Raw genomic sequence first — 54,964 nt, forward strand, 5'->3', positions numbered from 1 at the left:
TGGACACCGCTCGCGTCCCGAAGGGCGACGTGATCAGGCGAATGCAGGTGGCCCTGCTCGATCACGCCGGTCTGTCCGGATCAGGCATGTCTCCCCGTCGGCTGCACGCGCAGGCGCGACGTGAGGCGTGGAACCTGGACCCCACCCTGCCGGATCGGTTGCTGGCGAAGCACCACCGCCACCGTGCCGCCTCGTTTCGTTTTGTTGATGGGGGAGCGGGGTTCGAGTTCCACGTCAAAGGAGAGGGCGCGGGAGGTGCCCTGTTGAAGGAGTTGCTGGAGGGCCATTCCATCGCCCCGGCCGCGGGCGACAGGCAACCCGCCGAACGCCGCCGCTACGACGCTTTCATATGTGGCGTGCAGACAGCCATGTCCGCCTTCACCGGCATCCGCGCGACACCCACCATCCACTCTCCCGAGGACCAGGGTGGTGTTCTGCATCACGAGACGGCGTCCGATCCCGAAGCCGATCCCATGGGTGATTCGCCGCAGGGGGTTTCTGTTGCCCGCGATTCAGAGCCGGTGATTCGGGGCGGCGCGCGGTGCCAGGTGCGTTTGATCGTGCCGTGGAGCACGCTGACCGGCGAGCCGGGGTCTCCTCCAGCGGAGACCGACTGGGGGCAGTTGCTGCCGCCCGCCGCTGTCCGGGCACTGGCCAAGGACGCGACGGTTACGGCGATCATCGCCGACGCCATAACAGGGGAGCCGCTGAACGCCGGGCGGGCCCGCCGCCTGTTCTCGACTCGGCAGCGGGTGGCCCTTTCGGCCCAGTACCGTACCTGCCAGTGGCACGGTGGCTGCGACGTGCCGTTGCCCTGGACCGATATCGATCACGACGTCTCTTGGTGGGCCGGCGGCGATACCGACATCGACAAGGCTAAGCCGCTGTGCCATGTCCACAATCTGGAGATCGAGCTCATCCGCTCCGAGAAGGCGGCGGCCGACCCTGCCCTGCGTCCACAGGCGGTCGCCGTACGGGATCGGCTGCGGGCGATCCTTCGCGAGTCCCGCCGACAACGTCGATCGAGCGGGCAACGCCTGACCGCCGCCTGACACCCGCGTTTTCGCGCGCCTGCCCAACGGCAGGATGAGGCCGAGCAGTCTGGGTCGGCTTGATCCGTGGCCTGTCGAACCCTGGTTGCCCACTTCCCGTCGCGCTCCCCTGAGCGGTCAAGCCTGAGCGGTCAAGGCTGAGCGGTCAAGGCTGAGCGGTCGAGATGAGTGATCAAGGAAGGCGTGGCGGAGGCGGAAGGAGGGTACGCCGTCGTCTCCTCCTGGGCGGCCTGGCCCGTACCCGTGGCCATCCTCGTGACCGTGCTGGTCGTGCTGGCGGCCGTCACGCAGGGGCCGCGCTGGAGCTGGCTCGCGAGTCGCCGCGACCCGACCGCCGCCTAGAGATCACGCCAGGTTCCCCGCTCTTCGCAGGGGTGGAGGGCGGCCAGTGCCGCGCTCGGGCTGTCGGCGAAGAAGCGGACGTGGCTGACTTCGGCGCGGCTCACCGATCCGCATGCCGTTCATCGGAAACGTTGACGCTACGGCAAGGTCAAGCCGGCGTTCACCCTATTCGGGAGGCTTGTGCCAGACGATCGAGTAGCGCAGCAGGAGCAGGCGGCGGACGTGCGCTCCGGGGAGAAGGCGCAGGAGCCCGTCGCCGCACCCGACGTCGAGCGCCGTGTCGCAGCCGTACGGCACCGCGTCGAGCACCACGCGGTGGTAGCGCACGTTGTGATTCCAGTACTCATCCCGCGGGGGATCAGGCTTGAGGGAGGCGGTCACATCGGCACGCTAGCGGCCGTCGCCCTCGCTCGCCGCGGAACGACAAGGTCCGCGGGGAGCCTCCGTTCGGCTCAAAGCCCTTGAGTCGCGGCGCGCCGCAGACACTGCCTAGGCCGCTCCGGGGTGGGAGGGGCCGTGCGAGTCGCGGCAGTGCGGGCCGTCCTCGCCGATGACCAGCAGCCGGGGCGAGGCGTGGTCCACCTGGAGGGTGGTGTGCTCGATGCCGTAACTCTCCCGCAGCATCACCTCGGTGGCCTGCCGTACGGCGTGGCAGTCGGCGCCGGGGGCGACGAGCACGTGGGCGGAGAGCGCGGCGTAGCCGGAGGTGACCTCCCAGACGTGCAGGTCGTGGACCTCGACGACCTTGTCCATCGCCGCCATCTGGGCGCCGATCTCGGCGGGCGCCATCCCCGCCGGGGCGGCCTCGAGGAAGACACGGCCGGCGTCGCGGACCAGCCCCCAGCCCGCCTTGAGCATCAGCGCGGCCACGACCAGGGCGGCGATGGCGTCGGCGCGGGCCCAGCCCGTCAGCCACACCACCAGCCCGGCGACCGTGGTGGCGATGAACGCGTAGAGATCACTGACGATGTGCTGGAAGGCGCCCTCGACGTTGAGGCTCGACCGGTTGGCCTTGCTGATCAGCCACGCGGCGCCCACGTTGACGACGATGCCGGCGAGGCCGGTGACGAGCACGAGGACGCCCTCGACCTCGGGCGGGAAGATCAGCCTGCGAATGCCCTCGCCGATGAAGAACGCGGTGAGCAGCAGCAGCGTGATGCCGTTGATCTGCGCGCTGATGATCTCCACGCGCTTGAGCCCGTAGGTGAAGCCACCCTGGGGCGGCCGGGCGGCGATCCGCATGGCGACGAGGGCGAGCCCGATGGCCGCCGCGTCGGTCAGCATGTGCCCGGCGTCGGAGAGCAGCGCCAGGGAGCCCGCCATGAGGCCGGTCACGACCTCCGCCGCCATGAAGCCCAGGATCAGCGCCAGCGCCCAGGCGAGGGAGCGCCGATCGGCGTCCGCCTTCACCCCATGCCCGTGCCCATGCCCGTGCTCACGCTCACGCTCGTGTCCGTGCTCGTAGTCACTCACGGTGGTCGCCCTCGTCGTGGGTGACGTGGGTGAGGGCCAGGTCGAAGAGCATCCGCACGTGCGAGTCGGCCAGCCGGTAGTAGGCCATCCGGCCGGACCGGCGCACCTTCACGACCCGGTTCAGCCGGAGCAGCCGTAACGCGTGGGAGACGGACGACTCGCTCTGGCCGCAGGCGGCCGCCAGGTCGCGGACGCACATCTCGCCGCCTTCGAGGAGCGCGGCCATGAGCCGGAGCCGCCCCGGATCGGCGAGGAGCCCGAAGACCTCGGCCAGGCCCTCGATCGCCGCCTGCGGAGGCAGCGAAGCCATGACCGCGCTGACTCGGTCGGCGTCCACCGGCGGCTCATGTGAATACACGCTCATATGAGCAATGATATGTGGCCAGCGGGAGGGGGCGGTCCGGAACCGAGGTCCACGACCCGGCCACCATCGGCGACCACGGCGGGCTGAGTGACTGTGCGCGTCCGCCGGTCAGGCGTAGTGGTCCCCGCTCCCACCGGACCGGGTGAGCTTGAAGACGACGGACACGATCAGAGCGATGGCGCCGATGATCAGAAGCCACTTCAGCGCCCCGAAGATGAGCCCGATGACGGAGCCGAACAGGAAGAGGCCGACGATGACGGCCGCTGCGATTAGAAGAATGCGTCCCATGTCTTCACCGTACGAGCCGCCCGCCCCGCAATCACAGGGCGGACGGCCAAGTTCAGGGCTGACTCAGGGACATCTCAGGGGCGTTTGTGAACGTCCCTCATGATCAGTCGTTGGCGTGGAGCGCGGCGTTCAACTCGATGCCGGTGCCCGCCCGGGGTACGGCCTCGACCGTGCCGGTGGTCGAGTTGCGGCGCAGCAGCAGCCCCGACTTGCCGGACAGGTCCCTGCCCTTGACGACGCCGCCGTCCGGAAGGGCGATCTTGGTTCCAGCCGTGACGTACAGCCCCGCCTCGACAACGCAGTCGTCACCGAGGGAGATGCCGATGCCCGAGTTGGCGCCCAGCAGGCAGCGCTCGCCCACGGAGATGACCTCCTTGCCGCCGCCGGACAGGGTGCCCATGATCGAGGCCCCTCCGCCGACGTCGGAGCCGTCCCCCACGACGACCCCCGCCGAGATCCGGCCCTCCACCATGGAGGCGCCGAGCGTGCCCGCGTTGAAGTTCACGAAGCCCTCGTGCATGACGGTCGTGCCGGCGGCCAGGTGCGCCCCGAGCCGCACACGGTCGGCGTCGGCGATCCGGACCCCCGAGGGCAGCACGTAGTCGACCATCCGGGGGAACTTGTCCACCCCATAGACGGTCACCGGCCCCCGGGCGCGCAGGCGGAGCCGTACGGCCTCGAAATCCTCGACGGCGCACGGTCCGTGGTTGGTCCACACGACGTTGGCCAGCAGCCCGAAGATCCCGTCGAGGTTCAGCCCGTGCGGCCGGACGAGCCGGGCGGACAGCAGGTGCAGCCTGAGGTAGACGTCGTACGCGTCGGCGGGCGGCTCGGACAGCCTCACGATGCCGGTGCGCACCGCCACGACCTCCACACCCCGCACGGGGTCCGGCCCGACCAGCGCAGCCACCTCCTCGTCGAGGCCCGAGACGGCCAGCGGCTCCGTGCCCGGGAAGGGCGGCTCGCCCAGCGCGGGAGAGGGGTACCAGGTGTCCAGGACGGTGCCGTCGGCGGCGGTCGTCGCGAGGCCGATGCCGTAGGCGCCCGAGGCGGTGGGGTCGATAGCTGTCATGGCACCCAACGCTACCGGCATCACGGCCGCCCGCCTCATCCGTCCGTCACCGCCCGCCTCGTCCGTCCGTCGCCCGCGTCACCACCCCGGGGGCCGCGCCGAAACCGCCGGGCGATGAAGGAGCGGGAGCCGGTCCCGCCGCTCCACGCTCACGCGGTCGGTGGCAGGGCGGCGGCTGCACGTGCACGCGGGCTGGCGGCCGCGCGCTCACCCGGGCGGCGGCTGTACGCCTGGGGGGTCAGCCGGGGTCCGAGCCGGGGCGGACGACCCCGCTCTCGTAGGCGTACCGCACGGCCTGGGCCCGGTCACGCAGGCCGAGCTTGGCCAGCAGCCGGTTGATGTGCGTGCTGACCGTGGCCTCCGAGATGAACAGCGTGGAGGCGATCTCGGTGTTGGACAGCCCCCGCGCCACGAGGCGGAGCACCTCCTGCTCGCGGGAGGTGAGGCCGGATTCGGTGACGGGCGTGGGCTCGGGCACCTGGGTGCATGCGGCGATCACCCTTCGCGTCACGGCCGGATCGAGCAGGGCCTCGCCCCGGGCGGCGCTGCGGATGGCGGCGAACAGATGCTCGGGCGGCGAGATCTTGAGCAGGAAGCCGCTGACCCCGCGCGGAGGGCCCGGTCCAGGTTCTCGTCGGTGTCGTAGGTGGTCAGCATGATGACCCCAGGCGGGTCGGGCTGGGCGAGGATGCGTCCGGCCGCCGTCAGGCCGTCCACGCGCGGCATCGCGATGTCGAGCAGCACGACGTCGGGCCGCAGGGTCCGGGCCAGCTCGGCCGCCTCCGTGCCGTCGGACGCCTCGCCCACCACGGTGAGGTCCGGCTGAGTGCCGATCACCAGCCGCAGCCCGGTGCGGATCATCGCCTGGTCGTCGGCGATCACGATGCCGACGCTCACAGCGGCAGCACCGCCCGCACGCCGTACCCTCCGGAGGGGCGCGGCCCGGTGGCGAGCGACCCGTGGAACAGCGCCACCCGCTCGCGCATGCCCACCAGACCGTGGCCGCGCCGTTCCGGCGCCTCGGCCCTTCCCCTCGTACGGCTGTCGCGCGGCCCTTGGTCCACGATCTCCAGGGTGAGCTCCCGAGGCCGGTAGGCGATGGTGACCGCCACGTCGGTGGGCCCGGCGTGCTTGAGGGCGTTGGTCAGCGCCTCCTGAACGATGCGGTAGGCGGACAGGTCGAGCCCGGCCGGCAGCGGCTGGGGGTCGCCCTGGATCTCGGCCTTCACGTCGAGACCGGCCGAGCGCACGTGGTCGAGCAGGTCGTCCAGCCGGTCGAGGCCGGGTTGCGGGGTGAGTCCGTCGGAGTCCGGGCCGCGCAGCAGGCCCAGCATGCGTCGCAGCTCCTCCACGGCTCCCCGGCCGGTCTCCTCGATGACGGCCAGCACCTGGCGCTCGCGGTCCTGGTCCTCGCGCAGCATGAGCCGCACGCCGCCGGTCTGCATGGTCATGACGCTGACGCTGTGCGCGACGATGTCGTGCAGCTCGCGGGCGATCCGGGCGCGCTCCTCGGAGACGGCCTCCCGGGCGAGGAGTTCTCCGCGCTCCTCCGCCTGAATCGCGATGATCCGGTGCCGGCGCACCGCCATGCCGGCCCCGGCCGCGATCGCGCTCATCACCAGGGCCACGGCCACGTCGCCCCACCCGGCCGGAGGCGAGGACAGAGCCAGCATCGACCCCACGAAGGCGGCGGTAGCCGCCAGCCCTGTCCCGGCCTTCACACTGCGCAGCCGCACCTCGCTGAGCAGGCTGAACAGGAGCACCAGGGCGGCCGCGGCGATGCCGGCCGCTATCCACCACGCCGCCTGCGGACGGCCGGGAGCGGCCGTCCTCCCGCTGACCTCCTCGGCCACGGCGAACAGGCCGACGATCACCGCGACGAGCCAGTCGGTCCAGGTTGGGGGGCGGCGCTGCGACATGAGCCGAGGGTAGGACGTCGGCAATGCCGAAAAATCCACCTAGCGGCGGATAGGGGTCAAGGACCGCTTTGACGACCGGAGACGTGGGCGGTTCCTACCGTTCGGCCCATGATTACCAATGCGAACGCGTTCCGCCGCACCGCCGCGGGCGCCAGCCTCATCCTCGCCCCTCTCTGCCTGCTCCTCGGCATGGCCGTCGACCCGTCCGAGCCACGGCCGTGGGCATCAGCACGACCCTCCTGCACTACGCCTGGGTGCTCTGGGTGCCCGGCGTCATCGGGCTCGTCCACCTCGTCCGCGGCAAGGGCGTGGTCCTGGCCAACATCGCAGGGGTGGTGACGGTCCTGGGCCTGATCGACTTCTCCTCGCTCATGATCTCCGACTTCTTCGACGTCGTCCTGTTCCAGAGCCTGCCGGTCCAGCAGGCGGAGAAGCTCATGCAGGACGCCGCGCAGCCCGCCATGGTCGCCGGCTGGCAGATGCCCGGGATGATCGGGTCCTTCCTCGGGCTGGTCCTCGTCGCGGTCGCCTACGCCCGTGCGGGCAGGGCGGGCTGGTGGTTCCCGGCGGGCGTGCTCGTCGGCATCGTCGTCTGGCTCTTCGGGGCGAGCGCGTGGAACCTGGTGCTGGGCCTCGGCGGCCCGGTGATCCTGCTGGCCGCCTTCGGCGCCGTCGGCGTCTCCCTGATCAGGATGAGCGACGCCGAGTGGTCTCCCACTCGGGAGGCGGCCCTGGGCCATGCTTTTCCGGTTTAAACTACTTGTTTTTAGGGCTTTCTGGGTTAAAGGTCGCTCTTTCCCGGGGAGGACTCCTTCCCCTGAAAGTTCTGCGCCATTCGCGGAGCCGTGCTCATCTCCGTGTGTACGCCGATGGAGGGCGAATGACCGACGTACAGGCGTACGCCCAGAGGTGTTTTCGCGGAACCACCACAGATCGAGTCGGCGTCGAGCTGGAGTTCCTGGTGTTCGACGCGGACGTCCCCGCGGCGCCGGTGCCCATCGCCCGGATCGCTGACGCCCTCCCGCCGATGCCGGGAGGGAGCCGGATCACGTTCGAGCCCGGCGGCCAATTAGAGCTCTCCGCGCCGCCGGGCCTCCTCCCGGACGCCGTGGCCAGCCTCGTCGCCGACGTCGACGCGGTACGGCTGGCGCTCGGCGAGGCCGGGCTGACGCTGGGCGGCACGGGCCTCGACCCGCTCCGGCCGCCCCAGCGGCAGCTCAGGGAGCCCCGATACGACGCCATGGCGGCCTTCCTCGGCGTGCCGTACGGGCCGATGATGATGTGCTCGACGGCGTCGGTGCAGGTCAATCTGGATTTCGGCGCCGACCCGGCGGTTCGGTGGGCACGCTCGCACCTGCTGGGCCCCGTGCTCGTCGCGGCCTTCGCCAACTCGCCCGCCCCGGGCTGGGTGTCGGGCCGCCAGGCCGTCTGGCTTAACCTCGACCCCAGCAGGACGGCGTCTGTAGCCGCGTCAGGGGCTGGGGGCGGCGACCCGGCGGACGACTGGGCGCGCTACCTCCTGGACGCCCGTCTCATGATGGTCAGGGAGGACGGCGACGGCTTCCGCCCCGTGCTGGACGGCTCGGCGTTCCGCGACTTCGCCGCCGTGGCCGGGAGGCCGCCCACCGAAGAGGACCTGGCCTACCACGCGACCACCCTCTTCCCGCCCGTACGGCCCCGCGGCTGGCTCGAGGTCCGCTACCTCGACGCGCAGGGAGTCGACGACTGGCCGGTTTGCGCCGCCGTCGTCCACGCCCTCGTCATGGACGACCGGGCCGCCGACACCGCGCTCGCCGCGGCCCAGCCGGTGAGCGGCCGATGGGCGGGGGCCGCCCGTGCCGGGCTGGCGGACCCGGCCCTGCGACGGGCCGCGGAGACCTGCTTCCGCGCGGCGGTGGAGGCGCTGCCGAGGCTCGGGGCCGAGTCCTGGCTGGTCGACCGCGTCTCCGCCTTCGCCGCCAAGCACATCGAACCCGGCCGCTCGCCGGCCGTCGCCCTTTCCCAGCCGAAGGCCGGGGCTCCCACGCTGGAGGTACGCTCGTGACCGATCCCAACGGGCTCAAGGAGAAGATCGCCGCTGAGCTGGCCGCCGTACGCGACCGCTCCCTGACCTACACGAACGCCGACGACGACCTGCTGGTCCGCCAGCATTCATCCCTGATGTCCCCCCTCGTGTGGGACCTCGCCCACGTCGGCAACTACGAGGAGCTCTGGGTCCTGCGCGAGGTCGGCGGGATCACCCCGCTGCGCCCGGAGATCGACGACCTCTACGACGCGTTCAAGCACCCCCGGAGCAACCGGCCGGCCCTTCCGCTGCTCGGGCCGGCCGAGGCCAGGCGGTACATCTCGGGGGTCCGTGGCCGGGTCCTCGACGTGCTGGACAAGGTCCAGTTGGACGACCCGGACCCCCTGCTCGCCGGGGGTTTCGTCTTCGGGCTGATCCTCCAGCACGAGCACCAGCACGACGAGACGATGCTCGCCACGCTCCAGCTCTCCAAGGAGCCGGGGCTGGTCCGCGAGGGCGAGCTGCCCCCGGCCCGTTCTCTGAACCTCCGTTCTCTGAACCCCAAAGGCGCGGCCGCCAACCTGGGCCGGGCGGCCCCGGAGGTCCACGTCCCCGGCGGGATCTTCACCATGGGGACCGACACCCTGCCCTGGGCGTACGACAACGAGCGCCCCGCCCACCGCATGTACCTCCCCGGCTACTGGATCGACCGGTTCCCGGTGAGCAACGCCGCCTACGCCGAGTTCATCGCCGCCGGCGGCTACGACGACCCGCGCTGGTGGATGCCCAAGGGGTGGGAGTGGGTCGAGACGACCGGCGTCCATGCCCCGCTCTTCTGGCGGAGGGACGACGACACCTGGTGGCGGACCCGGTTCGGCCGTGAGGAACCCGTCCCCATGGACGAGCCGGTGCAGCACGTGAGTTGGTACGAGGCCGACGCCTACGCCCGCTGGGCGGGGAAACGGCTGCCCACCGAGGCCGAATGGGAGAAGGCCTGCGGCGGGCGCACCTACCCGTGGGGCGACGGCGGCCCCGGACTCGACCCCAGCCTGAACCACGCCAACCTCGGCCACCGCGCCGCCCGCCCGGCGCCGATCGGGGCGTTCCCCGAGGGAGCCAGCCCCTACGGGGCCGAGCAGCTCATCGGCGACGTCTGGGAGTGGACCGACTCGTGGTTCCTGCCCTATCCCGGCTTCCGGAGCTTCCCGTACAAGGAGTACAGCGAGGTCTTCTTCGGGGAGACCTACCGCGTGCTCCGCGGCGGCTCCTGGGCCACCCATCCCACGGCTGTCAGGACGACGTTCCGCAACTGGGACTACCCGATCCGGCGGCAGATCTTCGCAGGGTTCCGCTGCGCCCGCTCGGAGGACTGAATGTGCCGCCACGCGGCGTGGCTGGGCCCGTCCAGGGCACTCTCATCGTTGATCTTCGATTCGGAGTGCGGCCTGCTGCGGCAGTCGTACGCCCCCCGTATGCAGGCCTACGGGAAGGTCAACGCCGACGGCTTCGGGGTGGGGTGGTACGACCCGTCCCGCCCCGAGCCCGTCCGCTACCGCCGGAGCATCCCCATCTGGACCGACGCCAACCTGCCCGGGCTCGCCGAGGTCGCGCGCTCGTCATGCCTGATGGCCGCCGTACGGTCGGCCACCGTCGGCATGCCCGTCGAGGAGACCGCCACCGCCCCTTTCGCCGACGGGCGGTGGCTGCTCAGCCACAACGGCCGGGTCGACCGGGAGGCCCTCCGGCCGCTGGCGTCCGACCCCGAGAGCGCGTGCGACTCCGCGTGGCTCGCCTCCGCCGTGTTCGCACAGCTCCGCACGGGGATGCCGCTCGCCGAGGCGGCGCCCCTCGTCGTGCGTGAGGCGGGGAAGGCCGACCCCGTGGCCCGGCTGAACCTGCTCATCTGCGGTGGCACCGAGATCGCCGCCATCGCTTGGGGCGACACCCTCTTCGCCCATCTCGACGAAGGCGTGCTCGTGGCCAGCGAGCCGCTCGACGACCGCCCAGGCTGGCAGGCCGTACCCGACAGGAACCTTCTGCTCGCATCCCCCGACGGCGTGCTGATCACACCCATCGACTGAGGAGCGACCCATGGCTGTAACCCACGCGGTGACCGATTATCTCGACGGCGACTACCTGCGGCAGGCACTGGAGCAGGATGTGCGCACCGGGCTCACCTCGACGCCCAAGTGGCTGCCCCCGAAGTGGTTCTACGACGCGGTCGGCAGTGAGCTGTTCTCCCAGATCACCCGGCTGGAGGAGTATTACCCGACCAGACGCGAGCTGGCCATCCTCCGCGAGCACGCCGGGGACATCGCCGCCAGGAGCGGCGCCGGCACCCTCGTCGAGCTCGGCTCCGGCACCAGCGAGAAGACCGTTCTGCTGCTCGACGCGCTCACCGCCGCCGGGACGCTGCGGACCTACACGCCCGTCGACGTCGACGCCGTCACCCTGGAGGCCGCCGCCGAACGGCTCGCCGCCCGTTACCCCCGCCTGGCCGTACGGCCAGTCCGCGCGGACTTCGAGCACCACCTGTCGCTGCTGCCGAGAACCGGCCGGAGGATGGTCGCCTTCCTCGGCGGGACCATCGGGAACCTGCCACCCGCCGCCAGAGAGGTGTTCCTGAAGGAACTGCGGTCCACCCTCAAGCCGGGAGACACCCTGCTTCTGGGGACCGACCTGGTGAAGGACCGCTGGCGGCTCGTCGCGGCCTACGACGACACCCTGGGCGTGACGGCCGAGTTCAACCGCAACGTCCTCCGCGTGATCAACCGGGAGCTGGACGCCGACTTCGAACCCGGCACGTTCGAGCACGTCGCCCTCTACGACGAGGACAACGACTGGATCGAGATGCGGCTGCGGGCCACCCGCGCCATGCGCGTCCAAGTCCGCGGCCTCGGCCTGTCGATCTCCTTCGAGCCCGGCGAGGAGATGCGCACCGAGATCAGCGCGAAGTTCCGCGAGGAAGGCGTCCGCGACGAGCTGACCAAGGCCGGCTTCGACGTCGTCCGCTGGTACACGGACCCGGCAGGCGACTTCGCGCTAACACTGGCCTCGCTCCGCTCGGCTGTTTGATTGTGCTCGCTCCGCTCGCGCGGGTTCGGGGAGGGTTTGAGATGGGTCCGGGCGGGGCTGCTGGGGGCGGCCCCGCCCGGGGGGGTGCGGGGGGGGTTACTTCAGCCCGAAGGCGCGGGTGATGCTTTCGGTGGCGCTGTTGCCCGAGACCCTGCCTGTTGACGCCGCGCCATGGGTGCCGCTTGAAACACTCCTTGCCATCCGGACACGTACGAAATGGCGGAGGAAGCGGCGACAGGGGGCAAGGGTGGACCACTCGGACAAGAGACAACGCTTCGAGGAGATCTACCTGGCGCACTTCGCGGATCTCCTCGCCTACGTCCGGCGGCGTACCGAATCCCACGAGGATGCCGCCGACGCCCTCGCCGAGACCTTTACGACTGCCTGGCGCCGCGTCTCCGACATCCAGGACGGCCCGGCGGCCCGCCTCTGGCTGTACGGTGTGGCCCGGCGCGTGCTGGCCAACGGCCGCAGGGCCGAGACCCGCAGGAGCGCCCTCGTGGAGCGGCTCGGCCCACCGCGCACGCCCCATGCCGGCCCGCGCGGGTCTTCCCCCGACGATCGGATTCGCCATGCTCACTCACGCCCGTCCCATGGCCTCCGCCGGCTTTCTCCGGGCCGTTCCCGGGCGCCATCGGGCCTTCACGATCGCGCTCGCGGTCGCCGCCGCGCTCCGGGTCGTGGTCATGCTCGGTTATCCGTCTGCCCGGCTGTACTGGTACGACTCGTTCACCTACCTGGACAACGCCGTCCACCTGGGCCCGGCGCGGGCGTTCCATCCGCTCGGCTACCCGCTGCTGCTGCGGGCCCTGCTGCCGTTCCACAGCGTGGGGGTGGTCGTTGCCGTCCAGCACGCCATGGGGCTGGCGACGGGCGTGGTCATCTATGCGCTGCTGCGCCGTAAGGGGCTGCCTGGCTGGGGCGCTCTCCTTGCCGCCGCGCCGGTGCTGTTCGACGCCTCGTTCCTCAGGCTGGAGCACGCCGTGCTGTCCGACACCCTCTTCATTCTGCTCGTCGTCTCAGCGACAGCCGTGCTGACCTGGTGGCCGGTGCCGTCGGCGCGCGCCGCGACGGTCGCGGGCCTGCTGCTCGCGGGAGCCGCGCTGACCCGGACGATCGCGCTGCCGCTGATCGTGCTCGCCCTGACCGTGCTCGCCGTACGCCGCGTCCCTTGGCGACGCCTCGCCGTGCTGGCCGTGGCCGGGCTGCTGCCGCTGGCCGCTTACGCCGCCTGGTACGGCGAGCGCTATGGGCACTTCACGCTCAGCGGCGCGGACGGGGTGGCGCTGTGGGCCCGCACCATGACCTTCGCGGACTGCGCGGTCATCCGGCCCTCGCCTGAGCTGGCCCCGCTCTGCCCGAACGGGACCGTCCCCGACGCCGCCTCCGAGTATGTCTGGGCGCCCGGGGCCGCGATCAACCGGCTGCCCGGTGACCGGTTCGCCTACAACGACCGGGCTCGGACCTTCGCGTTGTGCGCCATCGCCGCCCAGCCGCTGGACTACCTCCGTGACGTGGCGAAGGACACCGCGCTCGCGTTCGCCTGGACCCCGATCGCCCGCCCCGCGCGGACCGTCCCCGCGTTCGGCTTCGCGCACGGATCCTGGCCGCTTCCCGATGGGCAGCCGCTTGTCGGCCAGGTGAGACGGCAGTATGACCCGGACATCACCGGCATGCGGTCGGTCCGGCCGTACGCCGATCTGCTCGTCGCTTACCAGCAGGTGGCCTAACTGCGCGGACCGGTGCTGGTCGCGATCCTCCTCCTGGGAGCCGCGGGCGCCGTCCTGCGGCCGGGGACGGTGGCGCTGCCATGGGGGGCCGCCGTCACACTGCTGATCGGGCCGGTCGCCGTGCTGGACTTCGACCACCGGTACGTCCTGCCCGTCGTGCCCTTGGCGTGCCTGGCGGCCGGGTTGGCGACCGGGTTTGAAAGGCAGGGCCGGCGGCTGGCCGACGGTAGGGTTTGACGGCGCTCAGTATACGGGCTGGGGACGCCGGGCCACCCGCTCGACACGCTCGGCCTCGTAACCGCGGGTCGGCATCCGCAAGCCGGCGATCTTCTCGGTCTTGAGCCGGTTCATCGAGATCGCGAGCGACGTGCCGTACACGATGTGCCCCAGGGCGAGGATCGCCTGGCGGCCGAACGTGTCCCGGGTCGCCGGCGGAAGGGCGCCCATGCGCGGCACCCAGCCCTGGTAGCTCGCGATGTAGATCGCCAGGCCGTACGCCGCTCCGAGCGGGAGCGGGATCCGCCTGCCGCCCGTCACCAAGCCGAGCGCGGCCCCCGCCGTGCTGCCGAACGCGAAATGGGCGATCGCCCCCAGTGCCCCTTCGCCGGGCTTGGGCCGGTGCTTCTGGCCGGGCAGCGTCACCCGCATGATTCGTTTGGGTGGGAGCGTCCCCATCATGCCGGCTCGGTCTCCCGCCATCATCACCGCGCTCATCACGGCGGTCCCGAGGGCGCCGCCGACTGCGCCGTTCACCAGGTTGCGCATCATGATGGGACCATTCCCTCCCGTCGCGGCGCATGCCCCCCGAGCCCGGCACGTATCGGGTAAACACCTCACCTCGACCTCGACCTCGACTTCGGGGGGGCGGCTCTCATACGAGCTCACCCGAGCTCACACGAGGTCGCGCAGCAGCCGGTCCCAGTCCGAGAGGAAGCGGCCGAGGCCGTAGCGGGCGAGGGCGGCCCCCCGCGCCGCCTTGCCGGCCTGGGCCGCCAGCTCCGGGTCGGCCGCGAAGGCGCCCAGGGCGTCGATCAGCGTGGTGACCTTGGTCGAGACGACGCCCGCCTCCGGCGGCACCGCCTCAACGGCCTCCGTGGTGGCCAGGGCCACGACCGGCATGCCGAGCAGCATGGCCTCGATGAGCGCGAGCCCGAGCGACGTCCATCGATACGGGTGCAGGTAGACCCGCCGGCGGGCGAGCTCGGCGTGCATCGCGCTCTGGGGCGGATCCTCGAAGGTCTCCATCCGGTCCACCACGCCGAGCTTCGCGGGCAGGCCGCCGACCCGCATGCCGTACACGTCGAGAGGAACGGCGGCGGCGAATGCGGGCAGCAGGTCGGTCCCGGCGACCCGCCACCGCCTGATCGGCTCGTTCACTACGACGCCCGCCCTGGGCAGCTCGCCGGTGTAGAGGCAGCCGGGGTCGACGACGCCGTGCTCGATGACCCGGGCCGGCGCCCGTCCCGAGTCCCAGAACAGCTCGTTGAAGTGCGTCACGTGGACGAGGGGGATGTCGTCCCGGTCGGCCAGGTGATGCCGGGTCTTGGGCACGTCCCCGGCCGGGGTGTTGTGCTCCACGTAGACCCCGGGCACGTCGCGCCCAAGCCAGTGCCGTGCGAGCTCGATCTCGTGGGGCCGCTGGTAGACGACCACGTCCACATCCTCGCCGGACAACAGGTCGTGGGGCACCTCGCGCACGTTCGCCGGCCACGGGTAGGTCCGCGCCCGCCCCCGCCCGTCGGGGCCGCGGTCGGGTGTGAGGGGCACAAGGTAGTCGTGGCCCCCCTGCACGAACGAGGTGGTCCACGAGCCGTGCACGTGCCAGACCAGGATTCTCATCGGATCACCGCTCCCCGTATTTCCATCTCCCCGTGACCTCTGTCCTCGTTCGGCGGCCTTATGCCGTGATCGTGTCGGCTCGTGTCGGCTCGTATCGGCTCGCGTCAGCCCGTGTCGGCTCGTGTCGGCTCGTCTCGGCGAGGGGCGATCAGCCGGTCGACCGCGGCGGCGAGGTCCGGCGCCACCTCCGGAGCGGCCGCCACCTCGGCGGGCAGCGTCACCGGAGTCGGCACGAGGATGCCACGCGCCCCGGCGGCGCGCGCGGCCTCGATGTCGCGGCCGATGTCCCCGATCACCACGCAGTCGCGGGGGCTCACGCCGAGGGCCGCCGCGGCCCGGAGAATCAGTCCGGGAGCCGGTTTGCGGCAGTCGCAGCCGTCCGCGTCGTCGTGGGGGCACACGGCCCAGACGTCGAAACGGCCGAGCAGCTCCTCGACGCGGGCGTTCACCTCGGTCAGGGCGGCTGGGCTGATGAGCCCCTTCGCGACGCCCGACTGGTTGCTGACCACGCCTACCGGCACGCCTGCCCGGCGGAGCCGGTCCAGCGCCGCCCGTGCGCCCGGCACCGCCTCCACCTCGCCGGGGTCCGCGTTGTACGGAACGTCGTGGATCAACGTTCCGTCACGGTCGAACAGCACGGCGGCGGGCCAGGCCGGGCGGTCGATGTGGCGTGACACGGCACCTCCCTGACGCCTTCCCGGATCGTGCCTTTTCGCTTCGCCCGGCTACCCGCCCGGTATGAGGGCAAACGCCGTGGTTGATTACCTAGCGTGACGATCGTTGAGAACGCGCCCTATTCACGTTGACTTCTCCGCAAAAGAGCGTTTAGAAGCGCTTCTCTCGGTAACCAGACACCCACGTGCAACGGAGGTAAACCGATGCGATTTCTGGGGATAAACGCAATATTTCATGATCCAGCTGCTGCGTTGGTTGTGGACGGCGAGGTGGTCGCCGCCGCCGAGGAGGAGCGGTTCAGCCGCCGTAAGCACGGCAAGCGCCCGGTGCCCTTCTCGGCCTGGGAACTGCCCGAGTTGGCCGCCGCGTGGTGTCTCGAGCAGGCGGGGCTGCGGCCCGAGGATCTTGACGCCGTCGCCTACTCCTACGACCCCGAGCTGGTGCGGCCCGGTCAGGAGGGGCTCGACGAGCGCTGGGAGGAACTGCGCACCACCTACGCCAGGCGTGCGCCCAACTTCCTCGCCACCGCGCTTCCCGGGCTCGACTCCGCCCAGGTGCGGTACGTGCCGCACCACATCGCCCACGCGGCGTCGGCCGGCCTGGCCGCGCCGTACCGCGAGTCGGCCGTGCTGGTCTGCGACGGGCGCGGGGAGTCGGTGTCGCACCTGGCCGGGCACTACCGCGACGGCGAGCTGACCGTCCTGGCCGGCCAGAGCCTGCCGCACTCGCTGGGCCTCATGTACGAGGAGGTCACCCAGCACCTGGGCTTCCTCAGATCCAGCGACGAATACAAGGTCATGGCCCTGGCGTCGTACGGCGAGCCGCGATTCCTGAGGGAGCTGCGCGAGCTGGTCTACCCGACCGGGGACGGGGGCTTCCGCGTCGAGCCCGTCGACTGGAGCGTTTACGCCAAGGCCCTGGCCAAGGGGGAGCGGTGGACGGCCGACCACGCAGACCTCGCGGCGAGCGTGCAGGTCCGCCTGGAAGAGGTCCTGCTGGACCTCGCGCGCTGGCTGCACGGGCGTACGGCCGCGCGCTACCTCACGATGGCCGGAGGAGTGGCGCTGAACTGCGTCGCCAACACGCGGCTGCTGGTCGAGGGCCCCTTCGAGGACATCTGGGTCCAGCCCGCCGCCGGGGACTCGGGCACCGCGCTCGGCGGCGCTCTGCACCTGGCCCACGCCCACGGCGACACGGTCGCCCCCATGCCCGGCGCCGACCTCGGTCGTGGCTGGAACGACGAGGAACTGGCCGCGTGGCTCGACGTCGCGCGCGTGCCGTACGAGCGGCCCGCCGACCTGGCCGCCACCGTCGCCGCGGAGCTGGCCGACGACCGCATCGTGGCCTGGTTCCAGGGGCGCAGCGAGTATGGCCCGCGGGCCCTCGGCCGCCGTTCGCTACTCGCCCATCCCGGCAGGCCGGCCAACACCGAGCGGCTGAACGACGTGAAGGGCCGCGAGCAGTTCCGCCCGATCGCGCCGATGGTGCTCGCCGAGCGGGCACCCGAGATCTTCGAGCGCGGGCCCATGTCGAGCCCGTACATGCTGTTCGTCCACGACGTACGGCCCGGCTGGCGCGACCGCATCCCCGCCGTCGTCCACGTGGACGGCACGGCCAGGGTCCAGACCGTCGAGCGCGGCCGGGATCCCCTGCTGGCGCGGATGCTTGAGGAGTTCGAGGCCCGGACCGGGCTGCCCGTCGTGGTCAACACGAGCCTCAACACGGCCGGCCGTCCCATGGTGGACGACCCCCGGGACGCCCTGGAGTGCTTCGGCTCCGCCCCCGTGGATGTCCTGGTGCTCGGGCCGTACGTGGTCCGCCGAGGGGCGGTGTTCGCCGGATGACGAACGGCATGACGGCGAACAGCCCCGCGGCGTACGGCCTCGCAACGAGCGGCGCGGCGGCCCGGTCCCGGCCGGATCTCGCGTCCCAGGTCCGGGAGTTCACGCCTGCGGGGCTGTTCACCGTGGTGATTCCGACCGTTGGCCGCCCGAGCCTGGCGGCGACGATCGCCGCCATCGGCGCGGGACCCGAGATCGTGGTGGTGGACGACAGGCCGGGGCATTCTTCCGGGCTGTCGCCGCTGGCCGTCCCGGAGGGCGTGCGCGTGCTGCGCTCAGGCGGCCGCGGGCCCGCCGCCGCCCGCAATGCCGGATGGAGAGCGGCGACGACTCCGTGGATCGCGTTCCTGGACGACGACGTCGTGCCCGGCCCCGGATGGGCGGAAGCCGTCATGGCGGATCTCGCGAGCCTGCCCGAGCAGGTCGGCGGCAGCCAGGGCCGCCTGGAGGTCCCCCTGCCGGCCGGCCGCCGGCCCACCGACGCCGAGCGCAACACGGCGGGCCTCGCCGGGGCCCAGTGGATCACCGCGGACATGGCCTACCGGCGGACGGCGCTGGAGGCCACGGGCGGCTTCGACGAACGGTTCACCGGCGCCTACCGGGAGGACGGCGATCTCGCCTTACGCGTCGAGCGCGAGGGATTCTCGCTCGTGAGAGGGCGGCGGGTCACTCGCCACCCGGTCCGCGACGACGGGTTCTGGTCGAGCGTCCGATTTCAGCGGGGCAACGCCGCCGACGCGCTGATGCGCGACCTGCACGGCCCCGGCTGGCGTGCCCTGATCGGCGGCCATCCCGGCCGCCTCAGGCGGCATGCCCTCACCACGGCCACCGGCCTCCTCGCGATCGCTCTTTCCCGGAGACGGGCGGCTGCGGGGGCGGCGGGTCTCGTGTGGCTCGGCCTCACCGCGGAGTTCGCCTGGGCGCGGATCGCCCCGGGGCCGCGTACGCCGGAAGAGGTCGCCCGCATGGCCGTCACGAGCATCGTCATCCCACCGGTCGCGTGCGCCCAACGGCTCCGCGGCGAAGCCCGCGTGCTGGCCGATCGGTTTCGGAGCCACGCGAGCACCGGGCGGGGGCGCCTGTGATCGGGACCGTGCTGGTGGTGCGACCCGACAACGCGGGCGACGTCCTGCTCGCCGGCCCGGCGATCCGTGCCGTGGCCGCGCGGGCGAGGGAGGTCGTGCTCCTGGCCGGGCCGCACGGGCGCGCCGCCGCCGAGTTGCTTCCCGGCGTGGACCGGGTGCTGCAGTGGCGGACGCCGTGGATCGACCCCGAGCCCGTTCCGGTGACGAACACGCATGCCGCAGGGCTGATCCAGGACGTGCGCGAGATCGCCCCGGACATGGCGCTGATCCTCACCTCGTTCCACCAGTCGGCCCTGCCGATGGCGCTGCTGCTGCGGCTGGCGGGGACGCCGAGGATCGCGGCGATCAGCGCCGACTACCCGGGGTCGCTCCTCGATCTGCGCCACGTCGTGGACGAGACCGTGGACGTCCCCGAGGCCGAACGGATGCTCGGCCTCGCCTGCGCCGCCGGATTCGAGCTTCCCCCGGGCGACGACGGGGCGCTGGCCGTACGGCGGCCGCTTCCGGACATGGAGCACCTGACCGGGCAGCCCGGCTACGTGGTGGTGCACCCGGGGACCACCGCCCCCGCGCGGGCCTGGCAGCCGGACCACTGGGCCGCCGCCGTCGGCGACCTCGCCGCGGCGGGCGAGCGGGTCGTCGTCACGGGCAGCCCGGGCGAGCGCGGGCTCACCGCCCGAGTGGCCGGATCGCACGCGGCCGACCTGGGCGGGGCGACGACCTTCGCGGAGCTGGCCGCGGTGCTCGCGGGAGCGTCCGCCGTCGTGGTCGCCAACACCGGCCCGGCGCATCTCGCGGCGGCGGTGGGCACTCCGGTGGTCAGCCTGTTCGCCCCCGTCGTGCCCGCCGCGCGCTGGGCGCCGTACCGCGTGCCGTCCGTGCTCCTGGGCGATCAGGACGCGCCATGCCGGGGGACCAGGGCGAGGATCTGCCCGGTTCCCGGCCACCCCTGCCTGTCTTCGGTCACCGGTGAACAGGTCGTCGAAGCGGTCCGCCGCCTCGCCGTCGTGAGGGAGGGAGTTCCATGAGGATCGCTCTGATATCGGAGCACGCGAGCCCGCTGGCGGCCCTCGGCGGCGTTGACGCGGGCGGGCAGAACGTGTACGTCGCGGCGCTCGCGGTCGCGCTGGCCCAGCGGGGCAACGAGGTCACCGTTCACACCAGGCGGACCAGCGAGGACCAGCCGGACACCGTCGCCATGGCGCCCGGCGTGACGGTGGACCACGTGCCCGCCGGGCCCGCGGAGCCGCTGCCCAAGGACGAGCTCCTGCCGTACATGCCGGCCTTCGCCGAGCACCTCGCGCGGAGATGGGCGGAGAGCAGGCCGGAGGTCGCGCACGCGCACTTCTGGATGAGCGGGCTGGCCACGCTGATGGCGGCCGAGGACCTCGGCATCCCGGTGGTGCAGACGTTCCACGCGCTCGGCACGGTCAAGCGGCGCTGGCAGGGCACGTCGGACACCAGCCCGCCGACGCGGATCGCCATCGAGCGCGACGTGGGACGGCGGGTGGACGCGGTCATCGCCACCTGCTCCGACGAGGTGAAGGAGCTCGCGGCGATGGGCGTGTCCAGCGACCGCGTCGCCGTCGTGCCGTGCGGTGTGGACCTCGACCTGTTCCGCCCCGACGGCCCGGCGGCGCCCCGGGGCAGCCGGCCGCGTGTGCTCAGCATCGGCCGGATGGTGCCCCGCAAGGGCGTCGACACGGTCGTCCGCGCGATGCGCCAGATCCCGGACGCCGAGCTCGTCATCGCGGGCGGCGCGCCCGGCGACGAGGAGGTCGTACGGCTGCGCACGCTGGCGACGGGCTACGGCCTGGGTGGCCGGGTGCGGCTGATCGGCAGCGTGGGCCGGACCGAGGTGCCCGCCCTGATGCGGTCCGCCGACGTGCTGGCGACCGTGCCGTGGTACGAGCCGTTCGGCATGGTGCCCCTCGAAGCCCTGGCCTGCGGCGTGCCGGTGATCGCGTCGGCCGTCGGCGGCCACCTCGACACGGTCGCCGGGTGCGGGCTGCTCGTCCCGCCCCGTAAGCCGCGCGCCCTGTCGCGGGCGCTCCGCGACGTCCTGGCCCGGCCGGACCTGCGGGCCGCGCTGTCGGCGGCGGGCGTGCGCAGAGCCCGTGCCAGGTACGGCTGGCCGAGGGTGGCGGCCCAGACCGAGTCCGTCTACCGAAATCTGGCGCGCGGCCGGCTCGACCGGCTCGCCGCGGCGGGAGGCTGAGCCATGCATCCTCATCTCGCCCGGCTGAGCACCGCCCTGGCGGCGGTGGACCCGGACACGCCCAGGATCTACGCGTGGGGCCTCAAGCTGGCCGCCGTGCTGACCGGCGGCGGACGGCTGCTGGCCTGCGGCAACGGCGGCTCGGCCGCGGAGGCGCAGCACCTGACGGCCGAGCTGGTGGGACGCTACCGCGCCAACAGGCGGCCCTACGCGGCGATCCCGTTACACGCCGACACCTCGGCGGTGACCGCGATCGGCAACGACTTCGGCATGGACGAGGTGTACGCCAGGCAGGTGCGCGCCCACGGCCGCCCGGGGGACGTGCTCATCTGCTTATCGACCAGCGGAGCAAGCCCCAACGTGACGGCGGCGGCCGAGGCCGCGCGCGAGTGCGGGCTCACGACGTGGGCGCTGACCGGTCCCGCGCCCAACCCGCTGGCCGACCTCTGCGACGAGGTCCTCGCCGTGCCCGTCGGGGACACGGCCACCGTGCAGGAGGTGCACCTCACGGTCATCCACATGCTCTGCGACGTGATCGAGGAGGCCTGCGCGTGACCGGACCCGTCGTCGTTCTGGGGGACTCGCTGCTCGACGTCGACGTCGAGGGCGACGCGAGCCGCCTGTGCCCGGACGCTCCCGTGCCCGTGGTCGAGGGCCGAGCCGAACACCACCGGCCGGGAGGCGCGGGCCTCGCCGCGCTGCTCGCCGCGCGTGACGGCACCGAGGTGGTCCTGATCACCGCGATCGGCGACGACCCGTCCGGCCGCCTCCTGGAGAGTCTGCTCTCGACGTCCGTCGAGGTGGTACGGCTGCCGCTACGGGGCACCACCGTCCGCAAGACGCGGATCCGCGCGAGGGGGCAGACCCTGCTCAGGATCGACACCGGAGACGGCCGCCCCGACGGCTCGGCGATGGCGCGGGCCGTCGCCGTCCTGAGGAGCGCGAGAGCGATCCTGGTGGCCGACTACGGCGGCGGCGTGGCCGAGCCGTACCTCTCCCATCTCGAGGCCCATATCGGGGCCCATATCGGGTCAGGACTGCGGGCGCCCGTGGTCTGGGACCCGCATCCGCGCGGCTCGCTGCTCGTGCCGGGCTGCGCGCTCGTCACGCCCAGCGAGGCGGAGGCCCGGCTGCTGTGCGCCGAGCCGTACACGACGCCGGACCGGGCCGCCCGCAGCCTGGTCCGCGACCTCGGCGCCGAGGCCGTGGCCGTCACGCTGGGGGAGCGCGGCGCGGTGCTGGCGTTCCGCGGCGGCCGTTTCGTCCGGATGCCGCCGCCCGGGGTGGCCGTCGGCCGGGACGCGTGCGGCGCGGGGGACAGGTTCGCCGCGGCGGCGGCGGTCGCCCTGGCCGACGGCGCGTCCACCGAGGACGCGGTCGTGACGGCGGTCGGCGAGGCCACCCGGTTCGTCGAGGAAGGCGGTGCGGCGGCGATCCGCCTGGCCGCGCCGGAGGCACGGACCGCGGCCCCGGCGGGGGGCTCAGTGGGGGTCCCGGCGGTGGGTTCAGCGGGGGTTCCGGTGGGGGGCTCAGCCTTCGAGGTGGCCGCCGCCGTCCGGGCCGCGGGCGGACGGCTCATCGCCACGGGAGGCTGCTTCGACCTGCTCCACGCCGGGCACGTGAGCCTGCTCCGCAGGGCGAGGGCGCTCGGCGACGCGCTGATCGTCTGCCTGAACAGCGACGACTCGATTCGCCGCCTGAAGGGGCCGGCCCGCCCGGTCGTCGGCGAGCGCGACCGCGTGGAGGTGCTGCGCGCGCTCGGCTGCGTGGACGCCGTGACGGTCTTCGACGAGGACACCCCGTCCGGGTTGATCGAGCGTCTCGGCCCCGACGTGTGGGTGAAGGGCGGCGACTACACCGGCCGGGCGATGCCCGAGGCCGAGGCCGTCCGCCGGGCGGGTGGCGAGATCGTCATCCTTCCGAGCGTGCCGGGCTATTCGACTACCGGACTCATCGCCGCCGTCCAGGCGGCCTCATGAGCCGGCGACTCGTGCGCAGTGACTCGTGAGCAGCGACTCCTGAACCGGCAATCCGTCGACAACGCGAGAGGAGACACCACATGGTCGGGAACATCCTGATCACCGGAGGCGCGTCCGGCCTCGGCCGGGCCACCGCCGCCGCGGTCGCCAAGGCGGGGGGACGGCCCCTTCTGATCGACGTCAACGCGCCCGACGGCGACGCGGACCACATCCCGGCCGACCTGTCCGACCGGGAGCAGGCCGAGCGGGCGGTCCGCGAGCTGGCCGGGCGGGCGGGCGGCCTCGACGGCGTCGTGACGGCCGCAGGCATCGACGCCTGCGGGCGGCTGGAGGACGTCCCCGCCGACGCCTGGGACCGGGTGATCCAGGTCAACCTGCTCGGCACCGCCTCCGTGGTCCGCGCGGCCCTGCCGTACCTGCGGGAATCGCGGGGCAAGGTCGTGACCTGCGCCTCCACCCTGGGCATCCGGGCCGTGAGCGACGCGACGGCGTACTGCGCCGCCAAGTTCGGCGTGGTCGGCTTCACCCGGGCGCTCGCCGCCGAGCTTGCCGGCCAGGTCGGAGTGACGCTCCTCATCCCGGGCGGCATGCACACGAACTTCTTCGAGGGACGTGACGAGCAGTACAAGCCGGGGCCGGACGCCCGGCTCAACCAACCCGAGGACGTCGCCGCGACGATCGTCTTCGCGCTGAGCCAGCCCCAGGGGTGTGAGGTCAGGGAGCTCGTCGTCTGCCCATCCACGGAGACCTCATGGCCCTAGAAAGGCCGGTGCTGCTCGTTCTCCGCGGGCTCGGGCTGGGCGACCTGCTGACCGGGGTTCCGGCGCTGCGGGCGCTGCGCCGGGCCCACCCGGACCACCGGATCGTGCTGGCCACACCCGCCCATCTGGCCGGGCTGCTGCCTCTGATCGACGCGGTGGACGAGCTGCTCGACGTGTCCGGCCCGGGACCGGTGCCGTTTTCGACGCCCGACGTGGCGGTCAACCTGCACGGGAGCGGCCCGCAGAGCATCATGGCCCTGCGCCGCACCCGCCCGGGGCGGCTGCTCACCCACGCGCACTCCGCCGTGCCCGGCGCGGACGGCCCGCCGTGGCCCGCGAACGTGCACCAGGTGCGCCGGTGGTGCGCCCTGCTCGAGTGGTACGGCATCGCCGCGGACCCCGACGACCTGCGTCTGCGCGACCCCGGCAGGGAGAGCCCCAGCCCGTACGGCGGGGCCGAGGTGGTCGTCCATCCGGGGGCCGCCTCCGAGGCCAGACGGTGGCCTCCGGACCGGTTCGCCCGGGTGGCCGCCGAGCTGAGCCGCCTCGGCCACCGGGTGGTGATCACGGGTACCCCGGCCGAGGGCGCGCTGGCGCGTCAGACAGCCGCGCTCGCCGGCCTACCGGACGCGTGCGTGCTCGCCGGGCGGACCGACCTGCCCGGCCTCGCTGCGCTGGTCGCCCGCGCCGCGCTGGTGATCTGCGGCGACACCGGAATGTCCCACCTGGCCACCGGGCTCGGCACGCCGTCGGTCGTGCTCTGCGGGCCGGTGTCGCCCGCGCTCTGGGGGCCGCCGCCCAGCCCCCGTCATGTCGCGCTCTGGACGGGGCGGTCAGGCGACCCCCACGGCGACCGGCCCGATCCGGGACTGCTCGACATCGACGTCCCGGAGGTTCTCGACGTGGCCCGCGGGCTGCTGGAGGTGAGTGTGCGGTGAACGGTCTTCGCGTGGTGGTCACCGGCGGCGCCGGGTTCCTCGGCTCGTACCTGTGCGAGCGGCTCATCGACCGCGGCGCCGAGGTGATCTGCATGGACAACTTCCTCACCGGGTCGCCCCGCAACGTCGAGCACCTGATCGGCCGGCCGGCCTTCCGGCTGCTGGAGTGCGACCTCACCGGATTCGTACACGTGCCGGGGCAGGTCGACCTGGTGCTCCACTTCGCGTCGGCCGCCTCGCCGGTCGACTACCTGCGGCACCCGATCGAGACGCTGAAGGTGGGCAGCATCGGCACGCTGCACGCCCTCGGGCTCGCCAAGGAGAAGGGCGCGCGTTTCGTCCTCGCCTCCACCAGCGAGGTGTACGGCGACCCGCTGGAGCACCCGCAGCGGGAGAGCTACTGGGGCAACGTCAACCCGGTCGGGCCGCGCAGCGTCTACGACGAGGCCAAGCGCTTCGCCGAGTCGCTCACCACGGCATACCGCAACTCACATGGCACGGACACGGGCATCGTGCGGATCTTCAACACGTACGGCCCGCGGATGCGGCCGCAGGACGGCCGTGCCATTCCGACGTTCATCCGGCAGGCCCTCACCGGGGAGCCCATCACGGTCGCGGGGGACGGCAGCCAGACCCGGTCGATCTGCTACGTCGCCGACACCGTCGAGGGCGTCCTCGCCCTGGCGGAGAGCGACTTCGAGGGACCGGTCAACATCGGCAACCCCACGGAGATGTCCATGATCGAGCTGGCCGAGACGATCCGCCGCCTGGCCGGCTCGTCGTCTCCCATCACGTTCGTCGAGCGGCCCGTCGACGACCCGGCGGTCCGGCGGCCGGACGCGTCCCTCGCCGCCGAGCGGCTGGGCTGGCGGCCCCGCGTGGACCCCGTCAGTGGGCTCCGCCGCACCATCGCCTGGTTCGAGGAGGAGCTCGGCACGGCCGACGGCTCGCCGTACCGCGCGGTCGTTTCCTAGTCCGATACCTCGCCGCTGCTGGCCCGATACCTCGCCGCGCGGTTCTCGCGATCTGGGCCGGGGCACTGACCTGCTCATAACCGGCCTGCACACGGGGGTGTGGACCATGACGTCGCTCACCGTCCTCGCGGGTCCGGCGAGCCCGGCCGACCTCGCCGCGGCCCGGATGCAGATGGCGCTGTCCCTGGGCTGGCACATCGTGCTGGCCTGTCTGGGCGTCGGCATGCCCGCCCTGCTCCTGTTCGCGGAGTGGCGGGCCGTACGGACCGGAGACGAGGACTTCCACCGCCTGGCCAGGCGGTGGGCCAAGGCGGTCGGCGTGCTGTTCGCCGTCGGGGCCGTCTCGGGCACGATTCTCAGCTTCGAGATGGGCCTCCTGTGGCCGGGGCTCATGGGCCTCTACGGCGAGGTCGTCGGGCTGCCGTTCGCGCTGGAGGGCATCGCCTTCTTCATTGAGGCCATCTTCCTCGGCATATGGCTCTACGCCTGGGGCAGGCTGTCTCCCCGCGCCCATCTCCTCAGCGGCGTGCCGATCCTCGTGGCCGGTGTGGCCTCGGCGTTCTTCATCGTCTCGGCCAACGCGTGGATGAACCAGCCGCGCGGCTTCGACCTGGAGAACGGGCGCGTCACCCATGTCTCGCCGTGGGCCGCGATGTTCAACCCCGCCACGCCGCCGCAGACCCTGCACATGATCCTCGCCGCGTTCATGGTGGCCGGGTTCGGCACCGCGGGGGTGTACGCGGTGGCCCTGCTGCGGGGCCGCCGCGACCGCTACCACCGGCTCGGGTTCCTCGTCCCGTTCACGCTCGCGGCGATCATCACCCCGGTGCAGATCGTGGCGGGCGACTACGCCGCGCGGTTCCTGTCCGAATATCAGCCGACCAAGCTGGCCGCGTTCGAAGGGCTCTACCGGACCGGCCCGAACGCGCCGCTGAGCCTCGGCGGGTTCTACATGGACGACCGGATGCGGTACGCCGTGGAGATCCCCAGCGCGCTGTCCCTGCTGGTGGGCTACCGTCCGGACGCGGTCGTCCAGGGTCTGGACCGCACGCCCCCCGGGGACCGGCCGCCGGTCACGGCCGTCCACTGGGCGTTCGAGATCATGGTGGGCATCGGGTTCCTCCTCCTGCTGCTGTCGGCGTGGCTGGCGTGGAGCTGGTGGCGGCGGCGCGACCTGCCCCGCACACCGTGGTTCCTGCGGCTCGCGGCGATCGCCGGGGTGCTCGCCGTGGTGGCGGTCGAGGCCGGCTGGACGGCGACCGAGGTCGGCCGGCAGCCCTGGGTCGTGTACGGCAGGCTGCGGACGTTCCAGGCGGTCAACCCCGTGCCGGGCCTGTGGGCCGGGTTCGTGGTCGTCTCCCTCGTCTACGTGGTGCTCACGGTGGCCACCGTCTACGTGCTCCGGCACATGACCCGGGGCAGGCAGGTCGCCCCCCAGGAACCGGCGGTGACGTGATGGACGCGGCGCAGGCTCTGCTCGCCGCCATATGGGTGGGGCTCACGCTCTACGCGCTGCTGGGCGGGGCAGACTTCGGCGGCGGCGTCTGGGACCTGCTGGCCGGGCGCAGCGGTACCGGCATGCCGCAGAGGCGGCTCATCGAGCACTCGATCGGGCCGGTCTGGGAGGCCAACCACGTTTGGCTGATCTTCGTGCTCGTGGTCCTGTGGACCGGCTTCCCGCTGGTGTTCGCCTCGGTGATGTCCACCCTCTACATCCCGCTCACGCTGGCCGCGCTCGGCATCATCGCGCGGGGGGCCGCCTTCGCCTTCCGCAAGACCAGCACGGAGCTGTGGCAGCAGCGGCTCTTCGGCGGCGCCTTCGCACTGTCGTCGGTCTTCACGCCCTTCTTTCTGGGCACGGTCGCCGGGGGCATCGCCTCGGGGCGTGTCCCGCCCGGCCTGGCCGCCGGAGACCTGGTGAGGAGCTGGGTCAACCCGACGTCCTTGCTCGGCGGTGTGCTCGCCGTGGGCGTCTGCGCCTATCTCGCGGCGACCTACCTGTGCGACGACGCCGTGCGGGCCCGGTTGCCGGAGACGGCCGAGGGGTTCCGCCGGAGGGCGCTCACCACGGCCGTCGTGGTCGGCGCCGTCGCGCTCGGCGGCATCGCCGTGCTGCGCTGGGACGCTCCGCTGCTCTTCCGCGGACTGACCGGCCGGGCGCTGCCGCTCGTCGCCGCCAGCGCCGTTCTCGGGCTCGTCTCCATCGCGCTGCTCTGGTGGCGGCGCTACCTGCTCGTGCGCGCCACCGCCGTACTGGCCGTCGCCGCCGTCATGTGGGGCTGGCCGGTCGCCCAGTATCCGGCCATGCTGCCGCCCTCGCTCACCTACCTGGACGCCGCCGCGCAGCCCGTGGTGCTCACGACGACCCTCGCCGTGGCGGCGGTCGGGGCGCTGCTCGTCCTGCCGTCCATCGCCTGGCTGTTCCTCCTCCAGCGCCGCGTGCCGTACGAGCCGGAATCACCCGGCTGACGATCGGTGGGCGCCTACGGGTTCATCGCGTTCCGGGTCTCTTCGCGGAGGGCGCGGCGGGCTGCCAGGAGGAGGGCGATCATGCCGAGGACGAGGACCGTCTGGCCGAGGCCCAGGACGTGCGGGTGAGGGGTGATCGCCTCCGTTGGTACCTCTCCCGCCTGAGAACCGAACCGGTCTCCGAGGACATCTGCGTGAGCGCGATCGACCTGCTCCGCGCCGCTCAACTGCACGGCCAGAAGTACGCGATCGACGCCGTTGTGGCGTTCAACTGCTCGGTGGTGGTCCAGAGGGGAGGTGGGGATGGCATGCTGGACGGACGGCGATCACGAGGAGATCAGCGATGACCCGCCCTCTCGGCACGCAGCCCGCGCCCCGGCGTACTCCTCTCAGCGCGGAGGAGAGGATTCGCGCCGAAGCGGGCTTCGTTCCTCTTGTCGCGGAGCACCTCGCCGCCAACGGGCGGTTCAGGGTGAGCGCCGACACCCCGGAGATGGTGGAGCTGTTCCAGGCGGTCGCCCGCAGGGTGGGTGACATGCTCGGGCGCCCTGTGGTCAGCTACGCCAACGGCAGGTACATAGTGATCACCTTCGGCCCGGAGGAGGCCCCCGGCCTCAGCGGCTGAGGCGCCCGCTCAGCGCAGGAGTGACTGAAGGCCGCCGTGGCCGATCCGGGCTCGGAGCGCTGTCAGGAGACGTGAGGGGCGACGATCCTTGACGCCTCGTCCACGATCTCGTCCAGATGGCTTCCGTGTGCGCCATGCCAGTAGACGTGTCCGCAGGTGAGGCAGCGGGCGAACGTGTCATAGCTGCGCCGGGTCCCCGGCAGCAGGAGCTCCTCGACCTCGGTCTTCCCGACCGGGGACAGCACGCCGTTGCATGCCGTACACCTGGTCCAGGGGGCGAGCGGCGGGGCGAAGCGGTCGAGCACGTCGCGGAACTGGTCGTCGGGGCGCGCGCCCCGGACGTAGGCGCCGAGCCAGAGTCCCCTGCGGCGCAGGAGCCCGCGATCCTGGGTCAGCAGGACCCTCTCCTCGGCGTTCGCCTGCCCGATCAGCGCGTCGTCGTCGAGGTCGTTGCGATAGGCCACGTCGACGCCGACGAGGCGCAGTCGCCGGGCAAGCGTGCCGAGATGGACATCGAGGACGAACCGAGACGACGGGACCTGCTGCGGCCTTCGCACCGCCAGCACGCGGATGAGGTCTGCCGTCAGAGGACGGTACGACGGCGTGACCGGCCGGCCGTCCACAAGGAGCGATCCGACCTCCGGGAGCGGGACACCGGCCGACTCGACCACGTGCCCGAGCGACGACGTGCCGTCATAGGGGACACGCAGATCGGCATGCCGGTCGCGGGGCGGCAGGAACAGCCACAACTCCGCCGCGAAGCGTACGCACAACTCGTGCCTGTCCACCCGTCCAGCATGCCAGCAGCCGCACATGGCCGGCAGCGGAGACCCGGTACGCGCAACCGTCTGAGCCGTAGGTGTCCAAAGGTCAAGGCCCCCCGCCCGACCGTCGCCGGGGGGCGAGGGCCGGGCGGGGCCGTACCGATGATTACGTGCGGGAGAGAGCCTGGGTCAGGCGTGCGTGGCTGTGGCCGTGCGTGCCTGGAGGGTCGTCAGCAGGCCGACGACGACCGTGACGGCGCCTGCGATCCACGCGGTCCACGCGGCCGACGAGTGACCGTCGAAGTCGAACGCCCACGGCGACACGAACAGCAGCGCCCCGAACGCGGCGGTGACCCAGGAGCTGGCGCCCCCGGCGCCGAGGATCGCCCACAGGGCGGACACGACGAGGAGCGCCCCGAGGATGAGCAGCGGCAGGTTGGCCGCGTTGACGTCACCGGCCCAGAAGAACGGCGCGAGCACCGCGACCAGGCCCGCGAGCAGGGCGACGACGTCGGACAACGATCTCGTGAGATCCATCGGTGCCTCCGGACATAGGGAGAGGTGACCTTTGGTCTCGACGGTCGGCCTGATTGACCGCCCGGTCAACATTCCAATCCGTCAGGGTTGCCTAACCGAGCGTCATCGCGAGTGGTGAGTGGCATCCCCGCAGCCCACGCCGAGCGGGACGGATTCGCAGTCCTTCGGGGCATGGCCGGCGAGCTGAGCCGGATGATGCCGCTGGCCCCGCTGTTGTCGGCGCGGAGTCCGCCGAGGCGCTGCGGACGCTCGTGCACGATCTGGGGCCTACCCGCTGGTGTGGATGCCGCCCGGGGCCGGCGTGATCCCCGGGCGCGTCAGCGGAAGACCAGGAGGCGGATCGCCTGGTCGACGGGGACGCCTCCGCCGATGAGCTCCAGGACGCGGTGCCGGGTCTCCGGCGTGTCGAGCAGGGCGGCGATCACGGCCGCGACGTCCTCGCGGGGCACCTCGCCACGGGGGAGCGGAGGGTCGGCCAGGGTGACGAGCCCCGACCCCGGCTCGTCGGTCAGCCGCCCGGGGCGCAGGATCGTCCAGTTCAGCGCGCGCGAGCGAAGGTCCTCCTCGGCGGCGGTCTTCGCGGTGATGTAGGCCGCCCAGACCTCGTCGGTTCCGGGCCGGGGCGGGGAGCCCGCGCCCATGGAGGAGATCTGGACGAAGCGCGGCACCCCGGCCCGCTCGGCCGCGTCGGCCAGCAGGACCGACGCCCCCTGGTCGACGGTGTACTTACGGGCCGCCCCGCTGCCGGCTCCGGCGCCGGCGGCGAACACCACGGCACCCGCCCCGACGAGGATCTCCGCCACCTCGCCGGCCGAGGCCCGCTCCAGGTCGCACAGCACGGCCTCCGCGCCGGTCGCCCGGACGTCCGCCTCATGGTCCGGGTTGCGGACCAGGCCGACCGGCTGGTCACCCCGCTCCGCGAGCAGCCTTTCCAGCAGAAGAGCGATCTTGCCGTGCCCGCCCGCGATCACCACGCGCATGTGGCCTCACCCCCGCTGACGATCCTTCCACTTCTCCGTACCGCCCCCCTCAAGCTCACCTTATGTGATAGTCATGTAACGGTAAGTGATCGCAATCTGTCTGTGAGGATGGTTCATGCTCGTCTGCGTACTCGCTGTGACCGCGGCGATCGGCCTGGTGGCCCTGGCCGCTTTCCTGTTCCGGAAACTGAACTGCGGCACCGACGACCGTGAGCCCCGTGGCGCCTCCGCCGGGCACTCGGGAGCGATGCTGTCCTCCCTGTTCCTGCTGGTCTTCGCCATCGCGATCGTCGTTCCGTGGACGACGGCCGATTCCGCCCGGCAGAACACCTACGCCGAGGGCCAGGCGGCCGTCGAGACCTACTGGTCGGCGGCCGAGCTTCCCGCCCCCGCCGGCGGCGAGGTGCAGAGGGAGCTCCGCGACTACGTGAGCTTCGTGCTCGACAAGGAATGGCCGGTGATGGCGACGGGCAGGCTCAGCCCGGAGGGTTCCTCACGCCTCGACACCTTGCGCACGCAGGTCACGGCCCTGAGCGTGACGGGTGACGACGCGCGGAGCGCCAAGAGCGCGGTCCTCGACCGGATGGCCGATCTGTCGGCCGCCCGTCGCCAGCGAGCGGCGGACGCCGCGGCCGCACCGCCCCCCGGTGTGCTGGTCCTGACCATCTTTACCGGGATCGTCGTGGTGGTCTTCCCGTTCCTGGCCGGCGCCCGGCCTCGGGGGCTCGCCATCGTGCCGCTGGTGGCGATGGCGGCTCTTCTCGGTGTCGGCATCTACCTGGCCTGGGACATCTCCCACGTGTTCACGGGCGGCCTGGCGGTCAAACCTGACGCCTTCATGAGCGCGCTCCAGGAGTTCCAGCGGATCCCCGAGGGCCGATGACCATGGCAATCCCACGCAACATGCCCGTGCTGCTGGCGGGAGCGCTCGCGGGGTTCGCGCTCGTCGGCGCGGGGATCGCAATGCCCGCCTCGGGAGCGACTGACACCGCGCTGGAGGTGCGCTCCCGAGATCACGATCACGGCTTGGAGATCACCATTTGCGTGGACCTGTCCACGCTGGTGGGCGTCAAAGCCGGGATCGGCATCGGGGCCCCTCCCTGTGGTTGCCGGCCGCTCTGCGCGCCTCCGAAGGCCGTGCCGCCGCCCCCGGAAGCGGCGCCGCCCAAGCCGCATCGGCCCCCCAGAGCACCACGGCCGCCGCAACCCGTCCGGCCCCCGGCGCCGCCGCCCCCGTCGGCCCGGCCCGCCCCGCCGGTCCGGCACGAGCCGCGACCGCCCGTGGAGGTGCACCGGCCGTCCCCGTCGATCATGCCCGCTCACCGGTTGCGCGCTCCTCTGGCGGCACAACCGGTCCGACGGCGACGCAACCCCCTGGCCACCGTGGTGGTGATGGTCATCCTCTCCACCATGATCGCCACGGCCGCGTCCGTCGCGTTCGCCGCCCTCCGATAGCCGTGCCGGTCTCGCGTTCCTCTTCTTCAGAGGTGCCGGGAACGAGCTTCGCGCCGAGACGGGTGAACAGCTCCAACTGGTCGAAGTAATATCGGCAGCTCGCGATGAGCCCGTTCTCGACGTTGAAGGCGGCGCCCAGGCGCACGCTGACGCCTAGGCCGGTCTGCTCCAGAGTGTCACCCCCCGGCATCAGCAGGGGGCCCCCGTGCGTACCGGTGAACAAGCCCTCGACTATGGCGAGGTCCTCGCATGCGACCGTCCCCCAGATCGTCAGACGTCCGTCCGGGAAGGCGGCGAGGCACGCGGCGTAGTAGGAGGCGATCTGCTCATGGCCCTCCGCCTGACCTCCTGGATTCACGCCGACGGCGTCACCACTGAAGAACCGCATGGCCCGGTCGAGGTCGTGTTCGTTGAGCGCGCTTATCATCCGGCCCACGACGGTCTCGGCGTCCGACATGGCGGACTCCCCTCTTTCGCGAGTGGGGAGTCACGTTACCCGCGCCTCGGTAATAGGGGGCTCAAGCGGCGTCGACCAATGGCCATCCCGCATGGCGGACAGGATCACCGTTTCCGCTTGGCTTCCCATGGCTCCCAGATTCGAGCGTCCGTCATGATCTGTCCAGGCGGGGGAAGGCGATCTCCCGGAGGAACAGCCGTACGGCCGCGGCGACGGGGATGGCGATGAGAGCGCCGATCATGCCCAGCAGCGTGCCGCCGATGAGCACGGCCAGGACTGTGACCACGCCGGGCACCTCCACCGCCTTGCCCATGACCTTGGGGACGATCAGGTAGTCCTCCACGAACCGGTAGGCCACGTAGAACCCCAAGGTGGCGAGCGCCACGGGCACGGAGACCGTGAGCGCCACCAGGCAGACGACCACCCCGCCGATCGAGGAGCCCACCACCGGGATGAGATCGACCAGTGCGACGAAGATGCCCAGCAGCACCGCGTACGGCACGCCGAAGATCTCCAGCCAGACGAATGTGGCGACACCCGCGATCACTGACGTGATCAGGTTGCCCAGCACGTACGCGCCGACCTTCGTCAGGATCTCGTCGGTGATGAGGGTGACCCGGGCTCTCCGGGAGTACGGCACGCAGCGGTAGAGCGTCTTGGTGATGCGCGGCAGGTCGGCGAGGAAGTACACCATCAGGACGCAGACCACGAAGAAGGCCGCCGCGGTGCTCAGGACGATCCGGCCGGCGCCCAGCAGTCCGGTGGCGAGGGAGATCCCGGTGCCGCCTCCCGAGGTGAGCTCGGTGAGGCGCTGCTCCAGGTGGAAGCGCTGGTTGAGGCCTCCCAGCACGGAGTGGTGGTCCCGCATGCTGCGCGCGTACTCCGGCAGCTGCGCCGCGAACTGGCTGCCCTGCTGGACGAGGGCGGGGATGGCCAGCGCCAGGAAGCCGCCCACCAGCGCCAGCGTCGTCACGATGATCACGGTCACCGCCGCCCAGCGCGGCAGGCCCTTGCGCGCCAGCCACTCCACCGCGGGGTTGAGCCCGATGGCGAGGAACAGCGCCAGCCCGATCAGGACGAGAACGTCACGTGCGCTGATCACCAGCTGGATCGCGGCGTACGTGACGGCGACCCCGGCGGCGCCCGTCATCCCGATGAAGAACGGGGACCGCCGGTTGAACGGCCGGCCCGGTGGGCCGAACGGCCGTTCCTTGTCATCCGTCATGGCGGCCACTTCCTCTCTTCTCCAGAAAGTGTGCACCTACGGCCCGGGGCGGCAACGGGGTGGTCGCCGGACGGTCTCGAGTCCGTCACTGTGCCTGGTGAGCCGCGCGCGCACGAAACCTACGGGATAGGTTGGAATAACATTTGAATTAATCGCGGGGGGAGTAGCGATGGGCCGTCCGAAGAGGGGAACGCTCCGCGACGTGCGGAGGGGCAACCGGTCAGTGCTCCTGTGGACGCTCTATTTCGCCAAAGAGCTGAGCAGGCTGGAGCTGGCCCAGGTCACGGGGCTGAGCCCGGCCACGGTGAGCAACGTGATCGGCGACCTCATCGCGGACGGCATCGTGGTCGAGGCGGGGGCCGTCGACTCCGACGGCGGGCGTCCGCGGATCATGCTCAGGGTCGACCCGTCGTATGGGAACGTTCTAGGCGTGGACGTCGGCGAGACGCGCGTCCGCGTCGAGCTGTTCGACCTGGCGATGACGCGGAAGGCCTCCAAGGAGTACGCCCTCGACCCCGGCCACCATGAGCCCGCCGTGGTCGTCCGCCATATCGTCGACGGGCTGAAGACGGTCCTCGCCGACGCGGGGATCGACGAGTCCGACGTGCTCGGCATGGGCATCGGGGTGCCCGGCGTCGTCGAGCAGGGGCCGGACCTGCTGATCCACGCCAACGCGTTCGGCTGGGACGGCGTGCCGCTGCGGGCCATGGTCCGCGAGAGCACCTCGATCCCGGTGTTCGCGGACAACGGCGCGAAGACCATGGGTCAGGCCGAGCTCTGGTTTGGAGCGGGCCAGGGCGCCAAGCACATGGTCATGACCCTCATCGGCTCCGGCATCGGGGCGAGCATCATCACCGACGGCGTGACCTATCGCGGCGTGGCCAGCAGCGCGGGGGAGTGGGGTCACACCACGATCGCCCTCGACGGGCGGCCGTGCCGCTGCGGACACAAGGGGTGCCTGGAGGCGTATGTCGGCGCCGAGGCCATCCTGGCGCAGGCCGGCGCCGACCTGGCGACGGTTGAGGAAGAGAGCGCTCTCGCGGCGCTCATCGCGGACCCGGGGGCTCGTCCCGTGCTGGAGGAGGCCGTCCGCCATCTCGGGGCCGGGCTGGGCAACCTCATCAACCTGTTCAATCCCGAGCGGATCATCCTGGGCGGCTGGGCAGGGCATCTCCTCGGACGGGAGTTCCTGCCCGAGATCCGGGAGGCCGCCGAGCGCAACTCGCTCCCGAGGCCCTTCGCCCAGGCGTCCATCCAGGTCGGCGCGCTCGGCCCGGAGGCGGTCGCCCTTGGCGCGGCCACCCTGGTCGTCGAGGACTTCCTCGTCTCGGGGCGCCCGGACGGCCGCGCCGCGCGCCCGGCGGCCGGGCTGGCACACTCACTGACGTGACGCGAGCGATCCGGCAGACGACGACCCAGACGACGACCCAGACGACAACCCAGACGACAACCCGGGGTCTGCGCCGCCACAACCGGTCGATGGTGCTCTCGCATCTCTATGTCGAAGGTCCTGCCAGCAGGCTGGAACTGGCACGCGCCACCGGCCTGAGCGCGGCCACCATCAGCAACGTCGTGACCGACCTGCTCGACGACGGCCTCGTCGAGGAGGCCGGGTCCGTCGACTCCGGCGGCGGGCGTCCGCACAAGCTTCTCGCCATCCGCCCCGGCCTCGGCCACGTCGCCGGGGTCGACATCGGCGAGACCTGCGTCAAGGTCGGGCTCTTCGACGGCGCCCTGTCCACCATCGCCACCGCGTCGTACGCCATCGGGGCCGAGGAGTTCGAGCCCGGCCTGGTGGCGCGGCTGGTCATCGCGGGTGTGCGGGAGGTCTGCCAGCAGGTCGGGGTGGACCCGGACGGGCTTCTCGGCGTCGGCGTCGGCGTGCCGGGCGCGGTGGAACCCCCGCCGAGCAGCCTGGTCCACGCCCCGATCCTCGGCTGGTCGGAGGTCCCCCTCGGGGAGACGCTGCGGCGGGAGATCCACGCGCCGCTGTACGTCGACAACTGCGCGCGGACGCTGGGCCAGGCCGAGATGTGGCGGGGAGCGGGACGCGGAGCCGGGCAGGCGGTCGTGGCACTGCTCGGCGCGGGTCTCGGCGCCGCGCTGACCACCGGCTCCAACCCGTTCCGTGGCGCGAGCAACATGGCCAGCGAGTGGGGTCACACCGTCATCGTGGTGCGGGGTCAGCCCTGCCGGTGCGGCTCGCGGGGATGCCTGGAGGCCTATGTCGGGGCCGAGGCGATCCTGGCCGACTACCGGAGCCGCCGCTCCAGCGTGCCGCTGGTCGCGACCAACCTGGAGGGCGGGCTGGCCGAGCTCGTGGCGCGTTCGCGCGACGGCGGAGCGGCCCGGGACGGCGGCGCGGCGCGGGACGGCGGCGCGGCGCGGGACGCCCTCGACGACGCGGCGGAATACCTCGGCGTCGGCATCGCCAACCTCGTCAACGTCCTCAGCCCCGAGCGGGTGATCCTTTCCGGGTGGGCGGGCGCGCTGCTGGCCCCCGAGATCCTGCCCGCCGTGCGGGACGCCGCGCGGCGGCACGCGCTGCCCCACGCCTACGCCAAGGTCAAGATCGAGCCGGGACAGCTCGGCCGGGACGCGGTGGCGCTAGGGGCGGCCACGCTGCCGATCGCCGACTTCCTGGCCGCGGGCGGCAGCCCCCGCGTCATCTCCGCCTGTTGACGCCACCCGCGTCGGCGCTTATTTTTCGCTCTGTACTAAGACTGGAAATGACCTGGAGCGCCGTGGTGAGCGAGCTGTACATCGGCGGGGAGTTCCGTCCCGCCGCTTCCGGGCGGAGCGCCCCCGTGCACGAGAAGGCGACCGGCGCCCAGATCGGCGCGTACGCCCTGGGTGACGGGGTGGACGTCGATCGGGCCGTCGCCGCCGCCCGCGCGGCGCAGCCCGGCTGGGCCGCCCTCTCCGCGCCTGAACGGGCGGCGTACCTGCGCCGCTTCGGCGACCGCCTCCAGGAGCGGTACGAGGACCTGGTGGCGCTGAGCATGCGGGAGACCGGCGGCGTGCGGGCCAAGGCCGAGGATGAGGTGTCGACGAGCATCCGCCAGCTCGCGATCTCGGCCGTGCAGGCGACCGAGAACGCCGGCGACATCCTGCCTCCCTACAAGGCGGGCAAGCTGTCGCTGTCGCGCGTGGTGCCGCTGGGCGTCATCGGCGTGATCACGCCCTGGAACTACCCGATGAACCTCGCGATGCGGATGGTCGCGCCAGGCCTGGCGTTCGGGAACACGATCGTGCTGAAGCCGTCCGAGCTCACGCCGATGATCGGCGGCCAGGTGCTGGCCGAGGCGGCGGACCACGCGGGGCTACCGCCCGGCGTCCTCAACGTGGTCACCGGCGACGGCCTGGAAGCGGGCCGGGCGCTGTCCGAGCACCGCGGGCTCGACTTGCTCGACTTCACCGGCGGGCGCGAGGCCGGCCTCGCCATCGCCGCCTCCGCGGCCACCGATCTGCGTGCCGTACGTCTGGAACTGGGCGGCGACAACGCGTTCATCGTCCTCGATGACGCGGACATCGAACTGGCCGCCTCCTGCGCGATGATCGCTTCGCTGGAGTTTCAGGGGCAGACCTGCATCAGCTCCAGCAGGCACATCGTCATGCGATCGGTCGCGGACCGATATCTGGAGGCCGTGACCAGGAGGGCCGAGGCCCTGCGCGTGGGCGATCCGATGGCGCCCGGGGTGGACCTCGGGCCGTTGATCAGCGAGGCGCAACGGGACAGGGTGCACCGGCGGATCGTCGAGCCCTCGATCGCCAAGGGGGCCAGACTGGTCACCGGTGGGACATATGACGGGCCGTTCTACCGGCCGACCGTGCTGGCCGATGTGACGCCCGAGATGCCCGCATTCACCGAGGAGATCTTCGGCCCGGTCATCCCGGTGACCGTGGTCGACTCCGAGGACGAGGCGGTGGAGCTGGCCAACCGCCACCCGATGATGATGGACTCGGTCTTCACCGCCGACCTGATGCGCGGGATGAGCGTGGCCGAGCGGCTCCAGGCGGGGGAGGTCCACGTCAACGACGCGCACGCCCGTCACGGGGCGGAGAACCAGATGCCCGGTTTCACCAAGCGGCAGTGGATCGGCGTCCAGCGCACCCCGCTCGACCTGCCCGCGTGGGCGCGCGGATGAGGCGGGCACTGGTCGTCCGGGGCGGCTGGGAGGGCCACGCCCCCGTCGAGGCGACCGAGCTGTTCATCCCCGGCCTGGCCGACGCCGGCTTCTCGGTGACCGTCACCGGCGACCTCGACGTCTACCGGGATGAGCGGCTGCCGGCCGAGACCGACCTGATCGTGCAGTGCTGGACGGGAGGCACGCTCACTGAGGAGCAGGAGGCGGGTCTCGTGTCCGCCGTCCAGGCGGGCACCGGGTTCGCCGGCTGGCACGGAGGCGTCGTGGCCACCTTCGGGGGCAGCCGCGATTACCTGCGGATGGTCGGCGGGCTGTTCCTCCACCATCCGGAGGACTTCCTGACCTACGACGTCGCCATAGCCCCGGCCCGTTCCGATCATCCGATCGTCGCCGGGTTGTCCGGCTTCACCGTGGAGACCGAGCAGTACTGGATGCTGACCGACGCCCACAACGACGTTCTGGCCACGACGGAGTACGCGGCGTCGGAGTCCGCGCCGCCCGTCTCGATGCCCGTCGTCTGGACCCGGCAGTGGGGGCGGGGGAGGGTGTTCTTCTCGGCCATCGGTCACCGGCTGGCGGATCTCCAGGATCCGGCCGTGCACGAGCTCACGCTGCGCGGCCTGCTCTGGGCCAGCCGGTGACGCCGGAAGCGGGGGTCAGACCGCGTTCCTCGCGATGACCTCGCGGAACCACAGGGCGCTGTCCTTGGGCAGGCGCTCCTGGGTCGCGTAGTCGACGTGGACGAGGCCGAACCGCTTCTCGTAGCCGTACGCCCATTCGAAGTTGTCCATCAGCGACCACGCGAGGTAGCCGCGGAGGTCCACTCCCTCCTGGATCGCCTGGTGGGCCGCGATCAGGTGGGTGCGCAGGTAGTCGATGCGGTCGTCGTCGGCCACCCGGCCGTTGTCGGCGAAGTCCGGGAACGACGCCCCGTTCTCCGTGATCAGCAACGGGGTCGACGGGTAGTCCGCCGCGAGCCGTACGAGGAGGCGGCGCAGGCCGTCGGCCTCGATGGGCCAGCCCATGCCGGTCACCGGCAGGGGCTGGTCGGGGAAGATGACCCCTTCCGAGCCGGGGAACTTGGCCGTCGCCGGGGCGCCGACCTTCGCGGCCACGTGCGTCGGGGCGTAGTAGTTGACGCCGAGGAAGTCGATCGGCGCCGCGATGACCGCGTCGTCTCCGTCGTGGATGTGGTCCAGGCCGGTGAAGCGGGTCACCAGGTCCAGCATGTCCGCCGGGTAGCGCCCGCGCAGGATCGGGTCGAGGAAGATCCGGTTGTGCAGGCCGTCCAGCAGCTGGGCCGCGGCCACGTCGTGCCGGTCGGCCGGGTCGCGGGGGGTCACCGGGCTCAGGTTGACCGTGATCGACACCTCCCGCGCGCCCGCGGCGCGCAGCTCGTGGGCCGCCAGCCCGTGCCCGAGCAGCAGGTGGTGCGCCGCGAGGAAGGCCGCCCCCGGGTCCGTACGGCCCGGCGCGTGGTCGGCGCTGGAGTAGCCGAGGAACGAGGAGCACCACGGCTCGTTGAGCGTCGTCCACGTGCGGACACGGTCGCCGAGACGGGCGTACACGGCGCTCGCGTAGTCGGCGAAGTGGTAGGCCACGTCCCGGTTCGTCCAGCCGCCCCGGTCCTCCAGGATCTGCGGCAGGTCCCAGTGGTACAGCGTGACCATGGGGTCGATGCCGGCGTTCAGGAGGGCGTCGACGAGCCGGTCGTAGAAGTCAAGGCCACGGCTGTTCACCGGCCCGGTGCCGTCCGGCTTGATCCGCGGCCAGGCCACCGAGAAGCGATAGGTGCCCACCCCCAGGTCTCGCATGAGGGCCACGTCGCCGGCATAGCGGTGATAGTGGTCACAGGCGACGTCACCGGTCTGCCCGAGATGGACTCGGCCGGGAGTTCTCGCAAAGGTGTCCCAGATCGAGGGCGTCCGGCCGTCCTCGGAGGCCGCGCCCTCGATCTGATAGGACGCGGTCGCCACACCCCAGCGGAAACCGGCCGGGAAAGCCAGCCCGGTCGCGGTGCGGTCGTCAGTCTGAGTCATCCCTTAACAGCTCCTTGCATGATTCCACGGATCAGTTGCTTGCCCAGCACCGCGAGCACGAGGATCAACGGCAGGGTCGCCAGTGCGGTGCCGGTCAGGGTCAGTGAGTAGTCGGTGAAGTAGCCGCTGGCGATGCTCGACAGCAGCACCTGCACGGTCGGGTTCTCCGGCGTGAGGACGACCAGCGGCCAGAAGAAGTCGTTCCACGCGTTCATGAAGGTGAGCATGCCGAGGACGGCCGCGGCGGGCCGGGCGACGGGCAGCACGACGTGCCAGAACAGCCTGATCGTGGTGGCGCCGTCGACGCGGCCGGCCTCCAGGAGCTCGGTCGGCAGGGCCGCGGTGAGGTACTGCGTCATGAAGAACACGCCGAACGCGCTGACCAGGTTGGGCGCGATGACGGCGTACAGGCTGTCGATGAGCTCCAGCTTGGCCATCAGCATGTAGAGCGGGATGATGCCGAGCTGGGTCGGGACCATCATCGTGGCGATGACGGCGACGTACAGCCCCGGACGGCCGCGGAAGCGCAGCTTCGCGAAGGCGAACCCGGCGAGCGTCGAGAACAGCACGACGCTGAACGTGATCACCGAGGACACGATCAGCGAGTTCACCATGGCCAGGCCGAACGGCACCGTGTCGAACACCCGGCGGAGGTTGGCGATGAGCTGGTCGCCGGGGAAGAGCGGCGGGGGGACCCGGCCGAGGACGGAGTTGTCCCGCGAGGCGACGACCACGCTCCAGTACAGCGGGAACGCGGAGAAGAACACGAACGCGGTCAGGGTGAGGTAGGTGAGCGGGCCGGGCTTCACGCGGCGGACCCGGCGGAGGCGGCCGCGCCAGGCCGTGCCCGGGGTCGAGGTGGCGGTGCGGGTGAGCGTCGTGGTCATCCTGCCCTCCGGATGCGTCGCGTGAGCAGGTAGTTGCCGATGGCGGCCAGTGCGATCACCAGGAACATCATCCAGGCGGTCGCGGAGGCGTAGCCGAAGTCGTATCGGCCGAACCCGACTTCGTACAGGTAGAGCGACAGGGTCTGGAACTGCCGGTCGGAGCCGCCGGTGAGCGAGTTGCTTCCGGCTCCGAACAGCAGCGGCTCGGTGAAGACCTGCATCCCGCCGATGGTCGACACGATCACCGTGAAGATGATGGTCGGCCGGATCGCGGGAATGGTGATCTTGCGCAGGCGCTGCAGTGAGCTGGCGCCGTCGATGATGGCCGCCTCGTGCAGCGACTCGGGTACGGCCTGCATGGCGGCGAGGTAGATGAGCGCGTTGTAGCCCGTCCAGCGCCAGATGATCATTACCGAGATCGCGAGCTGCGAGGTCGCCGTGCCCGCGTGCCAGTCGATGTGGCCGCCGCCGACCAGGCTGAGCACCCAGTTGATCAGGCCGAAGTCGCGCCCGAAGAGCTGGCCGAAGATGATCGCGACGGCGGCGACGCTGGCGAGGTTGGGCAGCAGGAGGCCGGTGCGCCAGATGGTCTCGCCGCGCAGCCGGTTGTTGAGGATGTGCGCCAGCAGCAGCGCGAGCACCAGTTGCGGCACCGTGGACAGCACCCAGATGGAGACCGTGTTGCCCAGGGCGTTCCAGAAGAACGAGTCGTGGAGCAGGTGGGTGTAGTTGTCGATGCCCACGAACGTGTGCTGCTCCGACAGCAGGCTCCACTTGTGCAGCGAGACCCATGCCGTGTAGAGCAGCGGAAACACGCCGAGTGCGCCGAACACCAGGAAGAACGGGGAGATGTAGAGGTACGGCGACGCCTTCACATCGGCGCGGTACAGCCAGCTTTTCACGTCGAACTCCTTAAGGGGGCAGGCCTCGGCATCGCCGGTGACGCGATGCCGAGGCCGTGCCGCAGGCTAGACGATCTGCTTGATCTCCGAGACCGCCTGCTGCCATGCCTGGTCGGGCGACTGCTTGCCCTGTTCGACGCGGGTGAGGCCGTTGATGATGGCGGTGTTGATGTCACCGGCCTTCGGGCCCAGGTACTGCGGCTTCATCGTCGCCACGGAGTCGGAGAAGATCTTGCCGACCGGGGCGTTGTTGAAGAACGGGCTCTTGAAGTCCGTGATGACCGGGTCCTTGTACAGCGTGAGGGTCGAGGGGAACAGGCCCGCGCCGCGGAAGACCTTGGCCTGCTGTTCGGGGCTGGTCAGCCACTTGGCCAGCGCGAAGGCCTCCTTCTGGTGCTTGCTCTGCTTGGGGATGGTGAGGAAGGACCCGCCCCAGTTGCCGGTGCCGCCGGGGACCTGGGCGACGTCCCACTTGCCGGCGGAGTCCTTCGCCAGCTCCTGGATCTGGGCCAGCATCCACGCCGGGCAGGCGATGGTGGCGAAGCTGCCCTTCTGGAAGCCGGCGTTCCAGTCCGGCGACCAAGCGATGATCTTCGCGGAGAGGCCCGCGTTGATCGCCTCGATGGTCTTGTCGAAGGCGCCCCGCACGGAGGGGTTGCTCTCGACGACGACGTTGTCACTGGTGTCGTAGAGACCGACGTCCGCCTGGCCGAGGATCGCCCGGTACATCACGGTCGGGCCGTCGAAGAACGCCGCGCCGGGGACCTTCGCCGCGGCGAACTTCTTGCCGGTCGCGATGTAGCTGTCCCAGTCCTTCCAGAGCGCGGAGACCTGGTCGCGGTCCGTGGGGAGGCCGGCCTTCTTGAACAGGTCGGTGCGGTAGCACATCGCCATGCCGCCGACGTCGGTGCCGAGCCCGATCTGCTTGCCGTCCTTGGAGACCGACGTCTGCCACTTCCATTCGGGCCACTGGGACTTGAGGTCGCCCGCGCCCAGGTCCAGCAGGTTGACGAACTTGTCGGGCTGGGCCTTGAACTGGCCGATCCAACCTTCCTCGATCGCCTCGATGTCGGCCGAGCCCTGGTTCGTGGCGAGGTGCGCCGCGAGGTTCTTGTGGTGGTCCTCGGCCTTGGTGACCCGGGCCACGATGTCGATATCGGGGTGGAGCTTCTCATACTCGGCGTAGAGCGGTTCGTAGCCGAACTCTCCGAACGTGCCGATCACGATCTTGGTCTTGCCCTGGCTTCCGCCGCCTCCGTTGCCGGAGCCGCCGCTCCCGCACGCCGCGAGCGCGGCGAGCATCGCGGTGACGGCCAGGGCGGCAGCGCCCAGTCGGTGCCCTCTGCGCATCAACTCCACCTTCCGTGGAAGTGTTGGGTGCCACCCCGGCGTGCCCAACTTTGATACTTATTTCGATTTGAGATTCAAGAGCCGAAGTCTGACCTGCGTCAAGGTTGCGTTACCGACTCGTTTCCCAGGGCTTCGCCTGTTGCGCGTCGTTTACGGACGTGTTACCACTGCATCGTCGCCAGTGCGTCGCCGGGCAGGGCCGTACAGGCGGAGTTCTACGGCGGGTTCGCCTGCGAGGCGGGACCGGTCGGCGCAGCCATGCGCTCTCCGGGCCGAGGCCGTAACCGCTCCCCTGTGCCCCCCAACAAGGGAGATCCCCCATGCCATCACGGCTGGCCCTGGCCGGCGCCCTGCTTCTCGCGGGCGCCGGGCTCGGCGTCGTCCAAGCCCCCGCGGCGCAGGCCGCGGGCGAGGCCGTCAACATCTGGCTGACCACCACGTCCGACTCGGGCGGCCGGGTCGTCACCCGCGGGTTGCAGCCACAGACGCCCATCGCGTTCGCGGCGAGCAGCCCGGCGGGCAACCAGACGATCACCGTCAACGAGAACACCACGTACCAGCAGTTCGAAGGGGGCGGCGCGTCGTTCACCGACACCGCCGCCTGGCTGATGAACAGCAGCGGCGCGCTCACCCCGGCGACACGCGACGCCGTCATGCGGAAGCTGTTCGACCCGGTCGACGGCATCGGGCTGGCGTTCCTGCGCAACCCGATGGGCGCCTCGGACCTCGCCCGGTACAACTACTCCTACGACGACACGTGCTGCGACCTGGGCGACTTCTCGATCGCACACGACCTCGCCGACGTGCTCCCGCTGACCAAGCAGGCCAAGGCGCTCAACCCGAACCTGAAGGTCAAGGCGGTCCCGTGGAGCGCGCCCGCCTGGATGAAGAGCAACAACAACTTCATCGACCAGGGCTGGCTCAAGTCCGAGTACTACCCGATGTACGCGCAGTACTTCGTGAAGTACATCCAGGCGTACCAGGCGCAGGGCGTCAAGATCGACTACGTGTCGGTGTCGAACGAGCCCAACTGCTGCGGCCCCGGCACGACCTACGCCTCCATGAACTGGAACGGCTCCGGCCTGGCCTACTTCATGAAGAACAACCTGTGGCCGGCCTTCCGCAACGCCGGCATCACCACCAAGACCCTCGCCCTCGACTGGAACTGGGGCGACTACAACGACCTCGGCTCGGTGCCGCTGTCCGACTCCGCCATCCGCAATGACCCGCTGTTCGGCGGCATCGCGTGGCACGGGTACGGCGGCGACGTCACCCTGCAGACGACCGTGCACAACCAGTACCCGTCGATCAACCACTACGAGACCGAGCACTCCGGCGGCACGTGGATCCCCAACCAGCAGACGGAGGACATGCTCAACCTGGTCGACTACACGCGCAACTGGGACCGCAGCTGGGTCAAGTGGAGCCTCGCCGTCGACCAGAACATGGGCCCCCACACCGGTGGCTGCGACAAGTGCACCGGCCTGATCACCGTGCACAACGGCGACGCCAGGCACGGCCAGGTCGACTACACGATCGAGTACTACACCATGGGGCACCTCACCAAGTTCGTGAAGCCCGGGGCGTACCGCATCGACTCCACGGCCAACTCCTCGGTCCCGAACGTCGCGTGGAAGAACCCCGACGGGAGCAAGGCCCTCATCGCGTACAACAACACCGGCGGCCCGCAGTCGATCAAGGTGAACTGGGGCGGCCAGTCGTTCACCTACACGCTGCCCACCAAGACGTCCGCGACCTTCACCTGGGCGGGGACGCAGTCCGGTGGCGGTGGCGGCGCCAAGGCCATCACCGGGCTCGGCGGCAAGTGCGTGGACGTGGCGGGCGCCAACTCCGCCAACGGCACCCAGGTCCAGCTCTGGACGTGCAACGGCACGGCGGCCCAGCAGTGGACCGTCGGCGCCGACGGCACGATCCGGGCGCTCGGCAAGTGCCTCGACGTGGCCGGCGGGTCCAGCGCCAACGGGACCAAGGTGCAGATCTATGACTGCAACGGGACGGCGGCGCAGACCTGGACCGTCGGCGCCGACGGCACGATCCGGGTGCTCGGCAGGTGCCTGGACGCCACGGGAGTGAGCTCCGCGGACGGCACGCCCCTGCAGATCTGGGACTGCTCGGGCGGGGCCAACCAGAGGTGGACCGTCTAGAACCCTCACCCGGCCCGGTGCGGTCCCGCCAGGGGCCGCACCGGGCTCACCGGGCTCATGGGGGTGATGGGGCTCATGGGGGCCGATCGCGCCGTCCCGCCGGTCGCCAGCAGCTCGGCCACCGGTAGCGTCGCCGCCCCGAGGGCCACCGCGTCCTGGCCGAGCCGGCACATCTCGATCGTCGCCTGGGAGAACGGGCGCCGCAGCGCGTGCTCGCCCGCGGCGGCCCGGATCTCCGGCAGCCAGCGAGCCCCGAGTGCCAGCCCCGCCCAGCCCCCGAGGATGATCCGCTCGGGGTTGAACAGGTTGATCAGCGAGGCGATCCCCGCGCCCAGATACTCCACCGTCTCCGACAGGACGCGCCGCGCGGTCCGCGACTCGTCGGCGGCCGCCATCAGGGCTCCGATGGCCGACTCCTCGTCGGCGCCCTCCGCCGGACGGCCTCGGTTGGCCTCCCGGAACCGGTCGAGGACGCCTTCCGCGCCGACGTACGCCTCCAGGCACCCGCGGGCGCCGCACCGGCACAGCCGGCCGCCGAAGACGAGCGTCGTGTGGCCCCATTCGCCCGCGCTGCTCCGCGCGCCGCGGTAGCTCATCCCGCCGGCGACGACGGCCGCCCCGACACCCGAGCCGACCAGCGCGATCACCGCGTGCTGCGCGCCCCGGCCCGCGCCGAACCACATCTCGGCCTGGCCCAGGGTCTTGGCCCCGTTGTCGATGTGGATGGGCACCGAGGTGCCGGCGCGCAGCATGGCCCGGAGCGGCACGCCGTCCCATCCGAGCGTCTGCGCGTGGACCAGCCCGTCGTCACCCTGGTCGACCACGCCGGAGACCGCCATGCCGACGCCGAGCAGCGCCGACTCGGCGACACCCGCCTGGCCGGTCACCGAGCCCATGCCGTCGAGCACGTGCCCGACGACCTCGGCCGGATCCATCCTGCCCGGCTCGATCGGGCAGTCGGTCTTGGCCAGCGCGGTCATCGAGAGGTCGAACAGCTCGACCTGGATGCGCGTCTCGCCGACATCGACCCCGATGACGTGGCCGTACGCCGGGGACACCCGGAGCAGCGTGCGCGGGCGTCCGCCGTCGGACTCGACCAGCCCGGCCTCCTCGACCAGCCCCTCCTCCAGCAGCTCGGCCACCAGAGTGCTCACGCTGGCCTGGGACAGCGCCGTCAACCGGGTCAGGTCGTGACGGCTCAGCGGCCCCTCCGAGTAGATCTTGGTGAGCACGACGGACCGGTTGGCCCGGCGCACGTCGCGGGCCGTCGCTCGCCTCATCGCCATGTGCCGCGCTCTCCGTCGTGTCCCCGCCAGCCTCTTGACCCATTGTGATCCATCACGGTTCAATTCATAGCATTAACTAAGTGGCGTAAAAGGGTCCGGGTCGACCATTCCTCGCTAGTCGCGGGTCCCTCCCTTGCACCACTGGAGCGGCGTCCTCGCCAGGGGTGGAGCCTGCCCGCCCGGTCCTGGCGACGCTCCCGGCTTTCGCGCACCCAGTGGCTCATCGCTCCGCTCACCCCCCGAAAGGAGCCGGCACATGTCAATCACCCTGCCCGGGATCCGCCGCCGCGGCCTCGCGCTCCTGGCGGCCGTCACGATCGTCTCGACGTACGGCACGCTGACCCCGGCGCCCGCCTCCGCCGCCACCGTCACCTTCTTCGACGACTTCACCGGGCCCGCCGGTAGCGCCGTCGACGGCGGCAAGTGGCAGCTGGAGACCGGCGACAACGTCAACAACCACGAGCGGCAGTACTACACCAACAGCACCAGGAACGCCTCCCTCGACGGCCAGGGCAACCTGGTGATCACCGCACGCCGGGAGAACCCCGCGGGTTACAACTGCTGGTACGGCAGCTGCCAGTACACCTCGGCCCGGCTGAACACGGCCGGCAGGTTCACACAGGCCTACGGCCGCTTCGAGGCCCGCATGAAGATTCCGCGCGGCCAGGGCATGTGGCCGGCCTTCTGGATGCTCGGCAACAACATCGGCGACGTCGGCTGGCCGGGCAGCGGCGAGATCGACATCATGGAGAACGTCGGCTTCGAGCCGAGCACGGTCCACGGCACCCTGCACGGCCCCGGCTACTTCGGCTCCGGAGGCATCGGCGCCCCCTACACCCTGCCAGGGGGTCAGAAGTTCGCCGACGGCTTCCACACCTTCGCCATCGACTGGTCGCCCAACACCATCACCTGGTCCGTGGACGGCGTCGCCTACCAGACCCGCACACCCGCCGACTTGGGCGGCAGGACGTGGGTCTACAACCACCCGTTCTTCGTCATCCTCAACCTCGCCGTCGGCGGCTACTGGCCGGGAGACCCCGACGCCACCACCGTCTTCCCGCAGCAGCTCGTCGTCGACTACGTGCGCGTCACCGACACCGCCGGAGGCGGCGGGGGCGGCACCGCGAAGAAGATCACCGGCTACGGCGGGAAGTGCGTGGACGTCGCCGGCGCGAACTCCGCCAACGGCGCCCAGGTCCAGCTCTGGACGTGCAACGGCACGGCCGCCCAGCAGTGGACCGTCGGCTCGGACGGCACCCTCCGGGCCCTGGGCAAGTGCATGGACGTGGCGGGAGCCAACAGCGCCAACGGGACGAAGGTCCAGCTCTACGACTGCAACGGCACGGCGGCGCAGAAGTGGACGGCCCCCGGCGACGGCACACTCCGCGCGCTCGGCAAGTGCCTGGACGCCACCAACGTGAGCTCGGCCGACGGCACGCCCCTGCAGATCTGGGACTGCTCCGGCGGAGCCAACCAGAAGTGGGCGATCAACTAGCCGAGCACCGAAGCCGCCGCGGCGCCGTCAGGACGCGACGGCGCCGCGGTTTCGCCGCGCGCAGCCACAGGCTCACGAGCGCGACGCGCATGACCTGGGCGATCACGATTGAGACCCTCGTTCGGTAGCCGGTGACCGGCCTTCGTAGGCTGGACAGGCGACATGGACAGGGGGAGGTCGCGATCATGCAGCTAGGTGACCCGCAGGCGGCGAGTGCGCTCGATCAGGCTGCCTCGGTCTTCGTCGGCTTGCGTCCCCGGCTTTTTGGGATCGCATACCGCATGCTCGGCAGCGCGACAGAGGCCGAGGACATCGTGCAAGAGGCCTGGGTACGGTGGCAGACCACCGACCGCACGGCTGTCAAGGACCCCTCGGCGTTCCTCGCGACGACGACGACACGACTAGCGATCAATGTCGCCCAGTCCGCCCGGAGCCGGCGCGAGACGTACGTCGGCCCTTGGCTTCCTGAACCAGTGGACACCAACACTGACCTCGAAGCAGGAGCTGTGCGAGGCGAGGCGTTGGAACTCGCTGTCCTGCTTCTGCTGGAGAGGCTCTCGCCTACGGAGCGAGCGGCGTATGTTCTCCGAGAATCGTTCGACTATCCGTACGGTCAGATCGCGGCCGTCCTTCAGCTGAGTGAAGCGAACACCCGGCAGCTCGTCAGCCGCGCGCGCAAACACATCGCCGCCCAGCGCCGCAGGCCGGTGAGTTCGGCCGCGCACCGACGCCTGCTGGAGGCCTTCCTCGCCGCCGCGCGGATGGGCGACGTCGCCGCTCTTGAAGAGCTCTTCGCCTCGGATGTCGTCAGTTACTCGGACGGCGGGGGAGCCGTACGTGGTGCCGCGCGGATACTGGTGATCGGCCGTACGCGCGTCGCGAAGGTCGTCGCGGCGTTCGCGCCGAGGTTCTGGCCTGGTGCGGCGATCGAATGGGTCGAAGCGAACGGACGGCCGGGTGTGCTGGTCTCGCACGGTGGGACCGTCGTCGCACTCCTGACCATAAGCGCCTCGGCACAAGGGATCGATCAGATCATGTGGGTGATGAACCCGGCCAAGCTGTCTCACTGGCCCCCGTCCAACTGATCGGCACCGGTGAAGAAGCGCGAATCGGCCCCGCTGATTACCAGCGGGGCCGACTCTGCGTGAAGCCGACGTCCGCGGTCCTTACGGGTAGTTGGTCACCTTCACCACCGAGTTGGAGGGGGTGACCGGGCCGCCGGTGTTGTTGATGACCCGGTTGATGGTTCCCTTGCCGCCAAGGGTCACCGAGACCATGCTGTGGAACTTCACGCCCGGCGTGTTGGGCACCTCGAAGGAGCGCTCCGCGACGACGCTGGGGTTCACGTTGAAGTAGCAGTAGCTGCCGAGGCCCCACGCCTCGTGTGTGGTCACCGAGTTGGCCACCTTGTAGGCGGCGTAGCCGCGGGTGCTCCCGTTCATATAGGAGGCCTGGTCCGGCGGATCGTACGGCAGTTCGTTCTGGAAGAAGTACGTCCGGCCGCCGTTGCCGTTCCAGATGACTTCGTACTTCTGGTAGTGCTCGACGAACAGGCCGTACGTCGTGACGTCGTTGCCGTTGACGATGAGGCCGGTGTCCGCGGTGTTGCTGTACCAGCCGACGCCGCTGCCGTGGTCAGCTCGCCAGATCCACATGTGGTCGCCGATGACGTTGTTGCTGTTGACGACCAGGCTGGTCGTGGCCTTGCCGACGCCCGCGCCGCCGATGCGGAAGAACACGTCGTGCAGGGAGATCGGGTTGGCCGCGTGGTTCGCGGTCGAGCCGGTCGGGCCGACCTGCATCAGCAGCGACGAGTTCGTCGGGCCGGCGTCGATGAGCAGGCCCGCGATCTTCACCCCGTCGACGTCGGCGACGGACATCGCGGTGACGCCGTTGTCCGGGATGATGGAGGCCAGGCCGATGCCGAGCACGACCGTGTCGGGACGGTTCACCCTGATCGTGTCGTTGACGTGGTAGACGCCCGGGGTGAACAGCAGGTTCTTGCCCTGGCTGAGCGCCGCGTTGATCTCCGCGGCGGTGTTGCCCGGCTTGGCGATGAAGAACTGGTCGATCGGGATCGACGACCCGGCTGGAGTGCTGCCCACCCAGGTGGTGGCCTGCGAGTTCGTCCGCAGCGCCGGCACGAACACCTGGTAGGCGCCGGCCTGATCGACGTAGAGGAACGGCTTCTCGCGGACGACCGGCGTCGTGCCCACGGTGGTGTACGGCGGGTTGGGGAAGCTCGTGGCCGGCGCGCCGTTCACGCCGACGAAGACCATGTTCCAGTTGGAGCCGTCCCAGCTGCCGAACTGGGAGTTCCGCGAGATCCACTGCTGCTGCGTGCCCGACCGCACCTGGCCGTCGATCTTCGAGTCGGAGATCCAGCCGCCGCTTGACCAGCCGCCGTCGTCGAGCTGGAGATTGCCGCGGACGTGCATCCGGCGGTACGGCGCGGCCTGCGAGACCGCCCACCGGTCCGTGCCGCCCGGCGGGTTAACCGACAGGTTCTCGGCGCCGCGCCAGAAGTTCCGAGTGGCGTTGCCGTTGTCCCAGTCGGCCTCGGCGTGCACTCCGCCGTTGATGGTCACATTGTCGGGCGACGCGCCGAGACCGAGCACCTGGGTGTAGTAGCCGACGTTGACGTCGACGTTGTAGGTGCCGGGCTTGAACAGGAACGCGAAGCGGTTGTTGCCGAACTCGTTCCTCTCCTGCTGGCTGAACACCGAGTTCAGCTTGCTCTGGATGGCCGAGGCGGACATCGACGGGTCGAAGACGCTGACGTTGGGGCCGAGGTCCGGATTGCCCGATGTCGGAGTGGGCGTCGGTGTCGGGCCCGCTCCCAGGGTGAACGACTGGGCCGCCGTGCCGTTGCAGGTGTACTGCTGGAGTTGCACGCCGTCCGCGGTCGAGGCGGCGGGCACGTCGAGGCACTTGCCGCTGTGGCGGTTGACGAAGTGGTATGTGCCTCCGGCCTCCTCCACCGGCAGCCACTGCTGGTTGTTGCCGCCGCTGTACGCCCAGAGCTGGATGGGGGAGCCGTCCGCCGTGGAGACGTTGGTGTCGTCCCAGGCCTGCGCGGCGTTGAGGTTGCTGTTGACGCGGTAGTAGCCGCCGCTCGTCGCCTGCAGCTGCCAGAGCTGGGCGGCGGTGTCGTTGCAGCTGTACTGCTGTACGGCGGTGCCGTTCGCCGAGGCCGCGGCCCGGGCGTCCACACACTTGCCGCTGTTCTTGTTCACCACGGTGGTCCAGCCGGTCGGCAGGACGGCCGCCGTGGCGCTCGGCATCACCGTCACCGTCAGGCCCACCGTGGCGAGCGTCGCCAGGACCAGCATGAGCGGCATCAATCGCCGCTCACGGCGTGGTGGGTGGGAGACCACGCCGATGTGGTCGTTGTTCAGGGTCACGAAACCCTCCTCTGCCGCGGCGCGGCATCACTGTCCAATGCGGGGGGTGGATGGACTCGCTACGCTGTCCGCGCGCCGGCGCCAGGAGGGCGGCCATGCCGCGTGCCGGCAGGGCGGACGGGGCGCTTTGGAGACCCATCGGGGAGACCGGCGTGTCCCGCTGAGGACGCGGGCGCCGGCGTGGCTCGGGCCTCGGACCGCTCCGGTGACTAAGCGGTCGCCGCCCTGCGCCTGCCGTACGGAATCGGCAGGCCGGGGGGATCTCCCTTCTTCGGAGTGCGCGCGGGTAGCCCCGCGCGCGCCCGCCGGATGGCGCCGGTCGCCTCGGCTTTTGGCTGGGCGTCCGGCGTTTCGGCGGCCGTGGTATGGCCACCGAGGGGACGCTATGACTGTTACGTTTATGTGTCAATACAGCACTTTGACTAACTCTTGAAGAAATGCGAAAGGAGCGGTCCAGAGCGGAATCCCATACCGGGCAGGGGAAGCCGACCGGCTGCTGGCATCGTTGGCCTGTGTTGAAACGAACGCCGGAAGGGGCGCTCAAAGGGACGCTGCTCGTGGCCGGCACGACCTCGGACGCCGGCAAGAGCGTGGTCACGGCGGGGATCTGCCGCTGGCTCGCCCGTCGCGGCGTCCGGGTCGCGCCGTTCAAGGCGCAGAACATGTCGCTGAACTCGTACGTCACCGCGGACGGCGCCGAGATCGGGCGGGCACAGGTCGCGCAGGCGCAGGCCGCCGGTCTGGAGCCCACCGCCGACATGAACCCGATCCTGCTGAAGCCGGGCAGTGACCGGCGAAGCCAGGTCGTGGTCCTCGGCAGGCCGCTGGCCGACGTGGACGCCATGGAGTACGGCGCGTACAAGGACCGCCTCAGGCAGGTCGCGCTGGAGTCCTACCAGCGGCTCCGGTCGTCCTTCGAAGTGGTCGTCTGCGAAGGGGCCGGCAGCCCCACGGAGATCAACCTCCGCAGGGGCGACATCGCCAACATGGGGCTGGCCCGCGCCGCCGGCATCCCCGTGATCGTCGTCGGGGACATCGACCGCGGCGGCGTCTTCGCGTCCCTTTACGGCACGCTCGCGCTGCTCGACGCCGAGGACCAGGCGCTGATCGGCGGATTCCTGATCAACAAGTTCCGCGGCGCGCCCGAGCTTCTCGCTCCCGGCCTCGACACGCTGCGGGACCTCACCGGACGCCCGGTGTACGGCGTGCTGCCATGGCTCGACGGGCTCTGGATGGACCTGGAGGACTCGCTCGCCCTGGACAACCAGGGCGTCCGGCAGGCGCCGCCCGGTCCGGGGCGGAGCCTGCGGGTGGCCGTGGTGCGTTATCCCAGGATCTCGAACTTCACCGACATCGACGCCCTCGTGGCGGAGCCGGGCGTCGTGGTCAGGCTCCTCAGCTCGCCCGGTGACGTCGCGGAGATCGCCGAGGCCGACCTGGTCATCCTGCCGGGGTCGCGGGCCACGGTCAGCGACCTCGGGTGGCTCCGCCGTACCGGCTTCGCGTCGGCCATCGCGGAGCGGCGCGGGCCCGTTCTCGGGATCTGCGGCGGCTACCAGATGCTCGCGCGGTGGATCCGCGACGACGTGGAGTCGGGCGCGGGACTGGTCGAAGGGCTCGGCCTGCTCCCCGCCACCGTCGAGTTCGCGGCGGGCAAGACGCTCGCCCGGCCGGTCGGAGAGGCGTACGGCTGCCGCGTCGCGGCCTACGAGATCCACCACGGGATCGTGTCCAGGGACGGCGACGCCGAGCCGTTCCTGGACGGCTGCCGGGCGGGGGCCGTGTGGGGGACGACCTGGCACGGCGCGCTCGAGAACGACGAGTTCCGCCGCGCCTTCCTGACCGAGGTCGCGTCCGCCGCGGGGAGGACCGGCTTCGCGCCGTCGCCGGGGGTGTCCTTCGCCGCGCTCAGGGAGCGGCAACTCGACGCGCTCGGCGACCTGATCGAGCGGCACGTCGACACGGACGCGCTGCTCGCGCTCATCGAGAACGGCGCTCCTGACGGCCTGCCGGCGCTTCCGCCAGGCGGAGTCGCCAGCGACCCCCGTGGCCGGTGAGCGAGAGGCGGGAGAGCGGCTCGGCGTCGATCGCCCAGAACGCCTCGGCCGGTGTGCGGAGCACGTGGACGACCGCGGCCCTCATCACGGCGGGGTGTGTCACCGCGACCCCGCTCGCGGCTGAGGCCAGCCACGCGCCGACCCGATCGACGAGGGCGAGCACTGACTCGCCCCCGTGCGGGGCCGCGGACGGGTCGGTCAGCCAGGCCCGGACGCCCTCCGGATCGGCCGCCTGGACCTCGGCGAGCGACCTCCCGGCCCAGTGGCCGAAGTCGCAGTCGCGCAGCCCCTCGTCGACCTCGGCGTGCAGCCCCAGCCCGGCGGCGGTCTCCCCGCAGCACCGCGACGGGCCGCACGAGGCGCTCTTGACTCCGGCGTACAGGGGGGCGGCGTCGGAGGCCTGCCGCAGCCCCCGCTCGTCCAGTTCTTCGTCGAGGGGGAACGCCGCTCGGCGCATCGCCTCGGTGTAACCGTGACAAACAAGGACCAGGCGGACGGTCATTCGGACCCTTTGCTCAATTGACGCTGCGGTATGTCAGGTCGTAGCGTAAAGCGACATTAATGATGATGTGGGGAAGCCAGCGAGACTCTGGTACGGCCGCGCCACTGTGACCGGTCCTCCGGGACCGGGAGTCAGACCCTCCATCGTCACCGCCACCCCAATTGGGACGCGTGATCCCGAGGAGGCTCTTCCCATGGCTCAAGCCGCCGTTCCCCACTCCCAGCCCGTTCCGGTCAGCATTCCGGTCCGCGAGCTGATCCCCTGGGCCGTCTTCGCCGGCGTCCTGGCCATCGTCCTCCTCTACTTCGTCGGCGCGGAGCAGGGCGTCACCGCCCTGATCTCCGGGAACGGCGTGCACGAGTTCGTGCACGACGGCCGTCACCTGCTCGGCTTCCCCTGTCACTGACAAGGGGACGAGTCACCGCAATGGTGAGAAATCTGCTGGTCCGCGGCATGCTCGCGGGCCTGGTCGCCGCTGTCCTCGCTCTCGTCTTCGCCTGGGTCTTCGGCGAGCCGGAGCTCGGGCGTGCCATCGTCCTTGAAGGCGCCCACGTCGGGCACGCGGCGGAGGAGGCGGCCGAACCTGA

The 54,964-nt window shown here is 71.2% G+C and carries 57 protein-coding genes, 1 pseudogene and 1 riboswitch (2 of these 59 only partly in view); of the genes and pseudogenes, 35 read left to right on the forward strand and 23 right to left on the reverse strand.

From position 1 onward, the window contains the following. Positions 1–1,052: the 3' portion of a DUF222 domain-containing protein gene (locus ABH927_RS25010; protein ID WP_370025443.1), read on the forward strand. 445 nt of this gene lie to the left of the window's left edge; the window shows 1,052 of its 1,497 coding nt (coding positions 446–1,497); the start codon falls outside the window, past its left edge; it ends in the stop codon at positions 1,050–1,052. Between the two features lie 183 nt (positions 1,053–1,235). Beyond that, positions 1,236–1,394 carry a hypothetical protein gene (locus ABH927_RS25015; RefSeq protein ID WP_370025287.1) on the forward strand — a complete coding sequence of 53 codons (159 nt, stop codon included), beginning with the start codon at positions 1,236–1,238 and terminating at the stop codon, positions 1,392–1,394. 165 nt (positions 1,395–1,559) lie between these two features. Here ABH927_RS25015 and ABH927_RS25020 read toward each other — a convergent pair whose 3' ends face one another. The 8 genes from ABH927_RS25020 to ABH927_RS25055 all read right to left on the reverse strand — a co-directional run bounded on the left by ABH927_RS25020 (position 1,560) and on the right by ABH927_RS25055 (position 6,510). Continuing rightward, positions 1,560–1,775, reverse strand: a complete 216-nt coding sequence (locus ABH927_RS25020; RefSeq protein ID WP_370025290.1) for a hypothetical protein — start codon at positions 1,773–1,775, stop codon at positions 1,560–1,562. Positions 1,776–1,883: 108 nt separating this feature from the next. Then, a complete protein-coding gene (locus ABH927_RS25025) occupies positions 1,884–2,867 on the reverse strand; it encodes a cation diffusion facilitator family transporter (RefSeq protein ID WP_370025293.1) in 984 nt (327 codons plus the stop codon). Then, positions 2,860–3,231 carry an ArsR/SmtB family transcription factor gene (locus ABH927_RS25030; RefSeq protein WP_370025296.1) on the reverse strand — a complete coding sequence of 124 codons (372 nt, stop codon included), beginning with the start codon at positions 3,229–3,231 and terminating at the stop codon, positions 2,860–2,862. The genes ABH927_RS25025 and ABH927_RS25030 overlap by 8 nt, the downstream gene beginning before the upstream one ends. Positions 3,232–3,339: 108 nt before the next feature. Further along, positions 3,340–3,519, reverse strand: coding sequence for a hypothetical protein (locus ABH927_RS25035; protein ID WP_370025299.1), 180 nt, complete (start codon positions 3,517–3,519; stop codon positions 3,340–3,342). Between the two features lie 103 nt (positions 3,520–3,622). Beyond that, positions 3,623–4,591 (reverse strand): 2,3,4,5-tetrahydropyridine-2,6-dicarboxylate N-succinyltransferase, encoded by a 969-nt coding sequence (gene dapD / locus ABH927_RS25040; protein WP_370025301.1) that lies wholly within the window; start codon positions 4,589–4,591, stop codon positions 3,623–3,625. A 238-nt stretch (positions 4,592–4,829) separates the two neighbouring features. After that, positions 4,830–5,102, reverse strand: coding sequence for a response regulator transcription factor (locus tag ABH927_RS25045; protein ID WP_370025304.1), 273 nt, complete (start codon positions 5,100–5,102; stop codon positions 4,830–4,832). Further along, complete coding sequence (locus tag ABH927_RS25050; protein ID WP_370025307.1) at positions 5,099–5,488, reverse strand: response regulator transcription factor; 390 nt, start codon at positions 5,486–5,488, stop codon at positions 5,099–5,101. Before ABH927_RS25050 ends, ABH927_RS25045 begins: the two co-directional genes overlap by 4 nt. Then, on the reverse strand, positions 5,485–6,510 hold the full coding sequence (locus ABH927_RS25055) for a sensor histidine kinase (RefSeq protein WP_370025309.1): 1,026 nt from the start codon (positions 6,508–6,510) through the stop codon (positions 5,485–5,487). Before ABH927_RS25055 ends, ABH927_RS25050 begins: the two co-directional genes overlap by 4 nt. 218 nt (positions 6,511–6,728) lie before the next feature. On the opposite strand from ABH927_RS25055, the gene ABH927_RS25060 reads away from it, so the two are divergent. From ABH927_RS25060 to ABH927_RS25095, 8 genes and pseudogenes are all read left to right on the forward strand, one after another. Beyond that, positions 6,729–7,265 carry a hypothetical protein gene (locus ABH927_RS25060; RefSeq protein ID WP_370025312.1) on the forward strand — a complete coding sequence of 179 codons (537 nt, stop codon included), beginning with the start codon at positions 6,729–6,731 and terminating at the stop codon, positions 7,263–7,265. 125 nt (positions 7,266–7,390) lie between these two features. Next, positions 7,391–8,554 (forward strand): ergothioneine biosynthesis glutamate--cysteine ligase EgtA, encoded by a 1,164-nt coding sequence (egtA, locus tag ABH927_RS25065; protein ID WP_370025314.1) that lies wholly within the window; start codon positions 7,391–7,393, stop codon positions 8,552–8,554. Then, positions 8,551–9,888, forward strand: a complete 1,338-nt coding sequence (gene egtB / locus ABH927_RS25070; protein WP_370025317.1) for an ergothioneine biosynthesis protein EgtB — start codon at positions 8,551–8,553, stop codon at positions 9,886–9,888. Before egtA ends, egtB begins: the two co-directional genes overlap by 4 nt. Next, entirely contained in the window at positions 9,889–10,596 is a 708-nt protein-coding gene (egtC, locus tag ABH927_RS25075; RefSeq protein ID WP_370025319.1) for an ergothioneine biosynthesis protein EgtC, read from the forward strand. A 10-nt stretch (positions 10,597–10,606) separates the two neighbouring features. Further along, a complete protein-coding gene (egtD, locus tag ABH927_RS25080) occupies positions 10,607–11,590 on the forward strand; it encodes an L-histidine N(alpha)-methyltransferase (protein WP_370025321.1) in 984 nt (327 codons plus the stop codon). Positions 11,591–11,711: 121 nt separating this feature from the next. Then, a pseudogene (locus ABH927_RS25085) lies at positions 11,712–12,017 on the forward strand (hypothetical protein); the annotation flags it as partial. A gap of 145 nt (positions 12,018–12,162) precedes the next feature. Continuing rightward, complete coding sequence (locus tag ABH927_RS25090; protein WP_370025450.1) at positions 12,163–13,320, forward strand: hypothetical protein; 1,158 nt, start codon at positions 12,163–12,165, stop codon at positions 13,318–13,320. A 12-nt stretch (positions 13,321–13,332) separates the two neighbouring features. Next, complete coding sequence (locus tag ABH927_RS25095) at positions 13,333–13,557, forward strand: hypothetical protein (RefSeq protein ID WP_370025324.1); 225 nt, start codon at positions 13,333–13,335, stop codon at positions 13,555–13,557. Positions 13,558–13,563: 6 nt separating this feature from the next. On the opposite strand, the gene ABH927_RS25100 is transcribed toward ABH927_RS25095, so the two are convergent. The 3 genes from ABH927_RS25100 to ABH927_RS25110 all read right to left on the reverse strand — a co-directional run bounded on the left by ABH927_RS25100 (position 13,564) and on the right by ABH927_RS25110 (position 15,836). Further along, on the reverse strand, positions 13,564–14,088 hold the full coding sequence (locus ABH927_RS25100; RefSeq protein WP_370025327.1) for a DUF6789 family protein: 525 nt from the start codon (positions 14,086–14,088) through the stop codon (positions 13,564–13,566). A 123-nt stretch (positions 14,089–14,211) separates the two neighbouring features. Further along, entirely contained in the window at positions 14,212–15,159 is a 948-nt protein-coding gene (locus ABH927_RS25105) for a glycosyltransferase (protein WP_370025330.1), read from the reverse strand. A gap of 104 nt (positions 15,160–15,263) precedes the next feature. Further along, the gene (locus ABH927_RS25110; RefSeq protein WP_370025333.1) at positions 15,264–15,836 is read right to left on the reverse strand and encodes a D-glycero-alpha-D-manno-heptose-1,7-bisphosphate 7-phosphatase; all 573 of its coding nucleotides are present in this window, start codon (positions 15,834–15,836) and stop codon (positions 15,264–15,266) included. Between the two features lie 201 nt (positions 15,837–16,037). On the opposite strand from ABH927_RS25110, the gene ABH927_RS25115 reads away from it, so the two are divergent. The 13 genes from ABH927_RS25115 (at position 16,038) to ABH927_RS25175 (ending at position 28,724) form a co-directional block, all read left to right on the forward strand. Continuing rightward, a complete protein-coding gene (locus ABH927_RS25115) occupies positions 16,038–17,678 on the forward strand; it encodes a carbamoyltransferase (protein WP_370025336.1) in 1,641 nt (546 codons plus the stop codon). Between the two features lie 8 nt (positions 17,679–17,686). Further along, on the forward strand, positions 17,687–18,760 hold the full coding sequence (locus tag ABH927_RS25120) for a glycosyltransferase family 2 protein (RefSeq protein WP_370025339.1): 1,074 nt from the start codon (positions 17,687–17,689) through the stop codon (positions 18,758–18,760). Beyond that, the gene (locus ABH927_RS25125; protein WP_370025445.1) at positions 18,760–19,788 is read left to right on the forward strand and encodes a glycosyltransferase family 9 protein; all 1,029 of its coding nucleotides are present in this window, start codon (positions 18,760–18,762) and stop codon (positions 19,786–19,788) included. The genes ABH927_RS25120 and ABH927_RS25125 overlap by 1 nt, the downstream gene beginning before the upstream one ends. Next, positions 19,785–20,978, forward strand: a complete 1,194-nt coding sequence (locus ABH927_RS25130) for a glycosyltransferase (RefSeq protein WP_370025342.1) — start codon at positions 19,785–19,787, stop codon at positions 20,976–20,978. Before ABH927_RS25125 ends, ABH927_RS25130 begins: the two co-directional genes overlap by 4 nt. 3 nt (positions 20,979–20,981) lie before the next feature. Further along, positions 20,982–21,533 (forward strand): SIS domain-containing protein, encoded by a 552-nt coding sequence (locus ABH927_RS25135; RefSeq protein WP_370025345.1) that lies wholly within the window; start codon positions 20,982–20,984, stop codon positions 21,531–21,533. Continuing rightward, positions 21,530–22,957, forward strand: a complete 1,428-nt coding sequence (locus ABH927_RS25140; protein ID WP_370025348.1) for a PfkB family carbohydrate kinase — start codon at positions 21,530–21,532, stop codon at positions 22,955–22,957. The genes ABH927_RS25135 and ABH927_RS25140 overlap by 4 nt, the downstream gene beginning before the upstream one ends. Before the next feature lie 80 nt (positions 22,958–23,037). Further along, positions 23,038–23,718 carry an SDR family oxidoreductase gene (locus ABH927_RS25145; RefSeq protein ID WP_370025351.1) on the forward strand — a complete coding sequence of 227 codons (681 nt, stop codon included), beginning with the start codon at positions 23,038–23,040 and terminating at the stop codon, positions 23,716–23,718. Next, entirely contained in the window at positions 23,709–24,656 is a 948-nt protein-coding gene (locus ABH927_RS25150; RefSeq protein ID WP_370025354.1) for a glycosyltransferase family 9 protein, read from the forward strand. Before ABH927_RS25145 ends, ABH927_RS25150 begins: the two co-directional genes overlap by 10 nt. Further along, positions 24,653–25,630: a UDP-glucuronic acid decarboxylase family protein gene (locus ABH927_RS25155; RefSeq protein ID WP_370025356.1), complete on the forward strand. Its 978-nt coding sequence runs from the start codon at positions 24,653–24,655 to the stop codon at positions 25,628–25,630. Before ABH927_RS25150 ends, ABH927_RS25155 begins: the two co-directional genes overlap by 4 nt. 106 nt (positions 25,631–25,736) lie before the next feature. Further along, on the forward strand, positions 25,737–27,086 hold the full coding sequence (locus tag ABH927_RS25160; RefSeq protein WP_370025358.1) for a cytochrome ubiquinol oxidase subunit I: 1,350 nt from the start codon (positions 25,737–25,739) through the stop codon (positions 27,084–27,086). Next, a complete protein-coding gene (locus tag ABH927_RS25165) occupies positions 27,086–28,099 on the forward strand; it encodes a cytochrome d ubiquinol oxidase subunit II (RefSeq protein WP_370025361.1) in 1,014 nt (337 codons plus the stop codon). The genes ABH927_RS25160 and ABH927_RS25165 overlap by 1 nt, the downstream gene beginning before the upstream one ends. A 194-nt stretch (positions 28,100–28,293) precedes the next feature. Beyond that, complete coding sequence (locus ABH927_RS25170; protein ID WP_370025363.1) at positions 28,294–28,446, forward strand: hypothetical protein; 153 nt, start codon at positions 28,294–28,296, stop codon at positions 28,444–28,446. Continuing rightward, entirely contained in the window at positions 28,443–28,724 is a 282-nt protein-coding gene (locus tag ABH927_RS25175; protein WP_370025366.1) for a hypothetical protein, read from the forward strand. The genes ABH927_RS25170 and ABH927_RS25175 overlap by 4 nt, the downstream gene beginning before the upstream one ends. A 62-nt stretch (positions 28,725–28,786) precedes the next feature. Here ABH927_RS25175 and ABH927_RS25180 read toward each other — a convergent pair whose 3' ends face one another. From ABH927_RS25180 to ABH927_RS25190, 3 genes are all read right to left on the reverse strand, one after another. Beyond that, entirely contained in the window at positions 28,787–29,539 is a 753-nt protein-coding gene (locus ABH927_RS25180) for a Mut7-C RNAse domain-containing protein (protein ID WP_370025369.1), read from the reverse strand. Between the two features lie 138 nt (positions 29,540–29,677). Then, entirely contained in the window at positions 29,678–30,025 is a 348-nt protein-coding gene (locus ABH927_RS25185; protein WP_370025371.1) for an SPW repeat protein, read from the reverse strand. Positions 30,026–30,342: 317 nt separating this feature from the next. Continuing rightward, the gene (locus tag ABH927_RS25190; protein ID WP_370025373.1) at positions 30,343–31,005 is read right to left on the reverse strand and encodes an NAD(P)H-binding protein; all 663 of its coding nucleotides are present in this window, start codon (positions 31,003–31,005) and stop codon (positions 30,343–30,345) included. A 115-nt stretch (positions 31,006–31,120) separates the two neighbouring features. Between ABH927_RS25190 and ABH927_RS25195 the strand changes: the two genes are divergently transcribed. Together ABH927_RS25195 and ABH927_RS25200 are read left to right on the forward strand one after the other, a co-directional pair. Beyond that, complete coding sequence (locus ABH927_RS25195; RefSeq protein WP_370025375.1) at positions 31,121–31,888, forward strand: hypothetical protein; 768 nt, start codon at positions 31,121–31,123, stop codon at positions 31,886–31,888. A 2-nt stretch (positions 31,889–31,890) separates the two neighbouring features. Then, positions 31,891–32,460, forward strand: a complete 570-nt coding sequence (locus ABH927_RS25200; protein ID WP_370025377.1) for a hypothetical protein — start codon at positions 31,891–31,893, stop codon at positions 32,458–32,460. Here the strand turns inward: ABH927_RS25200 and ABH927_RS25205 are convergent. Both ABH927_RS25205 and ABH927_RS25210 read right to left on the reverse strand, forming a co-directional pair. Continuing rightward, positions 32,402–32,917: an ester cyclase gene (locus ABH927_RS25205; RefSeq protein WP_370025378.1), complete on the reverse strand. Its 516-nt coding sequence runs from the start codon at positions 32,915–32,917 to the stop codon at positions 32,402–32,404. The genes ABH927_RS25200 and ABH927_RS25205 overlap by 59 nt on opposite strands. A 151-nt stretch (positions 32,918–33,068) precedes the next feature. Continuing rightward, positions 33,069–34,142, reverse strand: coding sequence for an AI-2E family transporter (locus tag ABH927_RS25210; protein ID WP_370025381.1), 1,074 nt, complete (start codon positions 34,140–34,142; stop codon positions 33,069–33,071). A gap of 169 nt (positions 34,143–34,311) precedes the next feature. Between ABH927_RS25210 and ABH927_RS25215 the strand changes: the two genes are divergently transcribed. The 4 genes from ABH927_RS25215 to ABH927_RS25230 are packed head-to-tail and all read left to right on the forward strand — an operon-like array spanning position 34,312 to position 38,931. Beyond that, on the forward strand, positions 34,312–35,532 hold the full coding sequence (locus ABH927_RS25215) for an ROK family protein (RefSeq protein ID WP_370025383.1): 1,221 nt from the start codon (positions 34,312–34,314) through the stop codon (positions 35,530–35,532). Then, a complete protein-coding gene (locus ABH927_RS25220) occupies positions 35,529–36,824 on the forward strand; it encodes an ROK family protein (RefSeq protein WP_370025385.1) in 1,296 nt (431 codons plus the stop codon). The genes ABH927_RS25215 and ABH927_RS25220 overlap by 4 nt, the downstream gene beginning before the upstream one ends. A gap of 47 nt (positions 36,825–36,871) precedes the next feature. Further along, the gene (locus ABH927_RS25225; RefSeq protein ID WP_370025387.1) at positions 36,872–38,290 is read left to right on the forward strand and encodes an aldehyde dehydrogenase family protein; all 1,419 of its coding nucleotides are present in this window, start codon (positions 36,872–36,874) and stop codon (positions 38,288–38,290) included. Further along, positions 38,287–38,931: a ThuA domain-containing protein gene (locus ABH927_RS25230; RefSeq protein WP_370025390.1), complete on the forward strand. Its 645-nt coding sequence runs from the start codon at positions 38,287–38,289 to the stop codon at positions 38,929–38,931. The genes ABH927_RS25225 and ABH927_RS25230 overlap by 4 nt, the downstream gene beginning before the upstream one ends. Positions 38,932–38,946: 15 nt before the next feature. Here the strand turns inward: ABH927_RS25230 and ABH927_RS25235 are convergent, their stop codons facing one another. The 4 genes from ABH927_RS25235 to ABH927_RS25250 all read right to left on the reverse strand — a co-directional run bounded on the left by ABH927_RS25235 (position 38,947) and on the right by ABH927_RS25250 (position 43,468). Continuing rightward, positions 38,947–40,329 carry a GH1 family beta-glucosidase gene (locus tag ABH927_RS25235; RefSeq protein ID WP_370025392.1) on the reverse strand — a complete coding sequence of 461 codons (1,383 nt, stop codon included), beginning with the start codon at positions 40,327–40,329 and terminating at the stop codon, positions 38,947–38,949. After that, positions 40,326–41,216 carry a carbohydrate ABC transporter permease gene (locus tag ABH927_RS25240; RefSeq protein WP_370025395.1) on the reverse strand — a complete coding sequence of 297 codons (891 nt, stop codon included), beginning with the start codon at positions 41,214–41,216 and terminating at the stop codon, positions 40,326–40,328. Before ABH927_RS25240 ends, ABH927_RS25235 begins: the two co-directional genes overlap by 4 nt. Beyond that, complete coding sequence (locus tag ABH927_RS25245; RefSeq protein ID WP_370025398.1) at positions 41,213–42,118, reverse strand: carbohydrate ABC transporter permease; 906 nt, start codon at positions 42,116–42,118, stop codon at positions 41,213–41,215. The genes ABH927_RS25240 and ABH927_RS25245 overlap by 4 nt, the downstream gene beginning before the upstream one ends. A 66-nt stretch (positions 42,119–42,184) precedes the next feature. Next, positions 42,185–43,468: an ABC transporter substrate-binding protein gene (locus ABH927_RS25250; RefSeq protein ID WP_370025401.1), complete on the reverse strand. Its 1,284-nt coding sequence runs from the start codon at positions 43,466–43,468 to the stop codon at positions 42,185–42,187. A gap of 320 nt (positions 43,469–43,788) precedes the next feature. Here ABH927_RS25250 and ABH927_RS25255 point away from each other — a divergent pair, with 320 nt between their 5' ends. Further along, positions 43,789–45,633 carry a ricin-type beta-trefoil lectin domain protein gene (locus ABH927_RS25255; protein WP_370025404.1) on the forward strand — a complete coding sequence of 615 codons (1,845 nt, stop codon included), beginning with the start codon at positions 43,789–43,791 and terminating at the stop codon, positions 45,631–45,633. 5 nt (positions 45,634–45,638) lie between these two features. On the opposite strand, the gene ABH927_RS25260 is transcribed toward ABH927_RS25255, so the two are convergent. Beyond that, complete coding sequence (locus ABH927_RS25260; RefSeq protein ID WP_370025407.1) at positions 45,639–46,919, reverse strand: ROK family protein; 1,281 nt, start codon at positions 46,917–46,919, stop codon at positions 45,639–45,641. 256 nt (positions 46,920–47,175) lie between these two features. Here ABH927_RS25260 and ABH927_RS25265 point away from each other — a divergent pair, with 256 nt between their 5' ends. After that, on the forward strand, positions 47,176–48,414 hold the full coding sequence (locus ABH927_RS25265; protein ID WP_370025410.1) for a family 16 glycosylhydrolase: 1,239 nt from the start codon (positions 47,176–47,178) through the stop codon (positions 48,412–48,414). Between the two features lie 185 nt (positions 48,415–48,599). Continuing rightward, positions 48,600–49,499 carry an RNA polymerase sigma-70 factor gene (locus ABH927_RS25270; RefSeq protein ID WP_370025412.1) on the forward strand — a complete coding sequence of 300 codons (900 nt, stop codon included), beginning with the start codon at positions 48,600–48,602 and terminating at the stop codon, positions 49,497–49,499. Between the two features lie 81 nt (positions 49,500–49,580). Here the strand turns inward: ABH927_RS25270 and ABH927_RS25275 are convergent, their stop codons facing one another. Continuing rightward, positions 49,581–51,818: an RICIN domain-containing protein gene (locus ABH927_RS25275; RefSeq protein WP_370025415.1), complete on the reverse strand. Its 2,238-nt coding sequence runs from the start codon at positions 51,816–51,818 to the stop codon at positions 49,581–49,583. A gap of 515 nt (positions 51,819–52,333) precedes the next feature. On the opposite strand from ABH927_RS25275, the gene ABH927_RS25280 reads away from it, so the two are divergent. Further along, positions 52,334–53,875: a cobyric acid synthase gene (locus ABH927_RS25280; protein ID WP_370025447.1), complete on the forward strand. Its 1,542-nt coding sequence runs from the start codon at positions 52,334–52,336 to the stop codon at positions 53,873–53,875. Here ABH927_RS25280 and ABH927_RS25285 read toward each other — a convergent pair. After that, entirely contained in the window at positions 53,799–54,377 is a 579-nt protein-coding gene (locus ABH927_RS25285) for a histidine phosphatase family protein (RefSeq protein WP_370025418.1), read from the reverse strand. The two genes, ABH927_RS25280 and ABH927_RS25285, sit on opposite strands and share 77 nt — an antisense overlap. 17 nt (positions 54,378–54,394) lie before the next feature. Next, positions 54,395–54,537, forward strand: a riboswitch (cobalamin riboswitch). A 33-nt stretch (positions 54,538–54,570) separates the two neighbouring features. On the opposite strand from ABH927_RS25285, the gene ABH927_RS25290 reads away from it, so the two are divergent. Together ABH927_RS25290 and ABH927_RS25295 are read left to right on the forward strand one after the other, a co-directional pair. Beyond that, positions 54,571–54,783, forward strand: a complete 213-nt coding sequence (locus tag ABH927_RS25290; RefSeq protein WP_261583583.1) for a CbtB domain-containing protein — start codon at positions 54,571–54,573, stop codon at positions 54,781–54,783. Positions 54,784–54,803: 20 nt separating this feature from the next. After that, positions 54,804–54,964, forward strand: partial view of a CbtA family protein gene (locus tag ABH927_RS25295; protein ID WP_370025421.1) — the beginning only. Its footprint extends 580 nt past the window's final position; 161 of the gene's 741 nt are visible here — the first part of the coding sequence; the start codon lies at positions 54,804–54,806; its stop codon lies beyond the right edge, outside the window.

Origin of the sequence: Planotetraspora sp. GP83 (assembly GCF_041262585.1) — a bacterium.
Lineage (GTDB): Bacteria > Actinomycetota > Actinomycetes > Streptosporangiales > Streptosporangiaceae > JAOEGB01.

Excerpts from the sequence above, each read along its gene's own strand:
- ABH927_RS25235 (WP_370025392.1), bottom strand. The coding sequence starts at position 40,329 with ATGACTCAGACTGACGACCGCACCGCGACCGGGCTGGCTTTCCCGGCC.
- ABH927_RS25265 (WP_370025410.1), top strand. The coding sequence starts at position 47,176 with ATGTCAATCACCCTGCCCGGGATCCGCCGCCGCGGCCTCGCGCTCCTG.
- ABH927_RS25255 (WP_370025404.1), top strand. The coding sequence starts at position 43,789 with ATGCCATCACGGCTGGCCCTGGCCGGCGCCCTGCTTCTCGCGGGCGCC.
- ABH927_RS25035 (WP_370025299.1), bottom strand. The coding sequence starts at position 3,519 with ATGGGACGCATTCTTCTAATCGCAGCGGCCGTCATCGTCGGCCTCTTC.
- ABH927_RS25105 (WP_370025330.1), bottom strand. The coding sequence starts at position 15,159 with ATGAGAATCCTGGTCTGGCACGTGCACGGCTCGTGGACCACCTCGTTC.
- ABH927_RS25230 (WP_370025390.1), top strand. The coding sequence starts at position 38,287 with ATGAGGCGGGCACTGGTCGTCCGGGGCGGCTGGGAGGGCCACGCCCCC.
- ABH927_RS25285 (WP_370025418.1), bottom strand. The coding sequence starts at position 54,377 with ATGACCGTCCGCCTGGTCCTTGTTTGTCACGGTTACACCGAGGCGATG.
- ABH927_RS25165 (WP_370025361.1), top strand. The coding sequence starts at position 27,086 with ATGGACGCGGCGCAGGCTCTGCTCGCCGCCATATGGGTGGGGCTCACG.
- ABH927_RS25150 (WP_370025354.1), top strand. The coding sequence starts at position 23,709 with ATGGCCCTAGAAAGGCCGGTGCTGCTCGTTCTCCGCGGGCTCGGGCTG.
- ABH927_RS25120 (WP_370025339.1), top strand. The coding sequence starts at position 17,687 with ATGACGGCGAACAGCCCCGCGGCGTACGGCCTCGCAACGAGCGGCGCG.
- ABH927_RS25185 (WP_370025371.1), bottom strand. The coding sequence starts at position 30,025 with ATGGATCTCACGAGATCGTTGTCCGACGTCGTCGCCCTGCTCGCGGGC.
- ABH927_RS25215 (WP_370025383.1), top strand. The coding sequence starts at position 34,312 with ATGGGCCGTCCGAAGAGGGGAACGCTCCGCGACGTGCGGAGGGGCAAC.
- ABH927_RS25260 (WP_370025407.1), bottom strand. The coding sequence starts at position 46,919 with ATGGCGATGAGGCGAGCGACGGCCCGCGACGTGCGCCGGGCCAACCGG.
- ABH927_RS25250 (WP_370025401.1), bottom strand. The coding sequence starts at position 43,468 with ATGCGCAGAGGGCACCGACTGGGCGCTGCCGCCCTGGCCGTCACCGCG.
- ABH927_RS25205 (WP_370025378.1), bottom strand. The coding sequence starts at position 32,917 with ATGTCGGACGCCGAGACCGTCGTGGGCCGGATGATAAGCGCGCTCAAC.
- ABH927_RS25100 (WP_370025327.1), bottom strand. The coding sequence starts at position 14,088 with ATGATGCGCAACCTGGTGAACGGCGCAGTCGGCGGCGCCCTCGGGACC.
- ABH927_RS25270 (WP_370025412.1), top strand. The coding sequence starts at position 48,600 with ATGCAGCTAGGTGACCCGCAGGCGGCGAGTGCGCTCGATCAGGCTGCC.
- egtA (WP_370025314.1), top strand. The coding sequence starts at position 7,391 with ATGACCGACGTACAGGCGTACGCCCAGAGGTGTTTTCGCGGAACCACC.
- ABH927_RS25240 (WP_370025395.1), bottom strand. The coding sequence starts at position 41,216 with ATGACCACGACGCTCACCCGCACCGCCACCTCGACCCCGGGCACGGCC.
- ABH927_RS25115 (WP_370025336.1), top strand. The coding sequence starts at position 16,038 with ATGCGATTTCTGGGGATAAACGCAATATTTCATGATCCAGCTGCTGCG.
- ABH927_RS25130 (WP_370025342.1), top strand. The coding sequence starts at position 19,785 with ATGAGGATCGCTCTGATATCGGAGCACGCGAGCCCGCTGGCGGCCCTC.
- ABH927_RS25200 (WP_370025377.1), top strand. The coding sequence starts at position 31,891 with ATGGCAATCCCACGCAACATGCCCGTGCTGCTGGCGGGAGCGCTCGCG.
- ABH927_RS25145 (WP_370025351.1), top strand. The coding sequence starts at position 23,038 with ATGGTCGGGAACATCCTGATCACCGGAGGCGCGTCCGGCCTCGGCCGG.
- ABH927_RS25055 (WP_370025309.1), bottom strand. The coding sequence starts at position 6,510 with ATGTCGCAGCGCCGCCCCCCAACCTGGACCGACTGGCTCGTCGCGGTG.
- ABH927_RS25225 (WP_370025387.1), top strand. The coding sequence starts at position 36,872 with ATGACCTGGAGCGCCGTGGTGAGCGAGCTGTACATCGGCGGGGAGTTC.
- dapD (WP_370025301.1), bottom strand. The coding sequence starts at position 4,591 with ATGACAGCTATCGACCCCACCGCCTCGGGCGCCTACGGCATCGGCCTC.
- ABH927_RS25290 (WP_261583583.1), top strand. The coding sequence starts at position 54,571 with ATGGCTCAAGCCGCCGTTCCCCACTCCCAGCCCGTTCCGGTCAGCATT.
- ABH927_RS25160 (WP_370025358.1), top strand. The coding sequence starts at position 25,737 with ATGACGTCGCTCACCGTCCTCGCGGGTCCGGCGAGCCCGGCCGACCTC.
- ABH927_RS25190 (WP_370025373.1), bottom strand. The coding sequence starts at position 31,005 with ATGCGCGTGGTGATCGCGGGCGGGCACGGCAAGATCGCTCTTCTGCTG.
- ABH927_RS25195 (WP_370025375.1), top strand. The coding sequence starts at position 31,121 with ATGCTCGTCTGCGTACTCGCTGTGACCGCGGCGATCGGCCTGGTGGCC.
- ABH927_RS25210 (WP_370025381.1), bottom strand. The coding sequence starts at position 34,142 with ATGACGGATGACAAGGAACGGCCGTTCGGCCCACCGGGCCGGCCGTTC.
- ABH927_RS25090 (WP_370025450.1), top strand. The coding sequence starts at position 12,163 with ATGCTCACTCACGCCCGTCCCATGGCCTCCGCCGGCTTTCTCCGGGCC.
- egtD (WP_370025321.1), top strand. The coding sequence starts at position 10,607 with ATGGCTGTAACCCACGCGGTGACCGATTATCTCGACGGCGACTACCTG.
- ABH927_RS25030 (WP_370025296.1), bottom strand. The coding sequence starts at position 3,231 with ATGAGCGTGTATTCACATGAGCCGCCGGTGGACGCCGACCGAGTCAGC.
- ABH927_RS25180 (WP_370025369.1), bottom strand. The coding sequence starts at position 29,539 with ATGTGCGGCTGCTGGCATGCTGGACGGGTGGACAGGCACGAGTTGTGC.
- egtC (WP_370025319.1), top strand. The coding sequence starts at position 9,889 with ATGTGCCGCCACGCGGCGTGGCTGGGCCCGTCCAGGGCACTCTCATCG.
- ABH927_RS25175 (WP_370025366.1), top strand. The coding sequence starts at position 28,443 with ATGACCCGCCCTCTCGGCACGCAGCCCGCGCCCCGGCGTACTCCTCTC.
- ABH927_RS25135 (WP_370025345.1), top strand. The coding sequence starts at position 20,982 with ATGCATCCTCATCTCGCCCGGCTGAGCACCGCCCTGGCGGCGGTGGAC.